The sequence below is a fragment of the Kribbella sp. NPDC056861 genome, assembly GCF_040687575.1.
Taxonomy (GTDB): Bacteria; Actinomycetota; Actinomycetes; order Propionibacteriales; family Kribbellaceae; genus Kribbella.
Genome location: NZ_JBFBNQ010000003.1, coordinates 1,176,331 through 1,219,570 on the forward strand (window position 1 = coordinate 1,176,331; position 43,240 = coordinate 1,219,570).

At 69.0% G+C, this 43,240-nt stretch carries 35 protein-coding genes (1 of these 35 cut by a window edge); 18 read left to right on the forward strand and 17 right to left on the reverse strand.

The features are described 5' to 3' along the window. On the reverse strand, positions 1-779 hold the beginning of the coding sequence (locus tag AB0P21_RS19470) for an MMPL family transporter (RefSeq protein ID WP_363698357.1). It extends 1,399 nt beyond the left edge of the window; 779 of the gene's 2,178 nt are visible here — the first part of the coding sequence; its start codon is at positions 777-779; its stop codon lies beyond the left edge, outside the window. Continuing rightward, on the reverse strand, positions 779-1,354 hold the full coding sequence (locus AB0P21_RS19475) for a TetR/AcrR family transcriptional regulator (protein WP_363698359.1): 576 nt from the start codon (positions 1,352-1,354) through the stop codon (positions 779-781). The genes AB0P21_RS19470 and AB0P21_RS19475 overlap by 1 nt, the downstream gene beginning before the upstream one ends. 100 nt (positions 1,355-1,454) lie before the next feature. Here AB0P21_RS19475 and AB0P21_RS19480 point away from each other — a divergent pair, with 100 nt between their 5' ends. The 5 genes from AB0P21_RS19480 (at position 1,455) to AB0P21_RS19500 (ending at position 12,894) form a co-directional block, all read left to right on the forward strand. Then, positions 1,455-2,321 (forward strand): bifunctional methylenetetrahydrofolate dehydrogenase/methenyltetrahydrofolate cyclohydrolase, encoded by an 867-nt coding sequence (locus AB0P21_RS19480; RefSeq protein WP_363698361.1) that lies wholly within the window; start codon positions 1,455-1,457, stop codon positions 2,319-2,321. Next, positions 2,321-2,590, forward strand: coding sequence for a DUF3017 domain-containing protein (locus AB0P21_RS19485; protein ID WP_363698363.1), 270 nt, complete (start codon positions 2,321-2,323; stop codon positions 2,588-2,590). The genes AB0P21_RS19480 and AB0P21_RS19485 overlap by 1 nt, the downstream gene beginning before the upstream one ends. 162 nt (positions 2,591-2,752) lie before the next feature. Next, positions 2,753-5,941 carry a S8 family serine peptidase gene (locus AB0P21_RS19490; RefSeq protein WP_363698364.1) on the forward strand — a complete coding sequence of 1,063 codons (3,189 nt, stop codon included), beginning with the start codon at positions 2,753-2,755 and terminating at the stop codon, positions 5,939-5,941. Positions 5,942-6,110: 169 nt separating this feature from the next. Beyond that, positions 6,111-9,455 carry a S8 family serine peptidase gene (locus tag AB0P21_RS19495; RefSeq protein WP_363698365.1) on the forward strand — a complete coding sequence of 1,115 codons (3,345 nt, stop codon included), beginning with the start codon at positions 6,111-6,113 and terminating at the stop codon, positions 9,453-9,455. 157 nt (positions 9,456-9,612) lie between these two features. Next, on the forward strand, positions 9,613-12,894 hold the full coding sequence (locus AB0P21_RS19500; RefSeq protein WP_363698366.1) for a S8 family serine peptidase: 3,282 nt from the start codon (positions 9,613-9,615) through the stop codon (positions 12,892-12,894). A 62-nt stretch (positions 12,895-12,956) separates the two neighbouring features. On the opposite strand, the gene AB0P21_RS19505 is transcribed toward AB0P21_RS19500, so the two are convergent. Then, positions 12,957-13,949, reverse strand: coding sequence for a malate dehydrogenase (locus tag AB0P21_RS19505; RefSeq protein WP_363698368.1), 993 nt, complete (start codon positions 13,947-13,949; stop codon positions 12,957-12,959). A 173-nt stretch (positions 13,950-14,122) separates the two neighbouring features. Here AB0P21_RS19505 and AB0P21_RS19510 point away from each other — a divergent pair, with 173 nt between their 5' ends. Genes AB0P21_RS19510 through AB0P21_RS19525 form a run of 4 tightly spaced genes read left to right on the forward strand, consistent with a single transcriptional unit; the run spans position 14,123 to position 18,377 of the window. Beyond that, on the forward strand, positions 14,123-15,262 hold the full coding sequence (locus AB0P21_RS19510; RefSeq protein ID WP_363698369.1) for a glycerophosphodiester phosphodiesterase: 1,140 nt from the start codon (positions 14,123-14,125) through the stop codon (positions 15,260-15,262). 21 nt (positions 15,263-15,283) lie between these two features. After that, positions 15,284-16,090 carry a fused MFS/spermidine synthase gene (locus AB0P21_RS19515; RefSeq protein ID WP_363698371.1) on the forward strand — a complete coding sequence of 269 codons (807 nt, stop codon included), beginning with the start codon at positions 15,284-15,286 and terminating at the stop codon, positions 16,088-16,090. Between the two features lie 55 nt (positions 16,091-16,145). After that, the gene (locus AB0P21_RS19520; protein WP_363698373.1) at positions 16,146-17,009 is read left to right on the forward strand and encodes an MOSC N-terminal beta barrel domain-containing protein; all 864 of its coding nucleotides are present in this window, start codon (positions 16,146-16,148) and stop codon (positions 17,007-17,009) included. Between the two features lie 33 nt (positions 17,010-17,042). After that, a complete protein-coding gene (locus AB0P21_RS19525; RefSeq protein WP_363698375.1) occupies positions 17,043-18,377 on the forward strand; it encodes a M1 family metallopeptidase in 1,335 nt (444 codons plus the stop codon). On the opposite strand, the gene AB0P21_RS19530 is transcribed toward AB0P21_RS19525, so the two are convergent. From AB0P21_RS19530 to AB0P21_RS19560, 7 genes are all read right to left on the reverse strand, one after another. After that, positions 18,374-18,841, reverse strand: a complete 468-nt coding sequence (locus AB0P21_RS19530; RefSeq protein WP_363698376.1) for a lamin tail domain-containing protein — start codon at positions 18,839-18,841, stop codon at positions 18,374-18,376. The two genes, AB0P21_RS19525 and AB0P21_RS19530, sit on opposite strands and share 4 nt — an antisense overlap. 139 nt (positions 18,842-18,980) lie before the next feature. Next, positions 18,981-19,241 carry a hypothetical protein gene (locus AB0P21_RS19535; protein ID WP_363698377.1) on the reverse strand — a complete coding sequence of 87 codons (261 nt, stop codon included), beginning with the start codon at positions 19,239-19,241 and terminating at the stop codon, positions 18,981-18,983. Between the two features lie 100 nt (positions 19,242-19,341). Continuing rightward, positions 19,342-20,256, reverse strand: coding sequence for a hypothetical protein (locus AB0P21_RS19540; protein ID WP_363698378.1), 915 nt, complete (start codon positions 20,254-20,256; stop codon positions 19,342-19,344). A gap of 181 nt (positions 20,257-20,437) precedes the next feature. Then, positions 20,438-21,406, reverse strand: a complete 969-nt coding sequence (locus AB0P21_RS19545; protein WP_363698380.1) for a CAP domain-containing protein — start codon at positions 21,404-21,406, stop codon at positions 20,438-20,440. A 172-nt stretch (positions 21,407-21,578) separates the two neighbouring features. Further along, positions 21,579-22,454 (reverse strand): CAP domain-containing protein, encoded by an 876-nt coding sequence (locus tag AB0P21_RS19550; RefSeq protein WP_363698382.1) that lies wholly within the window; start codon positions 22,452-22,454, stop codon positions 21,579-21,581. Positions 22,455-22,606: 152 nt separating this feature from the next. Then, positions 22,607-23,266, reverse strand: a complete 660-nt coding sequence (locus AB0P21_RS19555; RefSeq protein WP_363698384.1) for a GNAT family N-acetyltransferase — start codon at positions 23,264-23,266, stop codon at positions 22,607-22,609. Positions 23,267-23,370: 104 nt separating this feature from the next. Continuing rightward, positions 23,371-24,495 (reverse strand): GNAT family N-acetyltransferase, encoded by a 1,125-nt coding sequence (locus tag AB0P21_RS19560; protein WP_363698386.1) that lies wholly within the window; start codon positions 24,493-24,495, stop codon positions 23,371-23,373. A gap of 110 nt (positions 24,496-24,605) precedes the next feature. On the opposite strand from AB0P21_RS19560, the gene AB0P21_RS19565 reads away from it, so the two are divergent. After that, the gene (locus tag AB0P21_RS19565) at positions 24,606-25,421 is read left to right on the forward strand and encodes a DeoR/GlpR family DNA-binding transcription regulator (protein WP_363698388.1); all 816 of its coding nucleotides are present in this window, start codon (positions 24,606-24,608) and stop codon (positions 25,419-25,421) included. Between the two features lie 20 nt (positions 25,422-25,441). Further along, the gene (locus AB0P21_RS19570; protein WP_363698390.1) at positions 25,442-26,662 is read left to right on the forward strand and encodes an MFS transporter; all 1,221 of its coding nucleotides are present in this window, start codon (positions 25,442-25,444) and stop codon (positions 26,660-26,662) included. Here the strand turns inward: AB0P21_RS19570 and galK are convergent. Next, on the reverse strand, positions 26,618-27,748 hold the full coding sequence (gene galK, locus AB0P21_RS19575) for a galactokinase (protein ID WP_363698392.1): 1,131 nt from the start codon (positions 27,746-27,748) through the stop codon (positions 26,618-26,620). The two genes, AB0P21_RS19570 and galK, sit on opposite strands and share 45 nt — an antisense overlap. Then, positions 27,745-28,794 (reverse strand): galactose-1-phosphate uridylyltransferase, encoded by a 1,050-nt coding sequence (galT, locus tag AB0P21_RS19580; RefSeq protein WP_363698394.1) that lies wholly within the window; start codon positions 28,792-28,794, stop codon positions 27,745-27,747. Before galT ends, galK begins: the two co-directional genes overlap by 4 nt. A 178-nt stretch (positions 28,795-28,972) precedes the next feature. Here galT and AB0P21_RS19585 point away from each other — a divergent pair, with 178 nt between their 5' ends. Continuing rightward, entirely contained in the window at positions 28,973-30,274 is a 1,302-nt protein-coding gene (locus tag AB0P21_RS19585) for a hemolysin family protein (RefSeq protein ID WP_363698395.1), read from the forward strand. Here AB0P21_RS19585 and AB0P21_RS19590 read toward each other — a convergent pair. The 3 genes from AB0P21_RS19590 to AB0P21_RS19600 form a co-directional block, all read right to left on the reverse strand. Further along, the gene (locus tag AB0P21_RS19590; RefSeq protein ID WP_363698396.1) at positions 30,271-31,521 is read right to left on the reverse strand and encodes an MFS transporter; all 1,251 of its coding nucleotides are present in this window, start codon (positions 31,519-31,521) and stop codon (positions 30,271-30,273) included. The two genes, AB0P21_RS19585 and AB0P21_RS19590, sit on opposite strands and share 4 nt — an antisense overlap. Further along, positions 31,518-32,117, reverse strand: coding sequence for a helix-turn-helix domain-containing protein (locus tag AB0P21_RS19595; RefSeq protein ID WP_363698398.1), 600 nt, complete (start codon positions 32,115-32,117; stop codon positions 31,518-31,520). Before AB0P21_RS19595 ends, AB0P21_RS19590 begins: the two co-directional genes overlap by 4 nt. Positions 32,118-32,188: 71 nt before the next feature. Continuing rightward, the gene (locus AB0P21_RS19600) at positions 32,189-33,427 is read right to left on the reverse strand and encodes a protein kinase (RefSeq protein ID WP_363698400.1); all 1,239 of its coding nucleotides are present in this window, start codon (positions 33,425-33,427) and stop codon (positions 32,189-32,191) included. Positions 33,428-33,486: 59 nt separating this feature from the next. On the opposite strand from AB0P21_RS19600, the gene AB0P21_RS19605 reads away from it, so the two are divergent. Continuing rightward, positions 33,487-36,462, forward strand: a complete 2,976-nt coding sequence (locus AB0P21_RS19605; RefSeq protein WP_363698401.1) for a BTAD domain-containing putative transcriptional regulator — start codon at positions 33,487-33,489, stop codon at positions 36,460-36,462. Here the strand turns inward: AB0P21_RS19605 and AB0P21_RS19610 are convergent. Further along, positions 36,441-37,280, reverse strand: coding sequence for an alpha/beta hydrolase (locus tag AB0P21_RS19610; RefSeq protein WP_363698403.1), 840 nt, complete (start codon positions 37,278-37,280; stop codon positions 36,441-36,443). The two genes, AB0P21_RS19605 and AB0P21_RS19610, sit on opposite strands and share 22 nt — an antisense overlap. A gap of 80 nt (positions 37,281-37,360) precedes the next feature. Here AB0P21_RS19610 and AB0P21_RS19615 point away from each other — a divergent pair, with 80 nt between their 5' ends. Then, positions 37,361-37,738, forward strand: a complete 378-nt coding sequence (locus tag AB0P21_RS19615; protein WP_363698405.1) for a YciI family protein — start codon at positions 37,361-37,363, stop codon at positions 37,736-37,738. A 77-nt stretch (positions 37,739-37,815) separates the two neighbouring features. On the opposite strand, the gene AB0P21_RS19620 is transcribed toward AB0P21_RS19615, so the two are convergent. Then, positions 37,816-38,805 (reverse strand): BadF/BadG/BcrA/BcrD ATPase family protein, encoded by a 990-nt coding sequence (locus AB0P21_RS19620; RefSeq protein WP_363698407.1) that lies wholly within the window; start codon positions 38,803-38,805, stop codon positions 37,816-37,818. Between the two features lie 257 nt (positions 38,806-39,062). Here AB0P21_RS19620 and AB0P21_RS19625 point away from each other — a divergent pair, with 257 nt between their 5' ends. From AB0P21_RS19625 to AB0P21_RS19640, 4 genes are read left to right on the forward strand one after another with little or no spacing between them, the layout of a single operon-like run. After that, positions 39,063-39,863: an SIS domain-containing protein gene (locus AB0P21_RS19625; RefSeq protein ID WP_363698409.1), complete on the forward strand. Its 801-nt coding sequence runs from the start codon at positions 39,063-39,065 to the stop codon at positions 39,861-39,863. A 23-nt stretch (positions 39,864-39,886) separates the two neighbouring features. Further along, the gene (gene ngcE / locus AB0P21_RS19630) at positions 39,887-41,305 is read left to right on the forward strand and encodes an N-acetylglucosamine/diacetylchitobiose ABC transporter substrate-binding protein (protein WP_363698410.1); all 1,419 of its coding nucleotides are present in this window, start codon (positions 39,887-39,889) and stop codon (positions 41,303-41,305) included. A gap of 2 nt (positions 41,306-41,307) precedes the next feature. After that, on the forward strand, positions 41,308-42,306 hold the full coding sequence (locus AB0P21_RS19635; protein WP_363698412.1) for a sugar ABC transporter permease: 999 nt from the start codon (positions 41,308-41,310) through the stop codon (positions 42,304-42,306). After that, positions 42,303-43,193 (forward strand): carbohydrate ABC transporter permease, encoded by an 891-nt coding sequence (locus AB0P21_RS19640; RefSeq protein WP_363698413.1) that lies wholly within the window; start codon positions 42,303-42,305, stop codon positions 43,191-43,193. Before AB0P21_RS19635 ends, AB0P21_RS19640 begins: the two co-directional genes overlap by 4 nt. Positions 43,194-43,240 lie beyond the last annotated feature (47 nt).

Sequence of the window (43,240 nt, forward strand, 5' to 3'; positions counted from 1 at the left end):
TCGTCCATCCCGGCGGCCAGTTGGGTGCGGTGCCGCGAGCTGATGAACAACGCGTAGTCGATCCCGACCGCGAGGCCGAGCATCAGCGCCAGGATCGGCGCGGTCGACGAGACCTCGGTGAACGAGGTGACGATGAACAGTCCGGCCATCCCGGCCAGGACGCCGAGCAGTGCGGTGAGCAGCGTCATCCCGGCTGCGACCAGGGAGCCGAAGGTGATGACCAGGACCAGGGCCGCGACCGCGACGCCGATCGCCTCGGTCGAGCCGATCTCGGGGGCTCCACCCACCACCTGACCACCCGGCACGACCTGCAGGTCGCCGCTGCTGAGTGACTTCAGGCCGTCGTACGCCTCGGTGCTGTCCTTCGAGAGCTCGTCAGCGGCCTTGTCGAACTGGACACTGATCAGGCCGGTGGTGCCGTCCGGGCTGATCGCCTTGCTGGTGAAGGGATCGATCGCGGCGACCACCTCGGGCACCTCGGCGACCTTGGCCACTGCCACGCCGATCGCGGCCTTCACCTCCGGGTCGGTCAGCTTCTTGCCGTCCGGCGCCTTCAGCACCACCGAGGCCGAAGCGCCGCTGGCGGACGGCAGGTCCTTGGCCAGCGCGTCCAGGGCTCGCTGCGACTCGGTCCCTGGGATCGAGAAGGTGCTCGAGGTCGACCCGCCGAGCGTCAGCGCGCCGACGCCGAGCGCGATCAGGACGAAGGCCCAGATCGCCGCGACGAGCCGGCGCCGCTGGTAGGAGAACCGGCCGAGCCGGTACAGGAGATTGGCCATCAGAGAGCGTCCGTTTCGGTGGTGACGGGTGGCTGGAGCAGTCTTCTCAGGGCGGTGTTGCACAGATCCTGCAGTTCGGAGTCGCTGCGCTCCTCGGAGTGCCGGCACTCGCCCAGCAGGCCGTTGATGGCGAACTTCGCGACATCCAGCTCGAGCCGGTTGCCGGTACCCCCGGCCAGCAGCTCGGTCAGCCGGATGCCCTCGGCGATCAGGCCGTCGAACTCGGGCATCTCGCCCATCGTCATCAGCATGTCCTGCAGCACGTTGATCACGCCGCGGTACTTGACCGCCAGCTCGACGAACCGGGTGATCGCCAGCTGCTGCGCCTCGCCGGCGGGCAGCGCCGAGGCCTCGGCGACCAGTTCGGTCAGCGCTACCTGGGACGGGCCGAGCACGGCCGCCAGGACGGCGGTCTTGCCGTTGAAGTGGTAGAGCACGGTCGCCTTGGAGCAGCCGGCGGCGGTGGCGATGTCCTGCAGCGAGGTGGCGTTGTAGCCCTTGCTCCCGAACAGCTCCATCGCCTGCTGCAGGATCTCGCGCCGGGTGCGCTCGCGAACAGGGGTGGTGGAGGCCATGCGTTCATCCTGCCTGACCGTTCGGCCAGTTTTCCACCGATCGGTCAGGATTGTGCTCCAGTTCACGCCCGCCGCGCCGGGCCTGGCAGACTCCGGTGTCGTGACGGCACAGATTCTGGACGGGAAAGCGACCGCGGCGGCGATCAAGGGCGAGCTGGCGGTCCGGGTGGCCAAACTGGCCGAGCAGGGCGTCGTGCCCGGGCTCGGCACGATCCTGGTCGGCGAGGACCCGGGCAGCCGGGCCTACGTGGCCGGCAAGCACCGCGACTGCGCGGCGGTCGGGATCTCCTCGATCCAGGTCGAGCTGCCGGACACCGCGACCCAGGACGAGATCGCGGCCAAGGTCCTCGAGCTGAACGAGAACCCGGAGTGCACCGGGTTCATCGTCCAGCTCCCGCTGCCCAAGCACGTCGACACCAACGAGATCCTCGGCCTGATCGACCCGGTCAAGGACGCCGACGGGCTGCACCCGATGAGCCTCGGCAAGCTGGTGCTCGGCCAGGACGGCCCACTGCCCTGTACTCCGAAGGGCTGCGTCGAGATCCTCCGCCGGTACGACGTACCGATTGCCGGCGCGCACGTGGTCGTCGTCGGCCGCGGCGTCACCGCGGGTCGCCCGATGGGCCTGCTGTTCACCCGGCGCTCCGAGAACGCCACCGTCACCCAGTGCCACACCGGCACCAAGGACCTGGCCGCCGTCGTGAAGACCGGTGACATCGTGATCGCCGCCGCCGGGTCGGCCGGCCTGATCACCGCCGACATGGTCAAGCCCGGCGCGGTCCTGCTGGACGTCGGCACCAGCCGCAACGCCGAGGGCAAGATCGTCGGCGACGTCGAGGACGCCGCCCGCGAGGTGGCCAGCTGGATCGCGCCGATGCCCGGTGGGATCGGCCCGATGACCCGCGCGATGCTGCTCACCAATGTCGTCGAGGCGGCCGAGGCTGCCCTGTCGGTCGCAGTCGACTGATGGCCGGCGAGGCCGAGCGGCGCAGCGAGTGGCCGCTGGCGCTGTCCGGACTGGTGGCGGTCGCGGGGCTGATCACCCTCACCTTCTACGACTGGCGCAACGGCATCCTGATCTTCGCCGGCGGAGTGCTGCTCGCGGCCTTGCTGCGGGTCATGCTCAGCGACAACGCCGCCGGTCTGCTGCGGGTCCGCGGCCGGATGTTCGACATCGTGCTGCTGGTCGGCGTCGGCTCGGCCATCGCGCTACTGGGCCTGATCATCCCCAACTAGCGATTCGAGCACCCTTGAAAGGGGTTGCGATCGCTCTCCGTCCGGGTTCGCATATTCGTTATGCGACGGACTGGTGACGTAGCGCGAAGACTCGGTCGACTCGGCTTGGCGGTACTGCTGGTGACAGCAGTGCCCGGAGTTCCGGCGGGAGCGGCTCACGCCGTGGAACCACCAGCCGTGACCTTGCCGGGCGAGGGAATCGAGGGCACCGTCACGCTGATCACCGGGGACCGGGTGACAGTGCACGGCGGCAAGGTCGGGATCGCCCCGGGTAAGGGCCGCCGGGGCCTCCAGATCAGCGTCACCCGCCATCGCGACGAGCTGCTGGTGATCCCCGCCGATGTCCGGAGCGGACTCGCCGCAGGCCGGTTCGACCGCCGGCTGTTCGACGTCGCGGGTCTGATCAAGGCCGGGTACGGCGACGACAGGACCCAGGCCACCCCGCTCCTGGTCACCGGCCGGACCGCCCGTACTCCGTTGCCTAAAGCAACTTCCATCAAAGCGCTGCCGGCCATTCGCGGGACCGCGCTGAAGGTCGGCAAGAGCGACGGCGCCGCCTTCCTGGCAGCGCTCGGCCCGGCGAAGCTCTGGCTGGACGGCCAACGCCACCTGACCCTGGACGAGTCCGTCCCGCAGATCGGCGCCCCGGCCGCGTGGCAGGCCGGCTACACCGGCAAGGGGGTGAAGGTCGCGGTCCTCGACACCGGGATCGACGCGACGCATCCGGATCTGGCGGATCGGGTCGGGGCGGCGAAGAACTTCACCGAGGAAGTGGCCGACGACTTGGTCGGGCACGGCACGCATGTGGCCTCGACCGTTGCCGGTACCGCGAAGGCGTCGGCCGGCCGGTACAAGGGGGTCGCGCCGGACGCGACGCTGCTGGACGGCAAGGTCTGCGAGCGGCGCGGCTGCAGCGAATCCGCGATGCTGGCCGGGATGGAGTGGGCCGCCACCGAGCAGCGCGCGCAGATCGTGAACATGAGCATCGGTGGCGAAAACACACCGGAGATCGATCCGATCGAGGAAGCGGTGAACCGGCTGACCGCCGAGACCGGCACCCTGTTCGTGATCGGGGCCGGCAACAGCGGACCGGGTGCGGGCTCGATCGACTCGCCCGGCAGCGCCGAGGCGGCGCTCACCGTCGGCGCGGTCGACAAGCAGGACCGGATCGCCGAGTTCTCCAGCCGCGGACCGAGCCGCGACGGCGGTGCGCTCAAGCCCGACGTGACCGCCCCCGGCGTGAGCATCGTCGCCGCGAAGGCCAAGAACACCAGCATCGGCGAGACGGTCGGTACGCAGTACGTCCGCCTCGACGGTACGTCGATGGCCACGCCGCACGTGGCCGGCGCGGCGGCCCTGCTGGCCCAGCAGCACACCGACTGGAAGGCCGGCCGGCTCAAGGCGGCGTTGATGGCTTCGGCCAAGCCGATCGACCAGCAGACCTCCTTCGACCAAGGCGCCGGCCGTGTCGACCTGAGCCGGGCGATCCATCAGGACGTGACGACGGAACCGGCCGGTGTCTCGTTCGGGACCGCTGCTTGGCCGCACAACGACGACCAGCCGGTGGTGAAGCAGCTGACCTACCGCAACCAGGGCACCCAACCGCTGACCCTGCAGCTCAGTACCAGCTTCGTCAACGCGGTGGGTGATCCTGCACCGGCCGGATCGCTCAGCCTCAGCGCGACCACGGTCACCGTTCCTGGCAACGGATCCGCGACCGTCACGCTCACCTCGAACACCAACCACGACGGCCCGGACGGCGGGTACTCCGGTCGCGTCACCGCCACCGCGGGGGAGACGAAGGTGGTCACCCCGATCGGTGCCGACAAAGAGGTCGAGACGTACACGCTGACGCTGAACTACACCGGCCCGGACGGCAAGCCCGCCACCCAGGCCTCCGGGTACCTGCTCGGTCTGGACAACTTGTTCGGCGGGGCCATCTACATCGAAGCCGGCACCGTGAAGTACCGGTTACCGCGGGGCCGCTATGCCGCGGAGGCGGCGATCGATGTCGAAGGCAGCGAAGGCAGCGAGGACAGCTATCAGTTGGTCCGGCCGGACATCATGCTGGACCGCGACCTCACCGTGGACTTCGACGCGCGGCGGGCCAAGCTGGTCTCCGCGACGATTGACCGGCCCGACGCCGATCTGTCCAGCACGGTCCTCGGCTACTATCTCGGCACCGACCAGAGCTTCGTCACCAACACGAGCTACGTCCGCGGCCGTCTCTTCACCGCTCAGCTCGGCGGGACAGCCGCCAGTACCCGACTGGAGACGCACCTGGTCTTCCAGTGGGGTGAGGCCGGGCCGGACGGGGAGTTCTATGACTCGCCGTACACCTACTCGACGCTGAACGAACGCCATCACGGCTTCTTCACCGGCTTCCACCGGGCCGTCCGCGAACGTGACCTGGTCAAGGTGGTCTCGACCTACCGCCGGCAGGCCAGGGACAGTGACCTGGAGCGCTGGGTGTACCACTACGGTGGGACCAGGAACCTGTCCGGAATGCTGCTGGGCATGGGCTTTCCGTTGCGACAACGGAACACCGTCGTCAACTTCGTCGACCCCGGCCCGGTCCGCTGGGCCGACTGGGTCGAGGAGTATCCCGCCAGCGGGACCGGTCAGCCGGTCACCACCCAGATCGGCCAGGACGTCGTCCGGACGCGGGGCCGGACTGCTGACGAGACCTGGAACGGTGCTCCATTCGCCCCGGCTTTCGGCCTTTACGACGGCGCCTTGCTCGCAACGCGAGGCTTCGTGGTCTCGGTCAGCGGCTACGGCGACTCCTCCCCTGGCAGAGCTGGACTCTCGGCGACCGACACCGCCTCGACTGTTGCCTATCGCAACGGTGTGAAGTTCGCGGAGTCCGGGGAGTTCGGGTACGTCGAGGCGGGTCCGCAGCCGGCCGGCCGGGCGACGTACCAGCTGGTCAGCAAGGCGACCCGGCCGTCGATCTCGGACTTCTCCACCGAGACCGAGAACGTGTGGACCTTCCCGGCCACGGTGGGGGACGAGGTGCAGCAGTTGCCGCTGCGGACCGTACGGTTCCGGCCGACGCTCGACCTCGCCAACTCGACGGCCCGCCGGCCGGTGCTGGTGATCCCGTTCCAGCTCGAGACGCAGGCCGGGGTGTCGCTGCCGGCCGCCAAGAAGGTCGAGTTGCAGGTGTCCGGTGACGACGGCAGGACCTGGCAACGGGCGGTCGTCGTACCGGCCGGGAAGAACAGTTATAGGGCGATCGTCAGGACACCCGCTGGAGCGAAGTACGTCGGGTTGAGGTCGAAGGTGACCGACAAGGACGGCAGCACCGCAGACCTGACCGTACTGCGCGCCTTCGGCTTACGCGGCTGATCGGCGCAGGTCAAGCAGCCGGCCGTCATTTGCAAGTAACTGCAAATGACGGCCGGCGAGCAACGTCTCCCGACCGTTGCACGTCTCACCGTGTGTGTCGTCTCGGATCCGCACCGTGAGGCGTTCCTGGCGACACCTGCTGAGGACAACCGATTGGGAGGGACTCATCGTGCCATCAGGAGACAGAACCAGATCGAGGCGACTCGGGCTCACCGCCGTCGCTTCACTGGCCGTGCTGAGCCTGGGCGTCACCGCCGTAGGCCAGGCACAGGCAGGCGAGCCGGAACCAGCCGGCACTGTGAAGAGCAAGGCGGCGGCGAAGACCGCGGTCGCGACCAACAAGGTGGTCACCCTCATCACGGGTGATCGGGTGACGTTGCTGGGCGGCGATCCGGCCAAGGCGTCGGTCGAGCCCGGCCCGGGCCGCAGGGGCGTGAAGTTCCGCACCCACCGGGTGAAGGACCAACTGCTGGTCATTCCGTCCGACGTCAGCGCGGCGGTGACGGCAGGCCGGCTGGACCGGCGGCTGTTCGACGTCAACGCGCTGATCAAGGCCGGGTACGACGACAAGTCGAGCAAGGTCATCCCGCTGGTGGTCACCTACCAGGGCAAGGCGAACCGGTCCGCTCCCGCCAACGCGACCGTCAGCCGGAACCTGCCGGTGATCAACGGCGCCGCGCTCAAGGTGGAGAAGAAGAACGCCGCCGCCTTCCTGGCCGGCGCCCAGTCGGCGCGATCGGCCAACGGGATCGCCAAGATCTGGCTGGACGGCAAGCGGCACATCTCGCTCGACCAGTCCGTGCCGCAGATCGGCGCCCCACAGGCCTGGGCGGCCGGCTACACCGGCAAGGGAGTCTCGGTCGCGGTGCTCGACACCGGTATCGACGCCACCCACCCGGACCTGGCTCCGCAGGTCGCGGGCGCGAAGAACTTCACCGGGGAGGCCGACGGCGACAAGGTCGGTCACGGCACCCACGTCGCCTCGACGATCGCCGGTACCGCGGCCGCCTCCGCGGGCAAGTACAAGGGCGTTGCGCCGGACGCGAGGCTCTACGACGGCAAGGTCTGCGAGCTGAGCGGCTGCCCCGACTCGGCGATCCTGGCCGGGATGGAGTGGGCCGCGACCGAGGTCAAGGCCAAGGTCGTCAACATCAGCCTCGGCGGTACCGACACTCCGGAGCTGGACCCGATCGAGGAGGCAGTCAACCGGCTGACCGCTCAGACCGGCACCCTGTTCGTCGTCGCGGCCGGCAACAGCGGCTCGGGCGCCGGCACGATCGAGTCGCCGGGCAGCGCGGACGCCGCGCTGACGGTCGGCGCGGTGGACAAGCAGGACCAGCTGGCCGACTTCTCCAGCCGTGGCCCGCGGATCGGTGACGGCGCGCTCAAGCCCGACGTGACCGCGCCCGGCGTCGACATCGTCGCCGCGAAGTCGAAGGACGCGGTGATCGGCGATCCGGTCGGCGACAAGTACCTGACCCTGTCCGGTACGTCGATGGCCACGCCGCACACCGTCGGCGCGGTCGCGATCCTGGCCCAGCAGCACCCGACCTGGAAGGCGAGCGAGCTGAAGGGCGCGCTGATGGCGTCGGCCAAGGTCGCTGCCGGCCAGAGCGTGTTCGACCAGGGGGCCGGCCGGATCGACGTCGCGAAGGCGATCAAGCAGTCCGTCGTCACCGATCCGGGCGGCGTCTCGTTCGGTACCGCGCAGTGGCCGCACACCGACGACACCCCGGTGACCAAGACGATCACCTATCGCAACCTCGGCGACCAGGCCGTCACCCTCGCACTGACCGCCTCGCTCACCGACGCGACCGGTGCCCCGGCGCCGGCCGGCGCGCTCAAGCTCAGCGCGACCTCGGTGACCGTCCCGGCCGGTGGCACGGCGACCGTCCAGGCGACCTCGAACACCAAGCACAACGGGCCGGACGGCATCTACTCCGGCCGGATCACCGCGACCGCTGGCGGCACCTCCGTCGTCTCCCCGCTCGGGGTGGACAAGGAGGTCGAGAGCTACACGCTGACCGTCAACCAGATCGGTCCCGACGGCAAGCCGTCGGCCGACGGCGGCGCCCTGCTCTTCGGGATCGACCAGTACCTGTTCAACTTCTACTCCGACCCGAGCGGCACGGTGAAGATCCGGCTGCCCAAGGGCGACTACCTGGTGCAGGGCGACCAGTACGTCGAGCGGCCGGGAACCGAGACCGGCGACCTGTACTACGTCGTCCAGCCGCTGCTGCAGCTGACGAGTGACAAGACGGTCGCCATCGACGCCCGGACCACCAAGCCGGTCACCACCACGGTGCCGAACAAGGACGCCGACGTGTTCCTGGCCGACGTCGGCTACGACCGGGAGTCCGAGAACGGTGGCCTCAGCGCGTCCATCCTGAGCTTCGGCTTCGAGGGCGTGCACACCGCGAACCTGGGCGGACCCGCGCCGGCCGGCCAGCTGACGGCCCACGTGGTCTCCGACTGGGGCAAGCTGACGCCGGAGGGTGGCTACTCCAACACGCCGTACCTGTACGGGCTGGTGAACACGCAGCCGAACGTCTTCTACACCGGCTTCCAGCGCGCGGTCCGGGCCAAGGACCTGGCCACGGTGACGCAGACGATCAACGCGACCAGTGACCGGCAGGCCCAGCGCGTCCTGATCCCGTCCGCCCCGGGCATGGGCGGCGCCTGGACGCCGGTCGTGAGCTACGACCTGCCGGCCAGGTCGACCTTGTACCTCGACGCGGCACCGGTCGGCTGGGAGGCACAGGTGGCCGAGGTGATGCCGAGCCCCGATCCCGATGACCCGTTCCCCATCGTCGTGACGGAGCTTGAGGGAGTGAACACGAAGTACCGGGCCGGCAAGTCGTACCAGGAGCGGTACAACGCGGCCACCTTCGCACCGACGCCGTACTACGCAGGTCGTACGGAGAACGCGCTCCTGCTCGGCATCTACTCCACCACGGATGCCGACGGCCACAGCGGGGCGACCATGGCCGACACCCAGAACAGCAAGCTGTACCGCAACGGCCAGTTGATCGGGGACTCCCCGTTCTTCGGTGACGGCGGGGCCGAGGACCTGCCGCCCGGCAAGGCGTCGTACAAGTTCGTCACGTCGCTGGACCGGTCGTCGATGTTCAAGCTGTCACGCAAGATCGACCTGACCTTCACCTTCAGCTCGGACACGACGGCCGACGAGCAGTTGCTGCCGCTGCGCACGGTCGGCTTCAAGCCGGCTGTCGACAACCGCAACTCGGCCAGGCGATCGGCCGTGACGGTGCTGCCGCTGACCCTGTCGGCCCAGCCCGGCGCGGTCCTGCCGGCTCTCAAGAAGCTGGACCTGGAGGTGTCCGGTGACGAGGGCAAGACCTGGAAGGCCGCCACCGTCGTACGGGTCGGCTCGGGCTACAAGGCGATCTTCGCGACGCCGAAGGGCAGCACGGTCTCGCTGAAGGCCCACCTGGTCGACGCCGCCGGCAACACGACGGACCAGACCGTCATCGGGGCGTACCAGTTCCGCTGATCTAGCAGTAGGCCAGCAGGTTCCGGGATCGGCACGGCGATCCCGGAACCTGCTTCTGCGTTCCCGGACAGCCCGATCGTGCAACCCGGCGGCGAGGTCGTGTCGTTCAGGTGATGTGCAGTGAGGCCAATCCCGGCAACCTTTGGAGGAGCCCATCGTGGTTTTCAGCTCGAGATCGAGGCGTTTCGGCCTGCCCGCCGTCGCCTCCCTGGTGATCGTGGGCCTCGGCCTGTCCGCTGTCGGCAGCCAGGCCCAGGCAGTGCCGGCGGACCAAGTGACGGTCAACGCAACCCGCAATGCAGCCGGTATGCCGGCCGACGTCCGCGTCACTCTGATCACCGGTGACCGGGTGACCCTGCTGGGCGGCGACCCCGGCAAGGCGACCGTCGAGCCCGGTCCCGGCCGGGAGAAGGTCGGGTTCAACACCTACCGGACCAAGCAGGCGTCGTACGTGATCCCGGCCGACGTCCGGTTGCAGCTCGCGACCGGGCAGCTGGATCGCCGGCTGTTCGACGTCGCCGGGCTGATCAAGGCGGGGTACGACGACAAGGCGAGCAGCGCCATCCCGCTGCTGATCACCTACCAGAACAAGGCGAAACGCTTCGCCGCTGTCAAGGTGGCGAAGGAGAACGCGACCAAGTTCCTGACCGGGACAGCACTCAACAGCAAAGCCCAGGCGGCGAGCGGGATCAGCAAGATTTGGCTGGACGGCAAACGCGAACTGCTGCTCGACCAGTCGGTGCCACAGATCGGTGCCCCGGCCGCATGGCAGGCGGGCTACACCGGCAAGGGATCCACCGTCGCCGTCCTGGACAGTGGGATCGACGCGACCCACCCGGACCTGGCGACTCAGGTGGCCGGGGCCAAGAACTTCACCGGTGAATCGGCCGGGGACCTGGTCGGCCACGGCACCCATGTGGCCTCGACGATCGCGGGCACCGGCGCCGCGTCAGGCGGCAAGTACAAGGGCGTCGCGCCGGACGCGAAGCTGTACGACGGCAAGATCTGCGAGGTCCGGGGCTGCGCGGAGTCCGCGATCCTGGCCGGGATGGAGTGGGCCGCCAACGAGGTCAAGGCGAACATCGTCAACCTCAGTATCGGCGGCCGGAACACCCCCGAGATCGACCCGATCGAGGAAGCCGTGAACCGGCTGACCGCGAGCACCGGCACGCTGTTCGTGATCGCGGCCGGCAACAGCGGCCAGTTCGGGGCGAACTCGATCGAGTCGCCGGGCAGTGCCGAGGCGGCGCTGACGGTCGGTGCGGTGGACAAGCAGGACCGGTTGGCCGGGTTTTCCAGCCGCGGACCCGGCCTCGGGGTCAGCGGGATCAAGCCCGATGTCACCGCGCCGGGCGTGGACATCGTGGCGGCGAAGTCGAAGGACTCCTCGATCGGAAACCCGGTCGGTGATCAGTACCTGAAGCTCTCCGGTACGTCGATGGCGACCCCGCACACCGCGGGCGCGGCGGCGTTGCTGGTGCAGCAACACCCGTCCTGGAGGGCCTCCGAACTCAAGGGCACGTTGACGGGATCGGCGAAAACGGCCGCCGGGCAGACGGTGTACGAGCAAGGGGCCGGCCGGATCGACCTCACCCAGGCCATCAAGCAGTCGGTGATCGCCGAGCCGGGCTCGGTCTCCTTCGGAGTCGCTTCCTACCCGCACACCGACGACGTGCCGGTGACCAAGGGCGTGACCTACCGCAACCTCGGCGACCAGCCGGTAACGCTGGCGCTGACCGCTTCGTTCAGCACGGCCGACGGCACGGGGGCGCCGGCTGGTGCTCTGACACTGAGCGCGACCTCGGTGACTGTGCCGGCCGGTGGTACGGCGTCGGTCCAGGCGATCTCGAACACCAAGCACAGCGGGCCGGACGGCGTGTACGCCGGCCGGATCATCGCGACCGCCACCGGCGCCACGGTCGCGGTGCCGGTGTCAGTGACCAAGGAAGGTGAGACCTACACACTGACGGTCAAGCCGATCCGCGCGGACGGAACCCCTGACGACCAAGGGCCGGTCGTGCTGGTCGGTGTCGACAACCTGACCTTCGAGAACATCTACGACCCCAGTGGCACCATCCAGGTGCGGCTGCCGAAGGGGGAGTACCTGCTGGACGACTTCCAGGAGTTCGCGGTCACCGAGGAGGACTACCGGTTCTACAAGCTGGTTGCTCCGCAGGTGCGGCTCACCTCGGACCAGACGGTCGTTCTGGACGCACGCAAGGCCAAGCCGGTCACCACCTCGGTCCCGAACCCTAAGGCCGAGCAGGCCAACAGTGACGTCGGCTTCGACCGCTACGGTTCCGCCCAGGACTACTTCACCGGTGCCCTCAACTTCAGCTTCGGCCGCGAACTGCTGACCCACAGCACCGGACCGAAGCTGCGCACCGACGAACTGACCGGGCACGTCGTTTCGCAGTGGGGCGTGCGCGGCGAGGACGGATTCTTCTCGAACACGCCCTACCTGTACGGCATCGCGAACTACCAGCCGGGTGAGTTCGTCACCGGGTTCAACCGCGCGGTCCAGGGCAAGGACCTGGCGGTGGTCGACCAGACGATGAACGCCACCACGGGGCAGCGGATGCAGAAGACGATCAGACCTGTGATGCCCGGGGTCGGTGGGGTTTTCGTCCGGGTGATCCACGTCGACCAGCCCAGGACGATCCGGTACTACCTCGACCAGGTGCCGGGCGGCTGGATCGGTGACCTGGTCGAACCAGCCGAGGACCACTCGCCGTTCGGTCTGTCCCAGCTCACCGGTGCGGCGGTGAAGTACCGGGCCGGCCGGACCTACCGGGAGCGCTGGAACGCCGCGTCCTTCGGGCCGGCGATCGGTACGCTCGGGCGGCTCGAGGGCCGGTTGTCCGTCGCGATCGGCAAGCACGGCGATGCCGATGGGCACTTCGGGATCGAACGGACCGACTCCGCCGGCAGCACGCTCTACCGGGACGGCGAGCAGGTGGCCACCTCGGGCGACTTCGGGTCGGTGTTCGCGGAAGGACTGCCGGCCGGCAAGGCGGCGTACAAGCTGGTCACCACCGGGACACGGGCCGATACGGCGTACTCGGGGCGGACCGACCTGACACTGACCTTCAGCTCGGCGGCGACCGCGCAGCAGACGGTCTTGCCGGCGCGCACAGTGCGGTATCAGCCGACGGTGGACAGCCGGAACACGGTGAGGCGAACCACACGGACCGTGCTGCCGTTGGTGCTGGACGGGACGCCGGGCGCCAAGCTGCCGGCGGTCAAGAAGGTTGCCGTGCAGGTGTCGGGCGATGACGGCAAGACCTGGAAGCCGGCGACCGTCGTACGGTCCGGGACAGGTTACAAAGCCCTGTTCACAACACCTTCCGGGACGACGGTGTCGTTGCGGGCGCAGGTCGTCGACGTGGCCGGGAACAGCACCGATCAGACGGTGATCGGCGCGTATCCGCTGCGCTGATCCACCCGGAAACAGAAATCCCCGGGCGCACGGGCCCGGGGGTTTCTGTTTGCTGCGAAAGGTCAGCCGAGCAGGCCGAGCGCCTGGACGGCGTCGCGCTCCTCGCCGAGCTCCTTGGTGCTGGCGTCGATCCGGGCGCGGGAGAACTCGTTGATCTCCAGGCCCTGGACGATCTCGTAGTCGCCGTTCTTGGTGGTCACCGGGAAGGACGAGATGAGACCCTCCGGTACGCCGTACGAACCGTCGGAGACGACGGCCATCGACAGCCAGTCGCCGTCGGCCGAGCCGCCCAGCCAGTCGCGCGCGTGGTCGATGGTGGCGGCCGCCGCGGAGGCGGCCGAGGAGGCGCCGCGGGCCTCGATGATCGCCGCGCCGCGCTTCTGCACGGTCGGGATGAAGTCGCTCTCCAGCCAGTTCTGGTCGTTGACGACCTCGGCCGCGTTCTTGCCGGCCACCTCGGCGTGGAAGATGTCCGGGTACTGGGTGGCGCTGTGGTTGCCCCAGATGGTCAGCTTCTTCAGGTCGGTGACGTGCGTGCCGGTCTTCTTGGCCAGCTGCGCCAGCGCCCGGTTGTGGTCCAGCCGGGTCAGCGCGGAGAACCGCTCGGCCGGGATGTCCTTGGCGTTACTGCGGGCGATCAGCGCGTTGGTGTTGGCCGGGTTGCCGGTGACGGTGATCCGGATGTCGTCGGCGGCGTGGTCGTTCAGCGCCTTGCCCTGGACGGTGAAGATCGCGCCGTTGGCCTCGAGCAGGTCACCGCGCTCCATCCCCTTGGTCCGCGGCCGCGCGCCGACCAGCAGCGCGACGTTGGCGCCGTCGAAGATGACGTTCGGGTCGTCGCCGATCTCGACCCCGGCCAGCGTCGGGAAGGCGGAGTCGTCGAGCTCCATCACGACCCCCTCGAGCGCCTTCAGCGCCGGGGTGATCTCCAGCAGCCGCAGCTCGACCGGCGTGTCCGGCCCGAGCAGCGCGCCGCTCGCGATCCGGAACAGCAGGCTGTATCCGATCTGACCGGCAGCACCGGTGACGGCCACCTTGACGGGTGATTTGCTCACGACACGCTCCTCTAAGGATTCAACGACGGACTCCCTTCGGACGCTAGCAAGTCCGGCCCGCGCAGGCGACGGTGGGTCAGGTGATCCACACCACCCGTTCACCGCCCGGACGCACCCCCGCCTTCCGCGGGCCCGATGGTTTGGGCAGTCCCTGACTTGTAAGGAGAATTCCGATGGTTTCGGTGCTGTCCCGCCGGTTCGTCCCGGTCGCCGCCTCCGCACTGGCGGTCGCCGCCGCGGTCCTCGTCCCGCAGGTGTCCGACACGTCCCGCGACACGACCGCCGCTGCTTCCCAGGTGGCGTCCAGCAAGCACGACGACTTCGTCATCGTCGGGCACCGGGGTGCCTCCGGCTACCGGCCCGAGCACACGCTGGCGTCGTACGAGCTGGCTGCCCGGATGGGCGCCGACTTCATCGAGCCCGACCTGGTGACCACCAAGGACCACGTCCTGGTGACCCGGCACGAGCCCGAGATCGGCGGTACGACGGACGTCGCCGCGCACCCGGAGTTCGCCGCCCGGAAGAAGACCAAGGTGCTCGACGGCACCCCGCTGACCGGCTGGTTCACCGAGGACTTCACCCTCAAGGAGCTGAAGACGCTCCGCGCGAAGGAGCGGATCCCGGCGCTGCGCCAGCACAACACCGTCTTCGACGGGCACTACCAGATCCCGACCCTGCAGGAGGTCATCGATCTGACCAAGCGGCTGTCCCGCGAGCTCGACCGCCCGATCGGGATCTACCCCGAGACCAAGCACCCGACGTACTTCCAGCAGCAGGGTCTCGCGCTGGAGCCGGAGCTGGTGAAGACGCTGACCCGCAACAACCTCAACCGCCGGGACGCCAAGGTGTTCGTCCAGTCGTTCGAGGTCGCCAACCTGAAGGCGCTGCACAACCAGTTGCGGGTCCCGCTGGTGCAGCTGACCAGTTCGGCGGGTGCGCCGTACGACTTCGTCGCGAGCGGCGACAAGCGCACGTACGCCGATGTGGTCTCCGCCAAGGGGCTGCGCGAGGTCGCCACGTACGCCGCCGGCGTCGGTCCGTCCAAGGACCAAGTGATCCCGCTCGACGCGACCGGCAAGCTCGGTACGCCGACCGCGCTGGTCCGTGACGCGCACCAGGCCGGGCTGGTCGTGCACCCGTACACGTTCCGGGTCGAGAACAACTTCCTGCCGGCCAACTTCGACAGCTCGACCGTCGCGGCGGACTCGGGCAACCTGTTCGGTGAGATCGCGGCGTACCGGGCGGCGGGCATCGACGGCCTGTTCTCCGACAACCCGGACATCGCGGTCGCTGCCGAGGCGGAGGACAAGTAGCCCTGCTGGCAGGATGACGGGGTGGAACGCAAGGTAGCCAGTGGGACCGCGACCGTCGAGGCCGAAGCGGACGGCACCTTCGTGCTGCGGGTCGACGGCTCGCTGCAGTCCCAGGTCGACCTCGCCGACCCCACCCATCTCGGGTTCGAGTACGTCCGCCGGATCGGGGACGTACTCGACCTGGTGGCGGCGCGCAAGCAGCCGATCTCGGTCGTGCACGTCGGCGGCGCCGGGCTGACCCTGGCCCGGTACGTCGCGGTCACCCGGCCGCGCTCCCGGCAGATCGTGCTCGAGCCGGACGAGGACCTGACCGAGTTCGTCCGGGAGACGCTGCCGCTGCCGAAGCGCGCCGGGATCAAGGTCCGCGGTGTCACCGGTCGCGAGGGCATCACCAGCCTGTACGACGACTCCACCGACGTCGTGATCGTCGACGCCTTCGTCCGCGAGGCGGTCCCGGCCAATCTGGTGACCACCGAGTTCGTCGCGCAGTGCGCCCGGATCCTGCGGCCCGCCGGGGTGCTGGTCTTCAACCTGATCGACGGGACCGCCGGGCTGGGCTTCGTTCGCCGGGTCGCTGCGACCCTGCGTGCCGGTCTCGGTGACGGTGTGGTGCTGGCCGAGCGCAAAGTGCTGCGTGGCAAGGGTTTCGGCAACGTCGTACTGGTCGGGTCGCCGCAGCCGGTGCCGGAGCTGACGCCGGTCGGCCGGCGCGCGCAACCGCCGTACGAGGTGGTGCCGCTGGCCGAGCTCGCGGGCAAGGCGGCTCCGCTCACCGATGCCGAGGGATTCGCCTCCCCGGCGGCACCGGCCGGGACTTTCGGCCGCTGACAAATCAGTGTCAGCTTTGGCCCCGTGAGGGCCCGGCGGCAGGTAACTTGACTGGGTGTCTGCTGCCAGGATCGCCGCGCTGAACTACTACCCGGTGAAGGGTCTCGCCGGGGTGTCGGTCGAGCGCGCCGACGTGATCGCCACCGGCCTGCGGCACGACCGGAGTTTCATGCTGGTCAACCCCGACGGCACCTTCATCAGTCAGCGCACCACGCCCGCGATGGCGCCGCTGCGGGTCGAGGTGCTCGCCGACGGTGACGCGCTCAAGCTCTCCGCGGACGGCGCGCAGGACCTCGAAGTCCAGGTCGCGTACGACGGGAAGCGGCGCGACGTGAGCCTGTTCGCCAAGTGGTTCGGGGTCGGCGTGGTGCAGGATCCCGCCGCCGACGAGTGGTTCTCCGAGCGGCTCGGGCGGCCGGTCGAGCTGGTCCGGGTGACGCCGGAGCACGAGCGTCCCGGCTGGGGTGTGCACGAGGGTCTGACCGGCTTCGGCGACGCCCACGCGCTGCTGATCACGTCGCTGTCCTCGCTCGACGGGCTCAACGGGCGGATCGTCGAGACCGGCGCCGACCCGATCCCGATGAACCGCTTCCGGGCCAATCTCGTCGTCGAAGGCTGGCCGGAGCCACACACCGAGGATCGCGTACTGCGTGCCTCGGCCGGCGGGCTCGAGTTCGGTTACGCCGCCCGCGCCATCCGCTGCGCCGTACCGACGGTCGATCAGGCGACGGGGGAGAAGCGTGGTCCCGAGCCGACCCGCACGCTGGCGAAGTACCGGCGGCAGCCCGACTACGGCGGCGGCGTCAGTTTCGGGATGAAGGCGGCCGTGCTGACCCCGGGCGTTGTCACGGTCGGCGATGAGATCTTGGTACACGACTGGCTCCCGGAAGGCCCGGATCCCGCCCCCTCCGCCCGCTAGCGTTGATGGCTCCACGAACCCTGGGGAGTCGCCGTGCGCCGCATCGTTGTCCTCCTGCTCGCCAGTCTGCTGCTGCCGTTCGGCTTCGCTGATGTTGCTCAAGGCAAGCAAACCGTGGTCCGCGGACCGGGGCAAGCGCAGTACGACGTAGAGCTGACCAGCGACGCGACCGCCCGGACCTGGACCGGCCGGCAGCGGATCGCCTTCGTGAACACGACAGGCAAGCCGCTGGCCGAGATCTACCTGCGGCTCTGGGGCAACGCGTGGGACGGCTGCACGGCGCCGGTGAAGGTCAGCAAGTTCGAGGGCGGCACGCCGGGGACGTTGACGGTCAACTGCACCGCGCTGAAGGTGACGCTGACCAAGAAACTTGCCCCAGGCAAGCGTTCGGCGATCGCGTTCGATCTGGCAATGACCGCGCCGGAGCGGCTGGAACGGTTCGGCCGGGCCGGTGCGCACAGCTTCTTCGGCAACGCGCTGCCGGTGCTGGCGGTGCACGACTGGGCCGGCTGGCATCTCGAACCGGATCTGAACCTGGGGGAGAGCTACTACACGCTCGCCGCCGACTTCGCCGTTCGGCTGCGGCACCCGGCCGCGGTGCAGATCCCGGCGACCGGAGTCACCTCGACCTCGGGTGAGGGCAAGGGCAAGACGGTCACGACGACCAGTATCGCCAAGCAGGTCAGGGATTTCGCCTTCGCGGCCGGGCCGTTCAAGCAGTCCGTGGTGACATCGCCGGGTGGGGTGAAGGTGCGCACCTGGTGGACCGGCACCGTGACGGCGGCCGCGGTCGTCGATGCCCGGACCAAGGGCGTCGCGGCGATCGACGACTTCAGCCGGCGCTTCGGCCAGTACCCGTACGGCGAGGTCGACCTGGTGCTGAACGACAAATGGGTGTCGTTCAGCGGGATGGAGTATCCGGGCTACGTGCTGCTGATCGCGCCGCCCAGCGAAGAGGGTCCGGTCGTGCACGAACTGGCGCACCAGTGGTGGTACGGGATCGTCGGCAACAACGAGTACGCCGACCCATGGCTGGACGAGGCGTTCGCGACGTACGCGTCGTATCTGCACTGGGGTGACGCGCAACCCGACTGCTGGCCGGGCCAGCTCGATGTGCGGATCACCAACGACACCGGCTTCTGGAAGAAGTACGGCCCCGGCTGGAGCCAGTACGTCTACACGTACGGCGCCTGCATGCTGGCCGACCTGCAGCGCTACATCGGCACTCCCGCGATGGAGAGGCTGATGAAGGGCTACGCCAAGTCCCACTGGTACGGCGTATCGACCCCCGGCGACCTCAAGTCGGCCGCCGAGGCCGCCACCCCGAAGGACCTGGCGCCCTTCTGGACGTCACACCAGATGTACTAGCAGGCGACTCGCGAGCGACCGGCCAGCGCCTTGTAGGAACAGGTGTCGAAGACCTTGCCGGCCGGGGTGATGAACCGGGCGGTGTCGCCGGTGTTGTTCCAGATGTAGTTGCCCTGGTTCCAGTACAGGGTGACCGCGGTGTTGCGGTTCTTGCCGGTCCGGATGATCGCCGTCGTCCGGCCCTTGAGCACGTAGCCACGCGGGAAGACGAAGGTGTGGTTCTTGACGTCCTTGACCATGAAGCCGGCCAGGTTGACCGGACGGGTGCTCAGGTTGCGGATGGTGAAGAACTCGGTGTTGAGGTGCGCGTTGGTCCGGGTGTCGGTGCCCGGCGCGTCGTACTGGATCCCGGACAGCACCACCGTGCTGGCCGCCATCGCGGGCAGCGGCATCGCGAGACCTGCGACAGCGGTGAGTGCGCTGGCGACGGCGGCGATGGGCAGGCTGAAGCGACGTACGAACATGGATTTCCTCCCGGCTGTGGGCCGATTCCCCCCGGCCCGATGAACTGCTGACTGCCGGATTCCCCCCGGCGCCCCGAACGTTATTGTCACCCTCCGTGGCCGTCAAGGGCCAAGGGCACTCAGAGTGACAACGCTTTGCTCAGACCAGGGTGAGCAGGATGTAGAGCACCGGCGCGGAGAAGGTCAGCAGCAGGATCCAGGCCATCATCTTGTGCCCCGGTTTGGCCCGGTCCAGCGACGAGGCGAAGAACACCACGGCGCCTTCCTCGGTGTGCCGGCTCAGCCCCATCCGGCGGGCGTCCTCCGGCCGGGGATCGGGCCGCTCGTCGGCCTGGGCATCCGGCGGGATGCCGAACAGCGCAGGCCGGGCCGGTTCGAGATCGTCGCGCTCGCCGTACATCCGGCCTCCCCGCACAGGTGGGTGGAGGCTCAAGCTAACCCCGCCCCCGGAGCCGACTCAAGCACCTCGCCCAATCGTCCCACCCCGAACCAGGGAACAGCTACCTGAAGTCGACCACCCAGGCGACCCGGGTCTTGGTGGTGCAGGCCACCAGTGGGCAGAGCAGGCCGACCTTCCGGTCGGATGTGCCCTTGCCGACGCCCAGTTCGTGCAGGCCGCAGTTGAACAGGGTGCCGGCACTCGCGCTCTTCAGCTTGGTGAAGGCCGCCTTCGCCGTCACGTCGTCGCCGCCGGTAGCGGCCATCGACGAGGAGTTGTCGGAGACGTCACCGCTCTTGGCCCGGGTCTTCGCATCCTGCCGGGCGCCACCGGTGAGATCGCTGTCGCGCTGCAGGGGCGCGCAACCGCGCTCGGCCCGGGCGTTGTCGACCAGCGTGAACAGCTCGACCTCGGCGCCCGACATGCTGCCGTCGTCGCTGGGCGGCGGCGGGGTGGTGGTGCTCGGCGTACTCGATGGAGTGCTGCTCGGCGAGTGCGTCGGCTCCGGGGTCTGGCCACCTGGAGTCTGGCTGGCTGGGTTCTGCGGTGCCTGGGTGGCGTCAGGGCTGTCGGTCGGACCGCTGGTGGGCTGGTCCGTCGAACCGTCGGTCGGTGCCGCGGTCGGCGCATCCGTGGGGGTCGTGGTCGGGTTCCTGCCCGGGACGCTCGGGGTCGCGGTCGGCTTCGGCGTACCGGTGGTCGGGGCCGGGGTGGGCGTGCTGCCTGGAATCGTTGCCGTCGGGGTCGCCACGATCGGGGTGGTCGAGGTCTGCAGGTAGGTGTCGTCGTCCCGGGTGACGTACGGGACCGAAGCCTCGGCCTGGTTGGACTGCGGCTGGTGCAGCAGGATCCAGGAGATCGGCGTGATCACCAGGATGACGGTGCCGATCGCGACGGCGGTCCGGCGGACCCGGGATTGCGGCCGGGGTGCGCGGGTACTGCGACGTCGGCGTCCGGCGGCTGGGCGGGGTGACATTAAGAAACTTGTTCCCTTCACGGTCCAAGACGTGCCTCTACGTCTTGCCGGCAACTGACATGGCAAAGCGGATCTACCCGGCGGCATCAGCCGGCAACCGGGCAACCGTTGTCGTTCGCGCACAGTGCCTGTCGCGAATGCGGTGCCCGGCCGACAATGCCAACCGGGGGACGACCTGCGGTCAGTCGCGGCCGAAGTCCTGGACCCAGCTGCCCGGGCCCCAGTCCGGCTTGACCTGGCCCGGGTCGTAGCCGATGCCGATCTTGGTGAACTTGCAGTTCAGGATGTTCTTGCGGTGGCCTTCGCTGTTCAGCCACGCGGTGACGACCTTCTGCGCGCTGCTGTAGCCGGCCGCGATGTTCTCGCCCCAGCCGTTGCCGTGCCAGCCGGCCTTGGCCATCCGGTCGCCAGCGCTCTGGCCGTCCGGGTTGGTGTGGTCCATGTAGTGCCGGCGGACCATGTCGGAGGCGTGCGAACCGGCGGCCTCGACCAGGCTGTCGTCCAGCTTCAGCGGGCGGCAACCCTGGCTGCGCCGGGCCTCGTTGGTGAGGTCGAGCACCTCGCGCTCCTGCGCGTTCGTGCCGCCGCCACCCGGAGGCGGCGGCGGGTTGTCCGGCGTCGGCTCGGTGGTCGGGGTCTTGGTCGGCGTCTTCGTCGGAGCGCTCGGCTGGGTCGACGGCTTCGCGATCGGCTTGCCGTGCCCGCTGGCGGTCTTCGGTCCGCCGGTCGGCGTCACGGTGACCGTCTCGACCCCACCGGCCGGGTCGGTGCTGACCACAGTGGTCGGTACGCCGGGAGTGACCGGCGTGCTGGCGCTGGAGGTCGACGCGGCCGACCCCAGGGCCGGCGTACCGGTGGTGGCGATGAGCGTCGTCTGTCCGTTCGGCAGGGTCTTGGTGACCGTGATCTTGACCTTGCCGGGGCCGGTGCTCGCGCCCTCGACCGCGGCCGGGCCGGAGTTGTCCTCGGCAACATTGAGGACCTTGGTGTCGTCTTGAGCGACAGTTGATCCGTCCCGGGCCGACATCACCCAGACCACGGGTCCGATGGCGAGTAGCACGGACAGGGCACTGACGATCGGGCCGATCAGGCCTCGGCGTCGGGGTGCTTTTCTGCTGCGGTGCCGCCCAGGGGTAGGCGAGTCCGTCATGGGTGGGCGAGTCCTCTTCAGTTCGTCGTACTACCGGAAGTCCGTCGATTCCCCGTGCGTTCGAAGCCAGGCCCCCCTGGATACCGAACAGTGACCTTAACCGACACGCAAGGTCACCGTTACGGTTCAAACAAACGTCTTAACGAATCCCTGAGGTTCGCCGGCTGTCCGGTCAGCCGCCGAAGTCCTGGACCCAGGATCCGTTGCCCCAGTCGGACTTCACCTGGCCGGCGTCGTAGCCGATCCCGATCATCGTGTAGTCGCAGTTCAGGATGTTCTTGCGGTGGCCCTCGCTCTTCATCCAGCCGTCCACCACGGCCGCCGCGCTCTTGTAGCCGACGGCAATGTTCTCGGCCATCGCGCCGCCCTTGAAACCGGCCGCCTTCATCCGGGTGAACGGCGAACGGCCGTCCTGGCTGTTGTGGTCGAAGTAGTGGTGCACGACCATGTCCGTCGCGTGCAGGTCGGCGGCCTTGGTCAGCGCGCTGTTGGTGCGCAGCGGTCCGCAGCCGGCCCTGGCGCGCTCGTTGTTGGTCAGCTGCAGCACCTGCGCCTCGGCGCCACCGCTCGGTGCCGGCGGCTTGGTCGTCGGCGGCTTGGTGGTCGGCTTCGGGGTCGCGGTGTGGCTCGGCCTCGGCGTCGGCTTGGTCGACGGCTTGGGCGAGCGGGTGCCCTGACGGCTCGGCTCGGTGGTCTTCGACCGGGTCGGGGTCGGCGTCGGGGTGGCCGAAGGCTTCTTGGTCGGCGTCGGTGTCGCGGAAGGCGTGGCCGACGGCGTCGGCGTGACCACCGGAGTACTGACGTCGTCCGTGGGCGTCACCATCGGCTCGTCGGTGCTGCTGGTCCGGACGGTCAGCGGCTGGTCCTGGCTGGTCGCCTTCGAGTCGTCGTCACGGGTCACGTACCAGCCGGTGCCGGCCAGCAGACCGAGGACGGCGACCGCGCCCAGGATCGGGCCGGCCACTCCGCGCTGCTGCTTGCGGCGTCCGTGCGACCGCGGTGGTTCAGGTGACTGTGCAGAGAAGGGATCGTTTGGTCCGTCGTTCATCTGAGCTGAAAAGCCTCTCGTCGTCCTGCGTCGATCCCCGTGATCCCCAGGTCGTTGCGGCACGGACGCTAGCGGATCTGATCGCGGACCACGACCCCTTGGGGCATAGGTCACCCCCGCATTGACGAACCTTTTACCAGCGGGCGCTTCGGCTAGGAGCGAGCGATGACGATGTCGGCGATGACCTTCCAGCCAAGGCTGCGGTAGAGCCGGAGGCCGTCGATGGAGGCGATCAGGATGCCGCGCTTGGCGCCTTGCGCGGCAGCGGTCTCCACCAGCGAGGCCATCACCGCGCTGCCCAGACCGCGGCGCCGGTGGGCCGGATCGGTCTCGATCCGGTCGGCGACGGCGTCCAGCCCGACGACGGCCATCCGGCCGCTCGAGACCACGCCGCCGTGCAGGGTCGCCCGGGTGATGATCAGATCGTCCTCGAACTCGGTGTGCAGCGCGTAGCGCTCGTTCAGCTTGAGCGCGGGCTGCTCGGACAGCTGGATGGTCATCAGCCAGTCCTGGTCGCGCTGGACCTCCAGCCCGAGATCCTCCAGCTGCTCGATCCGCGCCTCCCGGTCGTCGGTGGCGAGCGTGACCCATCCGGCGCCGCGCTCGCTGCCCGCGGCGATGGCCAGCTCGGCGGCGCGCTCGACGCGCTCGGGTTTGTCGTCGGCGTCCAGGACGACGTACTCCATCGCGCGGTTCCCCTCGCCCGCGCGGACGGTCAAGATCCCGTCGTTGTCATCCTCGACTGTGGTCCAGCCCCGCGATACAGACCACCCGGCCTGCCAACGGCGGACGAGTTCCTCACGATCTCTCACTCGTCGATTCAACCAGTCAGAACCGTTCGGGGCGAGGGGAAGATGTGTCGTCTGTCACCATCTGGTCGCGGAAAGGCGAATTCGTTACCCAGGGAAACGACTTTTCACGCTCGGGAGTCGGTGATCAGCAGGTCGAAGGTGTGCTGATCGCGGAACACACCTTCGCGCCCCGGGGTGGCCGCGCGTTCCCGCCCGGTCCGGGTGAAGCCGTTGACCTCGGCAACACGCTGCGACGCCCGGTTGCCCTCGGCAGCGAACAGCACCAGCCGCCGCCGGCCCAGGCCACCTTCCTGCACCGGCGTGAAGGCGTGACCGATCACGGCCCGTACCGCGGCCGACATCACTCCCCGGCCACGTGCGTCCGGGTGCGCCCAGTAACCGATCTCGCCCATCGTCGCGTCGATCCGGTTCTTCAGGTCGAAGACGCTCACGCAGCCGAGCAGGTCGTCGGTGTCCGGATCGGCGATCGCCCAGGAGACACCCTCACCGCTCGCCAGGTTTTCCCATCGGCTGTCGATGAATCCTTCCGCATCGTCCAACTGGTAGGGATTCGGGAGCCCGGCCAACCACTCCTGCGTCCGTCCGTCGGCACAAGCCTCGGCGACCCGCTTGCTGTCCGTACTGCGTAACGCGCGCAGCCGGACCGTATCGGTCTCGATCACCGGCACCCGCCACCAGTTGCCCTGCGGCTCCAGCGCTTCCTCGCGGGCGACCGACGCGACCCACTCGTCCCGCCGGACACCGCGCTGCACCCCGCCGGCTGGAATCGCTACCAGATTCCGGAAGCCGCACTTCCAGGCGACCCGCCGGGAGCCCCAGTTGCCGACGTACGCCCGCCAGACCACCCGGTCCCAGCCCTGCTCGAACGCGTAGCCGACGGCCAGGCGCAGTGCTCCGGTCATCACTCCGTTGCCGCGGGCCCACGGCGCCACCGCGAACCCGACCTCGCCGATGTTGCCGTCCTGCGGGCGCAGGTCGATGGTGCCCGCGTAGCGTCCGTCGTACTCGATCGCCCAGGCCCAGGAGTTGCCCGCGCGCCAGCCGGCCGGGACCAGCTCGGTCAGGTACTGCTCGGCGTGCTGCCACTCGTAGGGCACCGGGATCGTGGTCCAGCGCTGCATCTCGGCGTCCTGGCAGACCTCGTACGCCGGCTGGATATCGGCCGCCGTGTGGGCACGCAGCGTGACGACGCCGGTGGTCAGGGTGGGAACGTCATCGGGGAAGCGCATGGTTCAGCCTGACAAGCAGTGACCGCGGCGGCAATCCTATTTCGGCTTCCGGCACACAAACCAACAGATTCCGACTGCGATCGAGCAGCCCAGACCTTAGGCTGTCGACTGTGAACGTCACCGGAGCAGCCGAACCGTCCCGCGGCCGGGGCGGCCAGCTGGCCGCCCAGCGGCAGGCCACGATCGTTGCTGAGGTCAACAGCCGCGGCGCGATCACGGTCGCCGAGCTGGTCGAGCGCTTCGGCGTCTCCGACATGACGATCCGGCGCGACCTGGACGCCCTCGACTCCAGCGGGCTGCTGCACAAGGTGCACGGCGGGGCCACCTCGGTCGGCCTGCGCAGCGCGCACGAGCCGGGCTTCGACGCCAAGCTGACCCAGGAGTCCGCCGCCAAGCAGGCGATCGCGATCGAGGCCGCGAGCCGGGTGCAGCCGGACAGCGCGATCGGGATCGGCGCCGGGACCACGACGTACGCGCTCGCCCGGCAACTGCTCCGGGTGGAGAACCTGACCGTCGTCACCAACTCGGCCCGGATCGCCGACGTCTTCCACGGCAACGGCCGCTCCGACCGCACCGTCGTGCTGATCGGCGGCATCCGCACGCCGTCCGACGCGCTGGTCGGCCCGATCGCCACCGCCGCCCTGCAGTCGCTGCACCTGGACCTGCTCTTCCTGGGTGCCCATGGCGTCGACGCGGAGCACGGTCTCAGCACCCCGAACCTGATGGAGGCGGAGACCAACCGCTCCTTCATCGCCGCCAGCCGCCAGGTGGTCCTGGTCGCCGACCACACCAAGTGGGGCACCATCGGGCTGAGCACCTTCGCCACCTGGTCCGACCTGGACCTGGTCATCACCGACTCCGGCCTCCCGCAGGCAGCGCGGAAGTCGATGCGAGAAACAGGCAGCGAACTAATCATCGCCTCGTGACCTCAGGTACTACGGCTCCTTTGGGAAGACCGTTCTGGGTGATGTGGTGTGCAGGAGCAGTTTCCTTCGTCGGCGACGGCATCACCTTCGGCGCCCTCCCACTCCTGGCCGCCTCCTTCACCCGCGACCCCCGCATCGTGTCTCTGAGCGAGGCAGTGGCAGGCGCAGGCTGGCTGCTCCTCGGCCTGGTCTCCGGCGTGATGGTCGACCGCTGGCGCCGTACCACGACCATGTGGATCGTCGACGCCTTCCGAGCGGTCCTGGCCGGCCTCCTCGCGACCCTGATCATCGCCGGCCTGGCGAACATCCCGATCCTGCTGATCGCCGGCTTCGCCCTCGGCCTGCTGGCGCCGTTCTTCGACAACGCCGCCTCCGTGATCGTGCCCGACCTGGTCGCCGGCGAAGCCCTCGAACGCGCCAACGGCTACCAGCAGGTCTCCCTGCTCCTGCTCGCCAGCTTGATCGGCCCACCACTCGGCGCCGCCCTCTTCGTCGTCGACCACGGCCTCCCGATCCTGATCGACGCCGTCACCTTCGCCGTCGCCGCGGCACTGGTCTGGTCGATCAGGCACTCCACCCCGCCGCGCGAGAAGGCTTTCGACCGCCACCTCGGCCGCGAGCTCAAGGAGGGCCTGACCTACCTCTGGCAGCACAAACTCCTGCGCACGCTCTGCCTGCTCCTGCTGGTCCTCAACGCGGTCGGCACCGGCATCATCGCGATCCTGGTGCTCTACGTCCTCGAGGTGCTGGACCTCCCGGAAGCCGGCTTCGGCTGGCTGGTCGCGACGTACGCCGTCGGCGGCATCGCGGGTGGCCTGCTGGCACCGCGCTTCTCGCAGCGGATCCCGATGTCGGTCAGCGTGATCGCCTCGTCGCTGATCTCGGGCCTGGTGATCGTCGTCTTCGGCTTCGCGACCAACCTGGTCGTGGTGGCGATCGCCGTGATCGTCCTCGGCCTGGCCGGCACCTGGTGGAACGTCGTGACGATCACCCTCCGCCAACGCCTCGTCCCACCCGCGCTGCTGGGCCGGGTCACCTCCGTCTACCGGATGGTCGGCTTCTGCGCCGCGCCACTGGGCGCAGTACTGGCCGGCCTGATCGCCCACCGCACCAACCTCAGAATCCCGTACGTCGCGATGGGCGTGCTGCAAGTCGTCGCGACGCTCGCCTTCGCGCCGACCATCAAGCGGGAGCTGTCAAGAAACGCGGGAGGCGCCGGGGGAGGGAGTGGCGTCGAGTGAGGTCGGCTTGGTGAACCCGTGCTCGGCAAAGGCCTTCTCGATAGCAGCCAGTACTGCGCCGGTGGCGGACGCCTCGACCAGCGCGATGATGCAGCCGCCAAAGCCGCCGCCAGTCATCCGCGCACCCAAGGCCCCGGCGGCGAGCGCGGTGTCGACCGCCACGTCCAGTTCGGGCACGGTGATCTCGAAGTCGTCGCGCAGCGAGGCATGCGAGGCGGTGAAGAGCGGCCCGACGTCGCGGAGTCGCCCGTCGCGCATCAGGGCGACCGCGTCCTCGACCCGGCGGATCTCGGTGACGACGTGCCGCACCCGGCGGCGTACGACGTCGTCCGACAGCCGGGTCAGGGCGTCGTCCAGGTCCTCGAACGCGATCGACCGCAGCGCCGGTACGCCGAGCTCGGTCGCGGCTTGTTCGCAGGAGTTGCGGCGGGCGGCGTACTCGCCGTCGACGAGCCGGTGCGGCGCCTTCACGTCGATCACCAGCAGCGCGAGGTCGTCGGCCGCGGGGTCGAAGGGGATCTGGTCGGTCGACATCGCGCGGATGTCGAAGTACAGGGCGTGGCCGGCGGTGCAGCACATCGACGCCATCTGGTCCATCAGGCCGACCGGCGCTCCGACGTACTGGTTCTCGGCGCGCTGAGCCAGCCGCGCCACCTCGGCCGGATCGATCTCGATCCCGCGCAGCCCGAGCAGAGCAGAGGCGGTGGCGCACAGCAGCGCGGCGGACGACGACAGGCCGGCGCCGGACGGCAGGTCCGACTCGACCAGCAGATTGGCGCCGCCGATCTCGTACTCGTCCTGCAGCAGAACCCAGGCGGCACCGGCCGGGTACGCCGCCCAGTCCTTCACGGACCCGGGAGCCAGCGAGTCGAGCTCGACGGTGATCACCCCGTCCTGACCGGAGGACGCCACGGCGATCACACCGTCGGTCCGGGCCGCGGCGGTGATGGTGATCTGGTTCGGCAGCGCGATCGGCAGCACCAGGCCGTCGTTGTAGTCGGTGTGCTCGCCGATCAGGTTGACCCGGCCGGGCGCGCGCCAGACCCCGTCGGCCTCGACGCCGTAGACCTCCACGAACCTGCTCACGAGCCAACCTTCCGCAGCGTCTCGGCGACATCCTCGGGCAGCGTGTCGGAGATGAAGGCGCCCATCCCCGACTCCGAACCGGCCAGGTACTTGATCTTGTCCTGGGCCCGCCGGATCGACAACAGCTCCAGGTGCAGGTAGCCGAGCTCGCGGTCGACCCGGACCGGCGCCGGGTGCCAGGCCGCGATGTAGGGCAGGTCGTCGTCGTACTGGCCGTCGAAGCGGCCCAGCACGTCGAGGTACAGGTGGGTGAAGTCGTCGCGCTCTTCGCTGGTCAGCTCGGAGATGTCGGCGACCTGACGATGCGGGTAGAGGTGCACCTCGACCGGCCAGCGGGCGGCCTGCGGGACGAACGCGGTCCAGTTCGCGTTCTCCGCGACGATCCGGCGGCCGTCCTTGCGCTCGGCGGCCAGCACGTCGGCGAAGAGGTTGCTACCGGCAACTTCCTGGTGCTCCCGGGCGCGCGCCATCAGGGTTTTGATCCGCGGCGGCAGGAACGGGTAGCCGTAGATCTGGCCGTGCGGGTGGCTCAGCGTGACACCGATCTCACGGCCGCGGTTCTCGAACGCGAAGACGTACTCGATGTCGGGGCGGGCGCTCAGCTCCGCAGTACGGTCGGCCCAGGCCTCGACGACGAGCCGGGCCTGGCCCTGGGACAGCTGGGTGAACGACTGGTGGTGGTCACTGGTGAAGCAGACCACCTCGCAGCGGCCCGGTCCGGAGAAGGAGGGGAACCGGTTCTCGAAGACGGCCACGTTGTAGTCGTGGTCGGGGATCTCGGTCGCATTGCCGGGTTTGCTGGCGTCCAGCGGGCACTGGTCGGCCGGCGGCATGTAGGTCCGGGTGTTGCGGTGGGTAGCGAAGGTGATCGTGTCGCCGGTCAGCGGATCGATCCGGAACTCGGCCAGCGGCTTCGGCGCGGGCAGGCCGCGGCTGTCCTCGAGCGGCACCCGGACGGGCGCGTCGGCGGGGTCGTAGTAGAAGAGTTGCCGTCCGTCGGACAGAGTGGTGTCCGTCCGGCGGGCACCGCGAGGCGTGCTGTTCATGGTCCGACCTTCCGCTCAAGAGCCGAGAACTCGACACTCTCATTCACCAACCATCGTAAACCAACAATTTCGAACATGCATCGTTGGACCCGCCGCCGGTACTCTTGGCCGATGGACGTCGCCCTACGGTCGCGTCCTCTCCTGTCTATCCGGAGAGGGCGCTAGGAACCCCCAGCTCATGAACGAAACCCTGCTCAACATCGTCCTGATCTTCGTCTTCGTGCTGATCGGCGGAGTGTTCGCCGCCGCCGAGATGGCGCTGGTCTCGCTCCGGGACAGCCAGCTCAAGTCGATCTCCCAGCGCGGCAAGCGCGGCGAGACCGTCGCCCGGGTGGCCGCGAACCCGAACCGGTTCCTGTCCGCCGTGCAGATCGGCGTCACCCTGATGGGCTTCCTGTCGGCCGCCTTCGGTGGCGCGACGCTGGCCGACAGCCTGTCGCCGCACCTGCAGGACCTCGGTCTGCCCGAAGGCGTCGCGAACACGGTCGCCCTGGTGCTGATCACGATCGCCATCTCCTACGTCTCGATCGTGGTCGGCGAGCTCGCGGCCAAGCGGCTCGCCCTGCAGCGGGCCGAGACGTTCGCGCTCGGCCTGGCCCCGCTGGTCGACCGGATCGCGTCCGGCGCCCGGCCGGTGATCTGGCTGCTGTCGCGGTCGACCGACCTGGTGGTCCGCGCGCTGGGCGGCGACCCGAACGCGAACCGCGAGGTGATGTCGGACGAGGAACTGCGCGAGATCGTCTCCGCGCACGAGTCGCTCGGCGAGGAGGAGCGCCGGATCGTCGACGACGTCTTCGAGGCCGGCGGCCGGCAACTGCGCGAGCTGATGCTGCCGCGGACCGAGGTGGACTTCGTCGACGCCGAGATGCCGGCGTACAAGGCGGTCAAGTTCGCCGCCGAGCGGCCGCACTCGCGCTACCCGGTGATGAACGGCTCGGCCGACGACATCGTCGGCTTCGTGCACGTCCGCGACCTGTTCGACCCCGCGGTCGCGACCCGGTCGGTGCGGGTCGGCGACCTGGCCCGGGACGTGCTGATGCTGCCCGACACCGCCAAGCTGCTGCCGACGCTGACCGAGATGCGCCGGCGCAGTACGCACCTGGCGATCGTGCTGGACGAGTACGGCGGCACCGCCGGCATCGTCACGCTCGAGGACCTGGTCGAGGAGCTGATCGGCGACATCAAGGACGAGTACGACGAGGAGTCGCCGGAGACCACCCGGTTGCGCAGCGGTGACGTCGAGGTCGACGGCCTGCTCAACCTGGACGACTTCGCCGACGAGACCGGCGTCGAGCTGCCCGACGGCCCGTACGAGACGGTGGCCGGCTTCGTCGCCGCCCAGCTCGGCCGGGTCCCGGCGGTCGGCGACGAGGGTGCCGTCGACGGCTACAAGCTCACCGTCAAGGAGATGGACGGCCGCCGGGTCGCCCGGGTCCGCGTCCACCGCGTCAACGGGGACGAAGCGGCCGTCGTCGATTAACTGACGGCGACGGTCTCGGCGGCCGGGCTCAAGAGCTTCAACCTGCTGAGCACCACCAGCCCGCCGACGAAGAACCCGAGCCCTTGGCAGACCAGCACCGGAATGATGCCGACGGCATCGCCGAGCACACCCGCGGCGGCGATGCCGACCAGCACGGCAACGCCTTCGGCCGCGAACAATGCTCCGAAGACCCGGCCACGCGAGGCGTCGTCGGTCAGCCGCTGGATCACAGTCATCGACCCGGCGACCAGGAATGCTCCGGGCAGCCCAACCGCGACCATGCAGACGTACGCCGGCGTCAAACCGTCCCAGAACAAGGGATACAAGAACAGCGCCAGGTCGATCAACCCGAACACGACCGACCCGAACCCCCACATCTTCGCCGCCGAGAAGCGCGACCCGAGCGCGGCCGCGACCAGTCCGCCGACGATCCCGCCGACCGCCTGCGACGACGTGATCAACCCGTACGCCGTTTCGTCGCCGCCCAGCTCGGCCGCCACGAACGGCGCGAAGAGCGTGCTCATCACTCCTTCGCCGACGCCGGTCACGAGTCCGAACACGAACACCAGCCGCAGCGCCGGTCCGCTGAGGCAGATCCGGATCCCCTCCGCCCATTCGCTTCTCAGCCGCTGGATCGCGGATCCGGTGTGCACCACCTTCACCCGCTCCGGCCGATGCCGTACGCCGGCCAGCAACGCCATCGCCAGCAGGTAGGTCGCGGCATCGACCAATGCCAGCAGCCCGATTCCGCCGGCCGCCGTGAGGATGCCGCCCAGCGCGGCGCCGATCAGCCGGGCGACATCACTCGTCTGGCTGTTCAGCGCGTTCGCCGTCACCAGTTGCCGCGGCTCGACCAGCGATGGCACCAGCGACTGCTCGGCCGGCCGGAAAAATTGCTGTAGGCAACTTTGTACGAGGATCACCAGGTAGATCACCCAGATCGCGCCGTTGTCGTGCACGAACAGCAACGGCAGCAGCACGAACGCGTGCAGCAGGTTGGTGACGATCATCGTCCGCCGCCGGTCCCAGCGATCGACGAACACCCCGGCGAACGAGCCGAGCACGACCAGCGGCAGGAACGAGGCCAGCAGCAGCCCACCGGAGGCCAGCGTCGAGCCGGTCAACTGGTAGACGTGGAAGGCCAGCCCGATCCGCAGGATCCAGTCGCCGGTCAGCGAGATCAGCCCGGCGCTCAGCACCAACCGGTAGTCCCGCTGCCGCGCGAGCACCGCCCACAGGTCCTTCATTGCTCCTCCGGGTGCACCGTGACGATCCGGGTGATGTCGACCAGCCGGCTCCCCGGCGGCCGGCTGGCCTTGTCGTCGATCGGCCGCTCGTCCAGATAGCGCTGCAGCAACCCCGAGATCGCTTCCTCCAGTTCGGCCAACTCGTCGCCGGTCAGATAGATCCCGGCATGCCCGATCCCCGAGTTGTCCCGCCAGACCCGCTCCTCGCTGGAACGCCGCTGCTGCCAGTCGGCGAGGTCGCCCAACGCCCGCTCGGCCAGCAACTGCTCCAGTACGTCGGCCGCCGCGGCCGCCTCCGGTGACAGGTCCGCATCACGCCACGACTGCGACGTCGACACCAGCCGCCACGGTCGCTCCCGGTTGTCCTTGCCCGGCGCCGGCTCCACGAAGTCGTACTTCGCCAACTGCCGCAGGTGATGCGAGGCCAGCGCCTGGCTGATCCCCAGTCGCCGTGCCGCATCCGCAGCGGTCAGCGGCCCTTCCCGCCCGAGCAGCGACTGCAGGTCAAGCCGCACCGGATGCGCCATCGCCCGGATCGCCAACGGGTCGTCCAGCAACCGTCTGCGCCGCGGGTCCTCCGCTGATTCCAAAGACATGCTTGGAATATGCGCCGGACTGCGGCCTGATGTCAAGCCGTTGCTTGGAATACGGGTGAGGGAGCCGGCCGTCAGCCCGGACGTCCGGGCTTGGAAGGCTTGGAGGGCTTACTGGGCTTCGGCGGTTTCGGCTTCTTCGTCTTCTCCCCGGGCGGTGCCGACGGACCAGCCGTGGTGGGCTTGGCGCTGGTGCGTTTGGTGCTCGCCGGTGCGGTGCGTGCGGGAGCCTTCGTCACCGGAGCGACGGTCGCCGGAGCATCGGTCGCCGATCGTGACGGAGCCGGACGGGAGACAGCTGGAGTACTCGCGGACGGTGCTGGTGGTTTCAGGTCTTCGGTGGCCGGCAGCTTGGTCGTGTTCGCGTCGATCAGCAGGCCGACGGCGGCGCTGCCGGCGATCACGAGCGCCGCGCCGGCCGCGACGAGCGCGTTGCGGGACGGGCGACGGCGTACCGGGAGTACGGGCAGTACTTCGGTATCGACCTGCGGAGGTGGCGTCGCTCCGGCTGCCACCTGCGCGGCCGTCGGGCGGTCGGCGGGATCCTTGGCCATCATCCAGAACAGCAACGCCTCGAACTCCCCGGCCAGCTCGGGACGCAGCTCGCTCGGCGGGACCGGGTCGGCCCGGACGTGCTGGTACATCACCGCCACCGGATCGTCGGCAATGAAGGGCGGCTGACCGGTCACCAGCTGGTGGAGAACACAGCCGAGCGCGTACACGTCCGAGGCTGCTTCGGCCGGCCTGCCCTGCGCACGTTCGGGCGCGAGGTAGTGGCTGGTGCCGACGATCTGCCCGGTCGCGGTCAGCGTCGTCGGGGTGTCGCCGAGGATCCGGACGATGCCGAAGTCGGCGACCTTCACCAAACCGTTGGGGGTCAGCATCAGGTTGGCCGGCTTGATGTCGCGATGGATCAGACCGTGCTGATGGGCAGCGGCCAGCCCCGCCGCTGCCTGTCGCACGATCTCGAGCGCCCGCCCGGCCGCGAGCGGACCCCGCAGCTTGAGCTCGCCGCTGAGGCTGCGTCCCTCGACCAACTCCATCGCGAGGAAGTGGCCGTCGCCGTGCGGCCCGAAGTCGTAGGTGGCGACCACGTGCGGATCGGTCAGCATCGCGGCCGCCCGGGCCTCCCGCCGGAACCGCTCGATGGCCGTCGCGCCTTCACGGGTCGGCAGCAGCAGCTTGATGGCGACCTCGCGGCCCAGTACTTCGTCCGTGGCGCGGTAGACCACACCCATACCGCCCCGGCCGATGGAGTCGCCGAGCCGATAGCGCTCGGCTATCAGCTGGGTACTTGCTCCGAATGGCCTCATCTGAGGGTTTGGTACCCGTCGTCCGCAATAGCAACCAGCGGCTCGGGCACACTTCAGCAATGACCACGTCCGTGCGCATCGAGCTGCTCGGCTCGCCGCGGGTCCTGGTGAACGGCGTGGCCGTCGAAGCGGGCCGCCGGCAGCACGCGCTGCTCGCCGTACTGGCGCTGCGGGCCGGCCGGTCGTGTTCGGACGAGGAACTGTTCGACGCGGTCTGGCCGGAGGACCTGCCGGGCACCGGACTGAAGGTGCTGGCGCCGAACATCTACCGGATCCGGCGGCTGCTCGGTGACGCCGGGCTGATCGAGCGGACCAGCAACGGTTACGCCCTCCGGATCCCGCCGGTGGTGGTCGATCTGGTGGAGTTCGAGTCGCTCGCCCGGACCGGCGAACAGAAGCGGGCCGACGGTGATGCCGCCGCGGCCCGGCACGCCTACACCGAGGCGTTGACGCTGATCCGCGGCGAGCCGCTGGCAGGTCTGCCCGGCACGGCGCTGGCCGCCCAGCGACGCCGGCTGGCCGAGCGGCTGGACCGGATCGCCAGCGACCGGATCGATCTGGACCTGGAGCTCGGTCTCGCGGCGGAGCTGGTCCCGGAGCTGACGGCTGCCGTCGACGAGCGGCCGTTGGACGAGCGGCTGGCCGGTCAGCTGATGTCGGCACTCGCGGCGATCGGCCGACGAGCGGACGCGCTGGACGTCTATCTCCGGACCCGCACCACGCTGGTCGACGAACTCGGGGTCGAGCCGGGACGGGACCTGCAGGCGATCCAGCAACGGATCCTGCGCGAGGAGTCGACCGCCGGCATCCTCGACCAACTCCCGTACGCCGGACTGCCACTGGTCGGCCGAGGTGCTGAACTGACCCTGCTGGCCGCGGCACTGCAACGACCAGACCCGGCAGCGCCGCTGGTCGTCACGGTCGACGGGATGCCCGGGGTCGGCAAGACAGCGCTGGCCGTCGAGGTCGCCCGGCGGGTCGCCGCGCGGTACCCGGACGGGATCCTGTTCCTCGACCTGCACGGCCACGCGAAGGACCATCGGCCGCTCGACGCCGACGCCGCGGTCAACCAGTTGCTGACCTCGGCGGGTGTCGCCCCCGAGCGGCTGGTGGCGAGCCTGGACCAGCGAACCGCCTTGTGGCGTTCGGAAGTCGCGGGGAAGCGGCTGCTGATCGTCCTGGACAACGTCGCCGACACCAGGTCCGTCGCGCCGCTGTTGCCCGGCTCCGCGACCTGCGCGGTCCTGATCACCTCTCGACGGCAACTGACCGGTCTCGCCGTCACCGAGCGGATCGCGCTGGACCCGCTCGACCCCGCCGAGGCGATCCGCTTGCTGGCGGAGGTCGCGGGCGACGAGCGGGTCGCCGGGGAGCCGCAGGCGGCCGCTGAGCTGGTCGAGCGCTGCGGATGGCTACCGCTGGCGATCCGGATCCTCGGGGCCAAGCTGCGGCACCGACCACAGTGGACTGTCGAGTACCTCGGCCAGCGGCTGGCCAACCGGGCCAGTGACCGCCTGCAGGAGTTCGGTACCGACGACGATGGTGTCCTCAGTGCCTTCGAGTTGTCCTACCGGCAGCTCGCGCCGGAGCAGCAACGGATGTTCCGGCTGCTCAGTCGGATCCCCGGGCACGACCTGGATGCCTACGGTGGCGCCGCTCTGGCTGGGGTGACGCCGCTGGCGGCCGAGCTGACTCTGGAGTCTCTGGTCGACGCGAGTCTGCTGCAGGAGCCCACGGCCGGTCGCTACCAGTTGCACGACCTGCTGACCCAGTACGCCGGAGCTGTCGCCGCCGAGGAGCCGCCGGCCGGTCTTGAGCAGTCGACGGAGCGGATCCTGGAGTACTACCTCCAAGCCAGCGACCACCCGCAGTCCAGGATCGCCGGGATGGCCTTTGTCGACCTCTCGGGCCGGGACCCGGTCCCGCTGCCCGACCTCGACACCACGGCGAGGTCGAAGGCCTGGGGTGACGCCGAGGCGTCTAACCTGCTTGCGGCCACCCGGACCGCTGCTGCAGGGAAGCTCGACGAGTACTGCTACCTGCTGGCGCTGAGCTCAGCGCGATACCTGCATCTCCGCGGCCGGATCCAGGACCGCGATGAGCTGCTCCACCTCGGTCTGGAGGCCAGTAGGCGGGTGGGCGATCAGGTGGCCGAGGCGCGGCTCCTGAACGCGTTGGCTCGCTTGGGCAAGCCACAGCACGGCGTGCACCGCAGCATCGAGTACCTGCGACTGGGACTGGAACGGCTGCCTGCCAACGGCGATCCCGCCCTGCGCATCCAGTTGCTCGCCGGGCTGGGCAACTGCCTGAGCACGATCGACCCGCTCGGCGAGGCGATGACGACCTTGCAGGAGTCGGTGCGGCTGGCTCGTGATCTGGGCGATCAGCGGGTGCTGAGCCGCAGCCTGTCGATGATCGCCATGCACCACGCCGGTCTGCTGCAGTTCGGCCCGGCCCTGGAGTACTACGACGAGGCGCTGGCCATCCTCGACCGGCTGGGGGACCGATCGACCCAGCCGGATCTGCTCAGTGGCCGGGCCGGCGCCTGTATCGATCTCGGCCGGCTCGACGAAGCGGTCGACTCGGCGAAGGCCGCGATCGCCTTGGCCGAGGAGCTCGGTACGGCGTACAGCCTGCCTTATGCGCTTGGCCATCTCGGCCGTGCCTATCGGCTACTGGGCCGGTCCGACGACGCAGTACGCACCCACCGGCAGGCCGTCGAGATCGCGACCAGTGTCAGCTCCCGGGGAGCCGAGCTGGTCGGCCGGCTCCACCTCGGCCACAGTCTGATCGCAGCGGGCCAACCCGATCAGGCCATCGAGCAGTTCGACCACGTACTACGAACCGCCCGCGCCAACTCCGACGACTTCACCCTGGCCCGCGCGCTGGAGGGTCTCGGCGCGGTGGCCGACAGCGTCGGTGACCCCGCGACCGCGACGCAGTACTGGCAGCAGGCGGTCGACCTCCTCGACTCCCTGCATCCTCCCTATGCCGCTCGCGTCCGCGCCCAGCTTCAACGCGTTGAGCCGAGCTGATCGCGAAGCCACTCCAAGCCGGCTTCCGCATGGCCGACGATGGTGAAGTGGCTGTCGGCCGGGAAGCTCCGGAGTTCCGCCGTCGGACAGTGCTCGGCGAGCCATCGACCGTGGGAGCTGGGGATGATGCCGTCCTGCTCGCCGTGCAGCAGCAGGACCGGCGCCGTGATCGTGGTCGGGTCGCAGCCCCACGGCGTGACATAGGAGAGATCGTCGTCGATCAGCCCGTACGGCCCGGCGTTAAGCCCGCCACCCGCGACCTTGCCGAGCCAGCCCCACGGGCCTTCGAACATCGCCAGGTCGGTCGGCGTGAACTCCGGGTCGTACTCGACACCGGACGCCTCGTGCGCCGCCTTCACCTCGCGACCGCCGAGCGCCGCCCGCAAGGACGCCACGCCTGACGGCACCATCCCCTCGAACCAGTCCAGCCCCTCCACCCCGTACGGCGCGATCGCGGCGAGCGTGACCGCGGCTCGCACCCGGTTGCCCAGTACCGCTGCGGTCCCCAGTGCGTAGGACCCACCGCCGGAGTACCCGACTGTCGCGAAGCGGTCGATGCCGAGCGCATCGGCGACCTGCCCGGCGTCAGCCGCGACCGACCCGATCGTCCGGCCAGGCGCCGGCGTGGATCCGCCGTACCCGGGACGGTCGAACGAGAACCACCGCAGCCCGAGCCGGTCGGCCGCCTCGAACAGCGGCTCCGGCAGCGAGCCCAGGTTGGGAGTGCCGTGATGCCAGAGGACGGGGTGCTCGCCGCGGCCGCTGTCGTAGACGTGCAGGGTGCGCCCGTCGCCGAGCTGGAGGTCGGTCTCGTTCATCAGAAACTCCCGGAATGTCGAGAAGCTCCCCGGCGCCCCGACCTCAGCTGCGAGGATCCAGTCGACCGAAGGGAACCACCATGAAGTACGTGCTGCTCATCCACAGCAACCCAGTGACCTGGGGGCACCCGACCTTCTTACACACCGAGGAGGGCAGGAAACTGCCCAGGTCGGCCCGGGAGGCGCTGTCGGCCCAGCTGGAGGAGCTGTTCGCCGAGCTGACCGAGCGCGGCGAGCTGATCACCGCCCAGCCGCTGGCCGCGCCGCACGAGACGAAGGTGGTGCGGGTCCGGGAAGGCGTTCGCGCCACCACCGACGGCCCGTACTCCGAGGCGAAGGAGCAACTGGCCGGCATCTTCATCATCGACGTCGACAGCCCGGAGCGGGCCGAGGAGATCGCGGCGCGGATCCCGGAGGCGCATTACTACGCCGTCGAGCTGCGGCCGATCGCCACCTGAACATCGCCGCCTGAGCGCAGTACGGCCCGGTGACGGAGAGCCACCGGGCCGTAGTACAGGGGAGTGCGGGGGACGGCCTAGCTGACCAGCCGGGCGTGGTTGTCCTGGCTGGCCAGTGCCGGGTCGAGAACGCCGAGGGCGAGCCAGGTGGCGCCGCCGACCCCGTCACGGGCGGTCAGCACCTCGCCGTCGAAGTGCTCGTGAATGCTTTGCCGCAGCAACCGGCCGACCGGTGATGATTCACCCGCGACACTGCCGGCCAGCACCATCGGGCCGTTGTCCGACGTTGTCCGGAGCCGGCTGACCGTCTCTGTGAGCAGTTCCGCTGCGCGTTTCACCAAGGCGTGGGCGGTCTTGTCGTTCTGGTCGTACGCCGAGACGACGGTCCGGGCCAACTCGGCCAGCAGCACCGGCGGCCGGGAGTTCACGGTGCGAATCAGGTCGTCACGGAGCAGATCGTAGCCTTCACGCTCCGCCACCCCGCCCTCTTCGCGGGCCGGCAGGACGGCCTGGACGATCTCCTCGCCGAGCAGCCCGATCGGCTCGCCGACGTCGAGGGCGCGCAGCACACTGCGCAGCGCCTCCCGGCCGAGCCAGAAGCCGGACCCGTCGTCGCCGAGCAGCCAGCCGTGGCCGCCCGCGGTCCGGACCAGTCCGTGGTTGCGGATCAACCCGGTGTTACTGCCGGTGCCCGCGATCAGCACGGTGCCGTCGGGTGCGGGCGTGCCGGAGGCGAAAGCGACCTCCAGATCGCCGATGAAACGCGGCTCGGCGGTCAGCCCGGCCCCGGCCCAGGCGGCGTCGAACTGCGCCTTCACGTCCGGCCGGCCGAGCGCCGAGCCGCCGGCGGTCCCGATCACGGCGGCCTGCACGGTGGCCGGATCGATGCCCGCCAGGGCGGCGTGAACGGCCTGGCCGAAGTTGGCCGCGGCGGTCGCCGGGTGGCTGGTCGGGTTTCCGCCGGCCGCGGCCCCGCGGCCGATTACGTTGCCCTCATGGTCCGAGATCACGATTCGGGTAGAGGTGCCGCCGAGGTCGCCGCCCAGGACCAGTGTGGAAGCTGGCATCAAGACCACTGATTCCTTTGGTTGCGCGTGTAGGCGTTCGACCGACATAAGCGATGCTCCAAACTGCGCGAATGAGCCTAGTTGTGAACAACAACAGACAAGGTCACGCAACGGTCCCGATCTGAGAGGAACAGTGAGATGAGCCTTGACTTTAGCTGCCAGGTGAGAAAAGTTCTGTCCAGCAAACCGCAAACTTGCGCACTTGTCGGCATCAGGTGTGTCGCGGCGATCAATTTAGTCGAGGGGTGGGGCCGCTGATGGCCAGCACGGCAGACGGCAGCGAGCAGGCCGTGGGTGGCAATGAGGCAGGTTTGAGCGCGCAGGCCTTTGTTCACGCGCTCACTCCGATCATGGCCGCCGTGACCGCGCAGATCGACGGCCCGATCCAGCAGGCCGCCGATCTGGTCGCCACCTCGTTGCGCGCCGACGGTGTCGTCCAGGCCTTCGGGTCCGGGCACTCCGAGGCGCTCGCGATGGAGATCGCCGGCCGCGCCGGTGGTCTGATCGCCACCAACCGGATCGCCCTGCGCGATCTGGTGCTGCTCGGCGGTGAGCCGCCCGAGCTGCTCCGCGGCGGCGAGCTCGAGCGCGACCCGCAGTACTCCCGCAAGCTCTACGAACTGTCGGCCGCCCGCCCCGGCGACCTGTTCGTGATCGCCTCCAACTCCGGCGTGAACGGCTCGATCGTCGAGCTGGCCTCGGTGGTGAAGGAGAAGGGACACCCCCTGATCGCGATCACCTCGCTGCAGCACACCAGCGGGGTGGACTCGCGCCACCCGTCGGGCAAGAAACTGATCGACTTCGCCGACGTGGTGCTTGACAACCACGCTCCGTACGGTGACTCGGTGCTGGATCTCCCGACTGGGGGCAAGGTCTGCGCCGTGTCGTCCATCACTGCGGCCCTGATTGCGCAGATGCTGGTCGCGGAGGTTCTCCGCCGGCTGACCGAGTCCGGCGACTTGCCACCGGTCTACCTGTCCGCGAACATCCCGGGCGGCGACGACCACAACCACGCCCTTGAAGCACGGTACGTCGGCCGGATCCGTCGTACTGCTTGAAACACTCTCGGAAGGCGGGACCAATGAGCACTCCCAACAACCTGTCGCGGCGGCTGTTCCTGCAGCGCGCGGCGGTCGGCACCCTGCTGGCCACCGGCGGCAGCACGCTTCTCGCGGCCTGTGCCGGCAGCGGCAGCGACGACAGCGGTTCCAGCGGTGGTGGCGCCGACAAGACCGCGGACAACCCGTTCGGTCTGGCGGACAAGGCCACCGTCGACGCGGTGATCTTCAACGGCGGTTACGGCTACGACTACGTGACGTTCGCGGCCGACATCGCGCAGAAGAAGTTCGCGGGCTCCTCCTTCAAGGTCGCGCCGTCCACCCAGATCGCGCAGCAGCTGCAGCCGCGCTTCGTCGGTGGCAACCCGCCGGACCTGATCGACAACTCCGGCGCGAACCAGATCGGCTTCAACACGATCCTGGACCAGCTCACCACGCTGGACGACGTCTTCGAGGCGAACAACTACGAGGGCACCAAGATCGCCGACACCCTGTACCCGGGTGCCAAGATCCCCGGCACCTTCGACGGCAAGTTCGTCGCGATGAACTACGTGCTCACCCTGTACGGCCTGTGGTACTCCGACAGCCTGTTCAAGGAGAACGGCTGGGAGCCGCCGAAGACCTACGACGGGCTGCTCGACCTGGGCGCCAAGGCGAAGGCCAAGGGCAAGTACCTGTTTGCCTGGGGCAAGGAAGCCGCCACCTACTACCACACGATGGCCGTCGACGGCGCCATCAAGGAGGGTGGCGACGAGGTCCGGCTGGCGCTGGAGAACCTGAAGGAGAACTGCTGGTCGATGCCGCAGTTCCAGGGCATCTTCAAGGCCCTCGAGACGATGGTCAAGAACGGCTACTTCATCCCCGGTGGCGCCGGTACCCAGTTCACCGCCGCGCAGGCCAAGTGGAGCAACGACCAGCAGGCCATCCTGTACCCGTCGGGCTCGTGGATCGAGAACGAGATGAAGAAGGCCACCAAGGCCGGCTTCAACATGAAGGGCATCCCGGAGCCCACCCTGACCGAGAGCCCGAAGCTGCCGTACGAGTCGCTGCGCAGCGCGGCCGGCGAGCCGTTCATCATCCCGGCCAAGGGCAAGAACGTTGCCGGCGGCAAGGAGCTGCTGCGGGCCATGCTCTCCAAGGAGGCGGCGACCAACTTCGCCAAGACCCGGCTGGCGCCGACCATCGTCAAGGGCCTGGTCCCGGCCGACGGCTTCGGCTCCACCGCGCTGCAGTCGCAGACCGCGATGCTGGACGCGGCCGGCACGAACATCTTCGACTACCAGGTGTTCGGCCTGTACGGCATGAACACCGACCAGCTGGTGGTCTGGAACTCGTTCCTGTCCGGCCAGCTGGACGCGGCCGGCCTGACCAAGGGCCTGCAGCAGATCACGGACAAGGTGCGCAACGACAGCTCCGTCAAGAAGATCCCGGTCACCAAGTGACCATGACGCAAAATGTCGTGCCGGGCGGCGGACCCCAAGGGTCCGCCGCTCGGCGGCGCCGCCGGCCGCTGACCTTCGACCGGGTCAGCTTCATGGTCGTGTTCCTCGGCCTGCCGCTGGCGGTCTTCGTGATCTTCGTGGTGTCGCCGTTCATCCAGGCGCTGTACTACTCGCTGACCGACTGGTCCGGGTTCAGCTCGGGGATGAACTTCGTCGGCTTCGACAACTACGTCAAGCTGTTCCACGACGACATCTTCCTGAAGGCCGTCCGCAACAACGTCCTGCTCGCGGTGGTCGTGCCGATCGTGACGATCCTGCTGGCGCTGACGCTGGCCACCCTGGTGACGATCGGTGGCTCCGGCACCGGCACCGTCCGGGGGCTGCGCAACTCGGGCTTCTACCGGATCGTCTCGTTCTTCCCGTACGTGATCCCGGCGATCGTGATCGGCCTGATCTGGGCCCAGGTGTTCACCCCTGGCTCGGGCGTGCTGGACGCGGTGCTGTCGAAGATCGGGCTGGAGGGCTTCGAGAACTACGCCTGGCTCGGCGACGCGCGGACCGCGATGCCGGCCTCGATGTTCGTGATGGTCTGGGGCTTCGTCGGCTTCTACATGGTGCTGTTCATCGCCGCCATCCGGGGCATCGACCCCGAGGTGTTCGAGGCGGCCCGGATCGACGGCGCCGGCCGGTTCCGCACCGCGGTCTCGCTGACCGTGCCGCTGATCCGCGACAACGTGCAGACGGCGTACGTCTACCTCGGTATCGCCGCCCTCGACGCCTTCGTCTACATGCAGGCATTGAACCCGGGCGGTGGGCCGCAGAACTCGACCCTCGTCATGCCGCAGCAGCTGTTCACGACGGCCTTCAGCAAGGGCCAGTTCGGCTACTCGACGGCGATGGGCGTGGTACTGGCCCTGGTGACGATGCTGTTCGCGCTCCTGGTCTTCACCGTGAACACCCTGACCGGGGGAAGTAACCGGATTGCGAAGGGACGACGATGACCACCACCGCCGACCGGGCTGACGTAGTCTCCAGCTCCCGCACCCCGGACAAGCCGTACCGCGAGGGCAGAGGTGTGGCCACCGCCGCCCACGCCGCGCTGATCCTGTGGTCGCTGCTGGTGATCCTGCCGCTGGTCTGGACCGTGCTGTCCTCGTTCAAGTCGTCGCAGGAGGTGCTGGGCAACCCGCTGTCGCTGCCGAGCAAGCTGCGCTTCAGCAACTACGCCACCGCCTGGACGACGGCCGGCATCGGCCGGTACTTCGTCAACACCGTGATCGTGGTGGGCGTCGCGCTGGTGCTGGTGATGATCCTGGGCGCGATGTGCGCGTACGTGCTGGCCAGGTTCACCTTCCGCGGCAACCGGGTGATCTACTACTCGATGCTCGCGGGGCTGACCTTCCCGGTCTTCCTGGCGATCGTGCCGCTGTTCTTCGTACTGAAGAACCTCTCGCTGCTGAACACGCTGCCAGGGTTGATCATCACCTACGTCGCGTTCGCGCTGCCGTTCACCGTGTTCTTCCTGCACAGCTTCTTCAAGGCGCTGCCGGGCGAGATCTACGAGGCGGCGCAGATCGACGGCGCCGGAGAGTGGCGGACCTTCTTCTCGGTGATGCTGCCGATGGCCCGGCCCGGGATGGCGTCCGTTGCCATTTTCAACTTCCTGGGGTTGTGGAACCAGTTCCTGCTCCCGGTCGCGCTGAACACCGACTCGAACAACTACGTGCTCTCGCAGGGCATGGCCTCGTTCGCGTCGCAGGCCGGCTACGCGGTCGACTTCGGCGCGCTGTTCGCCGCCGTGGTGATCACGGTGGCGCCGGTGCTGGTCGTCTACATCATCTTCCAGCGTCAACTGCAGGTCTCCGTGACTGCCGGAGGCGTGAAGTAGCTCTACTGGCTCAGATCGGCCCGCTCGTCACCGTGGTGACGAGCGGG

Bases quoted from the DNA above. Each gene is read 5' to 3' on its own strand.
- AB0P21_RS19475 (WP_363698359.1), bottom strand. From the start codon at position 1,354: ATGGCCTCCACCACCCCTGTTCGCGAGCGCACCCGGCGCGAGATCCTG.
- AB0P21_RS19485 (WP_363698363.1), top strand. From the start codon at position 2,321: ATGGCCGGCGAGGCCGAGCGGCGCAGCGAGTGGCCGCTGGCGCTGTCC.
- AB0P21_RS19510 (WP_363698369.1), top strand. From the start codon at position 14,123: ATGGTTTCGGTGCTGTCCCGCCGGTTCGTCCCGGTCGCCGCCTCCGCA.
- AB0P21_RS19530 (WP_363698376.1), bottom strand. From the start codon at position 18,841: ATGTTCGTACGTCGCTTCAGCCTGCCCATCGCCGCCGTCGCCAGCGCA.
- AB0P21_RS19535 (WP_363698377.1), bottom strand. From the start codon at position 19,241: ATGTACGGCGAGCGCGACGATCTCGAACCGGCCCGGCCTGCGCTGTTC.
- AB0P21_RS19540 (WP_363698378.1), bottom strand. From the start codon at position 20,256: ATGTCACCCCGCCCAGCCGCCGGACGCCGACGTCGCAGTACCCGCGCA.
- AB0P21_RS19545 (WP_363698380.1), bottom strand. From the start codon at position 21,406: ATGACGGACTCGCCTACCCCTGGGCGGCACCGCAGCAGAAAAGCACCC.
- AB0P21_RS19550 (WP_363698382.1), bottom strand. From the start codon at position 22,454: ATGAACGACGGACCAAACGATCCCTTCTCTGCACAGTCACCTGAACCA.
- AB0P21_RS19560 (WP_363698386.1), bottom strand. From the start codon at position 24,495: ATGCGCTTCCCCGATGACGTTCCCACCCTGACCACCGGCGTCGTCACG.
- galT (WP_363698394.1), bottom strand. From the start codon at position 28,794: ATGAACAGCACGCCTCGCGGTGCCCGCCGGACGGACACCACTCTGTCC.
- AB0P21_RS19585 (WP_363698395.1), top strand. From the start codon at position 28,973: ATGAACGAAACCCTGCTCAACATCGTCCTGATCTTCGTCTTCGTGCTG.
- AB0P21_RS19590 (WP_363698396.1), bottom strand. From the start codon at position 31,521: ATGAAGGACCTGTGGGCGGTGCTCGCGCGGCAGCGGGACTACCGGTTG.
- AB0P21_RS19595 (WP_363698398.1), bottom strand. From the start codon at position 32,117: ATGTCTTTGGAATCAGCGGAGGACCCGCGGCGCAGACGGTTGCTGGAC.
- AB0P21_RS19600 (WP_363698400.1), bottom strand. From the start codon at position 33,427: ATGAGGCCATTCGGAGCAAGTACCCAGCTGATAGCCGAGCGCTATCGG.
- AB0P21_RS19605 (WP_363698401.1), top strand. From the start codon at position 33,487: ATGACCACGTCCGTGCGCATCGAGCTGCTCGGCTCGCCGCGGGTCCTG.
- AB0P21_RS19610 (WP_363698403.1), bottom strand. From the start codon at position 37,280: ATGAACGAGACCGACCTCCAGCTCGGCGACGGGCGCACCCTGCACGTC.
- AB0P21_RS19615 (WP_363698405.1), top strand. From the start codon at position 37,361: ATGAAGTACGTGCTGCTCATCCACAGCAACCCAGTGACCTGGGGGCAC.
- AB0P21_RS19620 (WP_363698407.1), bottom strand. From the start codon at position 38,805: ATGCCAGCTTCCACACTGGTCCTGGGCGGCGACCTCGGCGGCACCTCT.
- AB0P21_RS19625 (WP_363698409.1), top strand. From the start codon at position 39,063: ATGGCCAGCACGGCAGACGGCAGCGAGCAGGCCGTGGGTGGCAATGAG.
- ngcE (WP_363698410.1), top strand. From the start codon at position 39,887: ATGAGCACTCCCAACAACCTGTCGCGGCGGCTGTTCCTGCAGCGCGCG.
- AB0P21_RS19635 (WP_363698412.1), top strand. From the start codon at position 41,308: ATGACGCAAAATGTCGTGCCGGGCGGCGGACCCCAAGGGTCCGCCGCT.
- AB0P21_RS19640 (WP_363698413.1), top strand. From the start codon at position 42,303: ATGACCACCACCGCCGACCGGGCTGACGTAGTCTCCAGCTCCCGCACC.